The sequence below is a fragment of the Neorhizobium descurainiae genome (genome assembly GCF_051400715.1).
Lineage (GTDB): Bacteria > Pseudomonadota > Alphaproteobacteria > Rhizobiales > Rhizobiaceae > Neorhizobium.
On sequence record NZ_JBLFFK010000001.1, the window covers coordinates 729,095 to 775,260 of the forward strand.

Here is a 46,166-nt window from a genome sequence, read left to right on the forward strand (position 1 = left end):
TGATCATCATCGCCGTCTTGAATCTCGTCGGATTCGCTTGATTCCATTAGAGAATTTCCCGACAGTTAAACTTCAGCAAGAGAATCAGGGCGCCGTTCCGCCGGGAGCGGCGCCTTTTTCTTCGCGAAGGTGGAAGACCTATTCCGCCAGGAGCAGCGCGAAAGGATGCCCGCCGAAAACGAGGGCTGCCGCGATCCGCTCCTGCGGGTCGATGGTTCTGCCGGCGCAGACGTCGCGATAGCGGCGGTTGGCGAGTTTTTGCGGCAGGGCGATCCCGGTTTCTTCCCACCATTCGGAACCGGCCGGGACAAGGCCGGCATGGAGCGCGTCGAAGACGAGACGCGGGGCGATCACGATCAGCGCATCGTCGGCCTCGGCGCGGGCGAAGGCGACGATGTTGTCCTTGCGCTTGCCGATGGCTTCAAGCGGCAGGTACTCGCCCTTGCGGAACAGCGTCGGCGCTTCCTGGCGAAGGTGGAGGAGGGCGGCGATCACATGCTGCTTCAGCCTTCCGCTCCGCCATTCCTCCTCCTCTCCCGAGGCCGGCTTTTCCTCCTTCGTCAGACACTTCTGCAGCGTCCCGAAGTCCGGTTCCCGGCGATTGTCCGGATCGACGAGGCTGAGATCCATGCCCTCGGCGCCTTGATAGATGTCGGGCACGCCGGGAGCGGCGAGCTTGATGATCGTCTGGGTGAGGCTGTTGACCAGGCCGGCGCGGATGAAAGGCCGGATAGTTTCAGTGAAATCCGCCAGGAAGGCCAAGTTGCCGGGCGAGAGAAGGTTTCGGGCATAGCCGATGACGGCTTCTTCATAGGCTTCGTTCGCATCGCCCCAGTTGGTGCGGAGCTTCGCCTCGCGCAGCGCCTTTTCCGTATAGGCGGCAAACCGCTCTTCCAGGGATTTGAGGCCGGCTGTGTCCTCCAGGTGCAAATCGGCCGGCCAGGCGCCCGCAAGTGCCTGGTAGAGCATCCATTCGACCTCCGGTTCGGGCGCCGGGCCGTCGTCGAGCATCCGCACGGCCGTGCGGTTCGTCTCCCGCCAGCGGGCGACGGCTTCCGCCCAGAGTTCCGGCGCCTCGCTCAAGGCGTAAAGCCGGGCGCGGGCATCTTCGCCGCGCTTGGTGTCGTGCGTGGAGGTCCCCGAAAGCGCATCCGGCTGGCTCTCCAACCGCGTCTGCATTTCCGCGTGGAAACGGTCGAGCGAGAAAGGGTGCGGCAGCGGCTCGGCGCCGACCTCGTTCAGCGCCAGCAGCATATGGTGGCGGAAGAAGAGCGTGTCCTCCACCGACTTCGCCATCAGCGGACCGGTCAATTGCTGGAAGCGGGTGCGGAAGACGGAGGCCTGGCCGGCCGCGGCCTGTTCGACATCGCCGATCAGGATGCGTTCGAGGAAGGCGAGAGCATGCGCGTCCGGCGCATCCGGGCCGCTCCTGACCCTGGCCAGAACCGTGTCCAGCATAGCGCGGCCTTCCGGCGGCAGGCCCTCGCGAGTGCCGTAGGTGCGGTAGACCGGGAAGGCGGTGAGCAGCTCGCGCAGGGCGGATTTCATCGCGGATTCCGAAAGCGTGGACTCGCGATCCTCCGCCTGGCTGATCTCGATGGCGAGCTTCAGAAGTGATTCAACCTCGCCGGCGAAGTTGTTGTCGGCCATCAGCAATTTCGCTGCACGGAGTTCCGCTTCCATGTCGGCCGGCCGGCCGGCGACCCGGTGATAGGCGTCGCGCAGCGCATCGAGCTTGCCGCCATCCACCAGCACGTTGCCGAGCGCCGCAATGAACTCGTAGCCGGTCGTGCCGGAGACCGGCCAGTCGCGGGGGATGTGCTCGCCTTCGCCGAGGATTTTCTCGACGACGATGTAACAGTCCGGCCCCGTTTCGTGGCGAAGGCGTTCGAGATAGGCTTTCGGGTCCGCAAGCCCGTCGATGTGGTCTATGCGCAGCCCGTCCACCTTGCCGCTGTGGACAAGTTCGAGGATGAGGCGGTGGGTATCGTCGAAGACGGTGCCGTCCTCGACCCGCATGCCGACGAGCCCGGCGACCTCGAAAAAGCGCCGATAGCCAAGTTCGCGCGGCACATCCCGCCAGGACATCAGGCGATAGGGCTGCTGGTCGTGCAGGCGAGCGATCGCAGCCCCGTCGGTGATCTTCAGCACCTCCGCTTCGCGGCCGGCATAGCTTGGCGGCATCAGGGGATAGAACGTGTCGTAATAGGCGAGCGACGGCTTGCCCGTCTTCGGATCGGGTCTTATCGCTATCTCACCGGCCTGCAGCACCTGTTCGAACGTATCGCCCAGGAAGGGGAGCGTCAGGCGTCGGGTCCAGTCGATGTCGAAATGGCGGGCGTAGCGGCTCTTTCCGCCGTTCTCGACCACGTCGCGCCACCAGGGATTTTCAAGCGAGGCGGCCATATGGTTCGGCACGATGTCGAGGATGAGGCCGAGGCCCTCCATCTTCAGCGCCTTCACCATCCGCTCGAAACCGTCACGGCCGCCGATCGCGGGATCGATCTCGTTGGCGTCGGTGACGTCATAGCCATGAGTTGAGCCCGCCGCGGCGGTGAAGATCGGCGAGGCGTAGAGATGGCTGATGCCGAGCCGTTTCAAATACGGCACGAGCGCCGCTGCCCGGTCGAAGGTCATGCCGTTGCGGAACTGGATGCGGTAGGTGGCGGTCGGTACCTTCATGGGATGGCCCCCGCGGCTTCGAAACAAACCAGGGCGGAATTGGGCGGCAGCTCCTCGACGTTCTCCGGATGATCCTTACCGGGATAGGCGAAGACGCCTTTACCCGGCATGTCCGGACGGGCTTGCGTCCTGTCGCCGACGTTGATCGCCATGGAAAGCTTTCCCTTCGGGAAGCTCCAGGAGACGGCAACGAAACCCTTGTCCGTCTTCACCACCCTGCCGGAACGGCCGGGCGCCGAGACGAGCAGGGGCACGACGATCTCCCGCCGCAGCTTCAGGAGCGTCCTCGTGAAGTCCAGCCAATCCCAGCCCTCCGTGGATGCCGGCTTTGCCCAGTCGAGCCTGGAGGCGTCGAAAGTCTTTTTCGCGTTGGGGTCTGGCACGGTGTCGGCCTCGTGGCCGGCGTGGCCCTCGAATTCCTTGCGGCGGCCGTCGCGCACCGCTTTCGCAAGATCGCCGTGGAAATCCGCGAAGAAGAGGAAGGGGTTGGTCTCGCCGTATTCCTCGCCCATGAAGAGAAGCGGAATGTGCGGCGAGAGCAGAAGGGCGGTGAGCAGCGTCTTCACCTTATGCGGTCCGGAAAGCGAGACCAGCCGCTCGCCCTGGGCGCGATTGCCGACCTGGTCATGGTTCTGGATGAAATCGACGAAGGCGACCGGCGGCTGGTCGAGGCTCGAAACGCCTCGCGGCTTGCCTTTCTGCGGCGAGACCTCACCCTGATAGGCGAAGCCTTCCGCCAGCACGCGCGCCACCAGCTTTTCCGGGTCCTTCGCGAAATCCCCGTAATAGGCATGGGTCTCGCCGGTGGCGAGGACGTGGACCGCGTTATGGAAATCATCGTTCCATTCGCCGGTGAAGAGCGGCGCATTGCCGTTCTCGTCGCGGGGATGCAGGAAGGTGACGTTGCGGCTGTCCTCGGTCGTCAGATGGATCGGCCGGTCGGTGATCTCGGCGCGGATGCGTTCGGCGATCTCGATCAGAACGTGCTTTTCGGATTTGTCCTCGATCACGTCGATCGCATCGAAGCGCAACCCGTCGAGATGGAACTCCTCCAGCCAGTAGAGCGGGTTCTCGACGATGTAGCGCCGCACGGCATCCGTTTCGTAGGCGATCGCCGTACCCCAGGGCGTCGTCTTTTCCGGATGGAAGAAGGCCGGCGCGAGAAGAGGCAGATAATTTCCCTCCGGGCCGAAATGGTTGAGCACGATGTCGAGGACGACCATCAGCCCGCGGCCATGCGCGGCATCGATAAAGGCCTTGAAATCCTCAGGCGGGCCATAGGCGGCATGCGGCGCATAGAGCAGCACGCCGTCGTAACCCCAGCCGCGCTTGCCGCCGAAATGGGCGACCGGCATGACCTCGATCATGGTGATGCCGAGTTCGGCGAGATAGGGAAGTTTTTCGATCGCGGCGCGGAACGTCCCTTCCTTCGTGAAGGTGCCGATATGGAGTTCGTAGACGACCGTTTCCTCCCAGGGCCGGCCTTTCCATTCCGGATGCTGCCAGGCGTAGTTCGTGGGGTCGATGACGAGCGAGGGGCCGTTGACGTCGTCCCTCTGGCCACGCGAGGCGGGGTCCGGCACGACCATGCCATCGGAAAGGACATAATTGTATTCCGCGCCGGGGGAGATGCCCGTGGCCAGCAACTCAAACCAGCCGTCGTCTGTACGGGTCATCTCGGTGTCTTCGCCGTTCAGGCGCAGCATCACCGTTTTCTGGCCCGGCGCCCAAAGCCGGAAGCGCACTTCGCCGGCCGCGACATATTCGGCACCCCATGTCTTTGGAAATGTGCGGAATTCAGTGATGGTATCCAGTTCCGACATATCGACCAGCCCCTGGTTGGAGAGAACCGGCAAACGGCCGGAGAGGCTCTCGGTTCCATCATCGGGCGGCTGCGCAATAAAATTGCTGAAACGCGTAACAAATAGCAAGTTCGCAGGAGTGGCACGCCGCAGTTTCCGGCCCTAGATTAGATCTCATGCAGACGGTTTCGAGGAGGAGATCCGTGCATGCTGACCGATGAGGAGGAGCTCATCTGTTCGACGGCCGCGGCGATCCAAACGCTCGGCGGTTACGGCTACATTTCCGATTTCCCCCTTGAGCGCATCCATCGGGACGTCCGCGTCTGCCGGATCGACGAGGGGATGTCGGACATCCGGAAGATCATCACTGCCAGAGGCTTTGCCTGATGAGGTGAAGTGCTGCGTGAACTGCCGGTTCTTTGGGAGGAGAAGCGAATGATGCATGACATGAAGCCGAACCCGCCCGGCAGGTTGAGCCTGCATGTGCCGGAACCGGAGGTGAGGCCGGGCGGCAAGCCGGATTTTTCCAATGTGACGATCCCCAAGGCGGGCTCCGTGCGCCGGCCGGAGGTGGATGCGGACCCCGAGACGATCCGCGATCTCGCCTTCTCGATCATCCGTGTGCTCAACCGGGAAGGCGAGGCCGTCGGCCCCTGGGCCGGGTCGCTCAGCAACGAGGAACTGATGGAGGGCCTGCGGCACATGATGCTGCTGCGCACCTTCGACCAGCGCATGCTGATGGCGCAGCGGCAGGGCAAGACCTCCTTCTACATGCAGCATCTCGGCGAGGAGGCGGTCTCCTGCGCCTTCCGCAAGGCGCTGCAACCGGGCGACATGAACTTTCCGACCTATCGCCAGGCGGGCCTCCTGATCGCGGGCGGCTATCCGATGGTCGACATGATGAACGAGATCTATTCCAACGATGCCGATCCGTTGAAGGGCCGGCAGTTGCCGGTTCTCTACTCCTCCAAGGAATTCGGCTTCTTCACGATCTCCGGCAATCTTGCCACGCAGTATATCCAGGCGGTCGGCTGGGCGATGGCGTCCGCCATCAGACAAGACACCAAGATCGCCGCCGGCTGGATCGGCGACGGGGCGACGGCGGAATCGGATTTCCATGCAGCCCTCGTCTTCGCCTCCACCTACCGGGCGCCCGTCATCCTCAACGTCGTCAACAACCAGTGGGCCATTTCCACCTTCCAGGGGATTGCGCGCGGCGGTTCCGGCACGTTCGCGGCGCGCGGGCTCGGGTTCGGGCTGCCGTCGCTGCGCGTCGACGGCAACGATTATCTCGCCGTCCATGCGGTCGCCAAATGGGCGGCGGAGCGGGCGCGGCGGAACATCGGTCCGACGCTGGTCGAATACGTCACCTATCGCGTCGGGGCGCACTCCACCTCCGACGATCCCTCCGCCTACCGGCCGAAGGAGGAGTCGGAGGCCTGGCCGCTCGGCGATCCGGTCATCCGGCTGAAGAACCACCTGATCCGGGTCGGCGCCTGGAGCGAGGAGCGGCACACGCAGATGGAGGCGGAAATCCGCGATACGGTGGTCGCGGCCCAGAAGGAGGCGGAGCGTCACGGCACGCTCCATTCCGGCGGCCGGCCTTCGATGCGCGACATGTTCGAGGGCGTCTATGCGGAAATGCCGCCGCATCTGAAACGGCAACGGCAGCAGGCGGGGGTGTAATCATGAGTGTTTTCGCCCTCCGAAGACCCCTCCCCAACCCCTCCCCACAAGGGGGAGGGGTTAACCCAGCCGCACCGACCGGTGATTGGCAGCAAGGCGGTGCCGCGAATCTTCTCCCCCCTTGTGGGGGAGATGGCCGGCAGGCCAGAGGGGGTCTTTTTTCCTCTCTTCTCGGCATCGACCTCTCCACGGAGGCCTCGCCATGGCGCGCATGACGATGATCGAGGCGATCCGCAGCGCGATGGACGTTTCCATGGAGCGCGACGGCGATGTGGTCGTGTTCGGCGAGGACGTCGGCTATTTCGGCGGCGTCTTCCGCTGCACGCAGGGGCTCCAGCAGAAATACGGCAAGACGCGCTGCTTCGACGTGCCGATCAACGAATCCGGCATCGTCGGTGCCGCGATCGGCATGGCGGCCTATGGTCTGAAACCCTGCGTCGAGATCCAGTTCGCGGATTACATGTATCCGGCCTATGACCAGCTTACCCAGGAGGCTGCGCGGCTGCGCTATCGCTCGAACGGGGATTTCACCTGCCCGGTGACGATCCGCATGCCGACCGGCGGCGGCATTTTCGGCGGCCAGACGCACAGCCAGAGCCCGGAGGCGCTGTTCACCCATGTCTGCGGGCTGCAGGTCGTGGTGCCGTCCAACCCCTACGACGCCAAGGGCCTGCTGATCTCCTCGATCGAAAACCCGGACCCGGTGATCTTCCTCGAACCAAAGCGGCTCTACAACGGACCGTTCGACGGCCATCACGACCGGCCGGTGACCTCCTGGGCGGCGCATCCGCTCGGCGAAGTGCCCACGGAACATTACACGGTGCCGCTCGGCAAGGCGGTGGTGCGCCGGCCGGGATCGGCGGTGACCGTGCTCGCCTATGGCACGATGGTGCATGTGGCGGAGGCGACGGCGGAGGAGACGGGCATCGATGCCGAGGTGATCGATCTGCGCACTCTGCTGCCGCTCGACCTCGAGACGATCGTCGCTTCGGTGAAGAAGACCGGCCGCTGCATGGTGGTGCACGAGGCGACGCTGACCTCCGGCTTCGGCGCGGAGCTTTCGGCGCTGGTGCAGGAGCACTGCTTCTATCACCTCGAAGCGCCGGTCATCCGCGTCGCCGGCTGGGACACGCCTTATCCGCATGCGCAGGAATGGGATTATTTTCCGGGACCGGCCCGCGTCGGCCGGGCGCTGCGCGACATGATGGAGGCGTGAGATGGGCGAAAAGATCATCAAGCTGCCGGATGTGGGTGAAGGCGTCGCGGAAGCCGAGCTTGTCGAATGGCATGTGAAGGTCGGCGATCTGGTGCGCGAGGACATGGTGCTTGCAGCCGTCATGACCGGCAAGGCGACCGTCGAAATTCCCTCGCCGGTGGAGGGGGAGGTGACCTACCGGCACGGCGAGATCGGCGACGTGATCGCCACCGGCACCGTGATCCTGAAGATCAAGACCGCGGGGGAAGGGGGCGACGGCGAGGTGGAGCCGGAGGTTCATGTTCCGGCACCGCAACCGGAAGCGCTGTCGGTCGAAACCGAGAGGGAGTTCGAACCGGCGGCGGAAAAGCCGGAACCTGTGCCGGAGACCGTTGCCGCGAAACCCGCCGCAGCTCCGATGCCGAAAAGCGCCGGCGCGCCGCGTGCGGAGGGCGAGAAGCCGCTGGCGACACCGGCCGTGCGTTTGCGGGCCAAGGAGGCGGGCGTCGATCTGCGTCAGGTGCCGGGAACCGGCCCGGCCGGCCGCATCACCCACGAAGACCTCGACGCGTTTTTGAGCCGCGAGAGCGGCGGCGCGGTCGCCGCCGGCCTGCAGCCGAACAAAAGCGTTCAGGAGGTGAAGGTCGTCGGGCTTCGCCGCCGGATCGCCGAGAAGATGGCGCTTTCGAAGTCGCGCATTCCCCATATCACCTATGTGGAGGAGGTGGACATGACGGCGCTGGAGGAACTGCGTGCCCGCCTCAACGGCAGCCTGAAAGCGGGCAAGCCAAAACTCACCATCCTGCCCTTCCTGATGCGCGCCATGGTGAAGGCGGTCGCCGAACAGCCGGGCATCAACGCCCATTTCGACGACGAGGCAGGGGTCATCCGCCAATTCGGCGGCGTGCATATCGGCATCGCCGCGCAAACACCGGCGGGTCTCGTCGTGCCGGTCGTCAGGCATGCGGAGGCGCGCGACATCTTCGACTGCGCCCGCGAGATGGCGCGGTTGAGCGAGGCTGCGAAGAACGGCACGGCTTTGCGGGAAGAGCTTTCGGGCTCGACCATCACTATCAGCTCGCTCGGCGCGATGGGCGGTATCGCCTCGACGCCGGTCATCAACCATCCGGAAGTGGCGATCATCGGCGTCAACAAGCTCGCCATCCGGCCGCATTGGGACGGGGCGCAATTCGTGCCGCGCAAGATGATGAACCTGTCCTCCAGCTTCGATCACCGGGTGATCGACGGCTGGGATGCCGCGACCTTCGTGCAGCGCCTGAAGGCGCTTCTGGAGACGCCGGCGCTGATCTTCGTCGAGGAGTGAGGTGGAAGAAGAACGATGAAAGAAATCACCTGCAAGCTTCTCGTCATCGGGGCCGGTCCGGGCGGCTATGTTTGCGCCATCCGGGCCGGCCAGCTCGGGGTCGATACGGTCATCGTCGAGATGGCGAAGCCCGGCGGCACCTGCCTCAATATCGGCTGCATTCCTTCGAAGGCGCTGATCCATGCCGCCGACGATTTCCACAGGACGGTCGCCATGGCCGAGCGCCGCAATGCCATGGGCATCCGGGCGGAGAACCCGGTGATCGATCTTGCCAAGACCATGGCCTGGAAGGACGGCATTACCGGCCGGCTGACCATGGGCGTGTCGGGGCTCTTGAAGAAGGCAGGCGTCAAGATCGTCGTCGGGCGGGCGAAATTCCGCGACGGCAAGACGGTGGCAGTGGAGACGGAGACCGGGGAGCAGGTCATCCGGTCAGAGAATATCGTGATCGCCACCGGCTCGGCGCCGGTGGAACTGCCTATGTTGCCCTTCGGCGGAAAAGTGATCTCGTCGACCGGTGCATTGTCGCTGACCGAAGTGCCGCAAAGGCTGGCGGTGGTGGGGGCCGGCTATATCGGCCTCGAACTCGGCATCGCCTTCGCCAAGCTCGGTTCGAAGGTGATGATCGTCGAGGCGCTCGACCGCATCCTGCCGCTCTATGATACGTCGCTCACGCAGCCGGTCGCGAAACGGCTGTCGGCCCTGGGTGTCGAGGTTCTGCTTGGCACCAAGGTGAAAGGCTTGTCGGCGACCGGAGAGACGCTGCTGGGGGAAACCGCCGATGGCGAGGAGAAGCGGATCGCCGCCGACAAGGTGCTGGTGACCGTCGGCCGCAGACCGGTGACCGAGGGCTGGGGCCGCGAGGAGCTGGAACTCGACATGGACGGCCGGTTCCTGCGTATCGACGAGCAGTGCCGCACCTCGATGCGCGGCATCCATGCGATCGGCGACGTGACCGGCGAGCCCATGCTGGCGCATCGGGCCATGGCGCAGGGCGAGATGGTGGCGGAGATCGTCTCCGGCAAGCGGCGCTCCTGGGACAAGCGCGCCATCCCGGCCGTCTGCTTCACCGATCCGGAGATCGTCTCGGTCGGCTTGTCGCCGGAGGAGGCGAGGGCGGCCGGACGCGAGGTGAAGATCGGCCAGTTTCCGTTCACCGCCAACGGGCGGGCGATGACGCTGTCGTCGGAGGAGGGCTTTGTCCGCGTCGTAGCGCGGGCCGACAACCATCTGGTGCTCGGCATCCAGGCGGTCGGGGCAGGCGTGTCGGAACTGTCGGCGGCCTTTTCGCTGGCAGTCGAGATGGGCGCGCGGCTGGAGGATATCGCCGGCACGATCCATGCGCATCCGACGCAGTCGGAAGGGTTTGCGGAGGCGGCGATGAAGGCGCTGGGGCATGCGTTGCATGTGTGAGGAGGCGTGAGAAGATGGCCCCTCACCCTAACCCTCTCCCCGCTTGCGGGGAGAGGGAACGTGCCTCGCGCACGGTTGAGATAGCCGGGAAGGGTGCGGCAAATATCCTTCTCCCCGTTATAACGGGGAGAAGGTGGCGGCAGCCGGATGAGGGGCAAATCAACCGACCTGGTGGTTTCACAATTCCAACAACGCATAAGGCCTGCCGGTCGGTTTTTCGACATGGGAGGCGACGTTGTAGACCGGGGCGCCGCCCGGCGTCCTGCCCTGATAGGTGCCGCGATGGGCATGCCCGTGCACGACGGCCTTTACCGGAAAGCGGTCGATCGTCTCGGCAAGGCGCGAGGAGCCGAGGAAGGGATAGATTTCCATCGGCTCGCCCTGCACGGTCTCGACGATCGGGGCATAGTGCAGCACGACCATAGCCCGTTCGGAGCGGACCTGCCGGAGCGCGTTTTCGAGCCGCATCGTCTCTTCCACGCTTTCGGCGACCATCGCCTTGATCGCCGGCTCGCCGAAGGAGCCGAGCATATGGCGGCCAAAACCGCCGGCAAAACCCTTGACACCCGCAAACCCGACGCCATCGACCTCCACCGCCTGACCTTCGAGCAGGTGCACGCCGGCATCCTTGAGGATCGACGTCACCTCTTCCACATGGCCGCATTCGTAGTCGTGGTTGCCGAGCACGCCGACCATGGGGATGGAACACGAGCGCAGATCGGCGGCGAGGATTTCCGCCTCCCTGGGCTTGCCCAGATGGGTCAGGTCACCCGTCAGGACAAGGATGTCGGCGACTTGCGATATCTCGCTGAAGAGATCCTTGTAGGTGTCTCCATGCTCCCTCACATGCAGGTCGCCCATGGCGGCGATCCTCAGTTTGCCGTTCGCCTTCTTAGCCTCGGTCTTTCCCGTCTCGCCTTTCGCCTCCGTCGCTTTCGTCACGCCGATGCTCCTTGTAAGTCTTTGGGCAAGTCTTTGGGCAGGTCTTCACGCAGGTCGCCTTCGCCACCCACGTCGGCAAAGCCCCATTCCTTGACGTCGATTTCGAAATCCACCCGGCTGAACATGCGGCCGCGGCAGACCTTCATCTGCGGCAGCGGCAGCTCGCGCTGCGCCTTCAGCCGGTCGAGCAGTTCGTCCAGCAGCCAGTCCGGTACCTTGTCGCGCTCGGTGGGGTAGATCCAGCGGAAGTTCAGAAGGTGGATCAGCAGCACTTCCCAGTGCACTTCCATGTGGTTCAGCAGCCGCTCCCAGTCGATCTGGTCGTGGGCGCGCAGGATCATGTGGACGATATCCCCGCCGTCGTAGCGGTGGCGGAGCTGCACGAAACATTTCGACCAGATGAGCTCGGTCGGCGCGATGATGCGCACCTTGTGGCCGTTCATCTCGATCTGGCGGGCATTCTCGAACCAGGCGTCGCTGATCGGCATCGTGCCGTTCGAGGCGGCGAAGATGACGTCGAAGAAATGCCGGCCTTTCTTCACCTTGCCGAGCCAGCGGTCGTCCTCCACCTCGATCTCGTACCCCTTCTCCTTGAAGTGCGCGAGGATGCGGGCGTAGTCGCCGGCCTTGCAGAAGATGTCGAGGTCCTTCGTCTGGCGGGTGATGCCCGTATAGGCGCTGATCGCGAAGGTGCCGGCAAGAAGAAACGGGATACGGCACTTGACGAGATCTTCCACCGCTTCCGCCACGAAGGCTTCCGCTTCGGAATCCACCAGCGTCGGGGCGGCCTTCACTTCCATGCCGGGCATGGTGTCGACCGGATGGGCAACCCTTTCCCGGGGCAGGTTCGGCGTCTGGGCCAGGTTCTGCGCGGTGTTGACGTCGGCGTTCATCAGGGTTCTCCGAATCGTGGTTCGCGCAGAGGAACACCCGGGAAGGCCCGGAGGTTCCGTTTCAGGCCGTTGGACTTCCGTCAGCGCTCGGGATTGTCCGCATTCGCAAGCGGACCGGGACGGCCGTCCGGCTGATCCTCACCTTCGCGCTGGTCGCGGTCTTCGAGATCGGTTTCGACGAGATAGGTATCGCCGGCGCCGAGCCGCGAGGCCTCCTTGACCGCCTCCTGATCGGTCATGTCCATCTGTGCGTGGAGCGCGTCTTCAACGCGTTCCCGCCCTTCCCGTTCGAAGCGGGCGGATTCGCCGTTCTCGGTCGTCTTGCGTTCGGCGTCCATCATGGTTCCTTTCTGCTTTCTCTCGCCGCCGCAAGATGCGCGGCCGCTCATGCTCAAAACCCCTGGACGGACGACATGTTCCGTTGCCGAAATTGGAACCAAAGCGGCGCAGACCGGTTGGATTTCTGCAAGAAACCGAGGAGGCAGACATGCCAGCGAAATCCAAGTCACAGCAGAAGGCCGCCGGCGCGGCGCTCGCCGCCAAGCGCGGCGAAATCAAGAAGAGCGAGCTCAAGGGCGCTTCAAAGGGCATGGAGAAATCCATGAGCGAGAAGGAGCTGCACGACATGGCCTCGACCAAGCGCAAGGGCAAGCCCGAGCACGCCGCGCGACACTGAAGTCATCGGAACCTTCATGAAAGGGCGAGCGTTACCGGACGCTCGCTTTTTGTTGTCCGGGATAGTCCATGCCGTCGAGTTCAGCAGACACGCCTCAATCCCATGACCTCGAACCCCGCAAGGGCAGCCCCAGTCCGCGCATGGACGAAGCCGAATTCAAGCGACGCTTTCTCAATCAATTCCAGGATCAGGCCTATGCGCCGCTGACCGTCGAACTTCAGCGCGTCGCGGACGCTGCCTGGGACGCTTATTATAACTCCCGCAAAAGCCCGAAGACCCGTAAGGCCGGATCGGAATTTGCCGATCCGAACTACGATCTCGCCATCGACTGGCTGAATGCGCGCGAGGCGATCCAGGCGGCTGAGGCCCGCCACCGGGACCCGTCCGGCCCGCGCCGCTTCCTCCTGATCAGCGGTTCCTCGCGCAGCGAGCATACCTGTCCCGGAGAGATTTCGAAGAGCTATCGTCTGACCAAGATTGCGGAGGACGTGTTGCGACAGGCTTCGGACACCTCGGTAGAGATCCTCGATCTCAGCCGGCTCGCTTCGGAATACGGCCGTCAGATTCATCCCTGCAAAGCCTGTTTCTCCACGTCGGCGGCGCTCTGTCACTGGCCCTGCTCCTGTTATCCCAACTATTCTCTCGGCCAGGTGCACGACTGGATGAACGAGATCTATCCGCTTTGGGTGGAGGCTCACGGCGTCATGATCATCACACCGGTCAACTGGTATCAGGTCTCGTCGCCGGTAAAACTGATGATGGACCGGCTGGTCTGCGCCGATGGCGGCAATCCCGATCCTACCGCCACGCACGGCAAGAATGCCAGGGAGGCGAAGGAGATCGAAATGCTCGGCTGGAACTATCCTCGGCATCTCGAAGGCCGGATTTATTCCGTCGTCAGCCACGGGGACGTCGAGGGCGCCGAGAACGTGCGCCGCAGTCTTTCCGATTGGTTGCGTTTCATGCGTCTCATCCCGGCTGGTCCGTTGGCCGAGCTGGATCGCTACATCGGCTACTGGGAGCCGTATGCGACCAGCCACGAGGCACTCGACCGTGACGAAGCGATCCAGGAAGAGATACGCAACGCAGCCCTCACCCTTTTGGAGGCCGTGCTTGCCAGACAGGCGGGGCATATGATCGGGGCGGGCGCTCGGCTGAAGGAGCCGCGCTCGAAGTAGATGGAGGAGGAAAAGCTATGCCGCCAGAGGAACTCGATGCGACGTTGACAACCCTGCCGCTCAGGATCGGCGTCTATATTCCCGACGATCTCATGGAAGACTGGTTCGCGCCCGGCACGGGCATGAAGCCGGTCAGCGAGGCAGCCCTCAAGGCTGCCGAAGCCTATGGCCGCCGCTTCGAATGCGAGTTCAAGTATTATCCCGAACGGATGGAAGGCGTCTTCTGGAAATGGGTGCCGGCGCTCTGAAGGGCAAGGAATCGACACCCCGGGGAAAACAAGGCTCGCCGCGCCATTTTCAAGTTTCGCTTCCCCCGCACCGCGGGGGCAAACGAAGTGGTCCGCCTCTGGCGCGGCGGCACTTCACGCAACGAAAGGGGACCGGCGAACTGGAAACGCCCTCGTGATAGGCATATGCCGGATTCACACCGTCCCACGACGCCGTAAACGGGAAAGCCGTCGGGTGGTTCCGTAAAAATTGTGAGCCGGGCAAATAATTTTTTCCTCGTCCGGCTCATCCAATTTCGATCGCCAGGCCTACAGGGCGGCGTAGCGGTCGCGCAGCGCTTCGAACTTGACGAGCTGTTCGGCGATCAGTTCGCGGTTTTCGTCGCGGCGGACGAAGACCTTGAACATGGCCGAGCCCTTCTCGTTCATGAACCAGACCGAACAGGAACGACGACCGTGGAAGGCGCGGTCGACGAAGGTCACCGAAGCACAGTTGTCCTTCCTGATGTGACCGCCGATCGGGCTGTCACCGTGGATATTGAACCAGCCATGAGCTTCGGAGCCGCCCGGCAGGCTGCCTTCGGCTTCCAGAACGATATCGTCGGTATGGACGATGAAGAGGACCTCGCCCCAGCCCGTCATCTCGGCCCAGATATCCAGGAAATGCTCCTTGCCGGCGATGACGGCGGCGCCCTTCGGCAGGATTTCGAGGATCTCGGCCGGCGTGACGTCGGCCTTCGCCGCGATCGCCTCGACGACGCCGTCGGGCTTTTCGGCGAGCGCTGCCGATGCCCGTTCGCGGCGGTCCGGCGTGATGTCGGAAACGGCGTTCATCATAAACCTCAGGCGGCGTCGGCGCGCACGCCGTTCTTGTCTTCGTGGATGATCACGTCGAAACCTTCGAAATGCGGACCGGAGAGATATTCGACCTTGCCGCGGTTCTCACCGGCCTTGGCATGGGCGGCGCGGAACTGTTCCGACTTCGTCCAATCCTGAAAATGCTGGAAAGTTTCCCATACGGTGTGGGTTGCGTAGAGGGTGTGATCCTCGGCCTTCGGACCCTTCAGCAGGTGGAACTCGACATAACCGGGCATTTCGGCAAGGCGGCCCTGGCGGCTGCGCCATATTGCCTCGAAAGCCTCTTCATAGCCCGGCACCACCCGGAAACGGTTCATTGCGATATACATGGATCAGTCCCTCACTTAAGTGTCATTTTCGGCTCAAGATATCTGCGGCCGTTCCCCTTGAAAAGCCTAAAAAACTTGCGTAGTCAACTCAAGTTATTGCCGTGCGAGCGGCGAAGCGGGGGCCTGTGCGAGCCTCGGCACAGGCAAGAAAGGGGCAGAGCATGATGGGGTCTTCTTTTAATTTCCGCGGGCTTTTCGCGGCTGTCGCGCTGGCTGCGGGTCTGATGGCGGGCGGCGCGGGAGCGGCCGACAAGGGCAATCCGGAAGCCAAGCGCATCGTCTCGATCGGCGGCACGATCACCGAAATCCTCTATGCGCTCGGCGCCGAAGACCGCATCGTGGCGCGGGACTCCACCAGCTTCTATCCCGATGCGGCCAATTCCAAGCCCGATGTCGGCTATATGCGGCAGCTTTCGGCGGAAGGCATTCTCGGCCAGAAGCCCGACCTGATCCTGATGGAGGAAGGGTCCGGCCCGCCGCCGGTCATCGAAATCCTGAAAGCGAGCGAAGTGCCGATGGTGGTGGTCCCGACACCGCCGAAGGTCGACGCGATCGGCCGGAAGATCCGCGACGTAGGCGCGGCGGTCGGACTTTCCGACAAGGCCGAGGCATTGGCGGCCAAGACCGAGGCGGACCTCAAGAAGCTCCAGGAAGACGTCGCGAAGATTCCCGGGCCGAAAAAGAAGGTTCTCTTCGTCCTGTCGCTGTCGAACAACCGCGTGATGGCCGGCGGCGCCGACACGGAGGCGGGCGCCGTTGTCGAACTGGCTGGCGGCATCAATGCGGCGCCGACGATCAACGGCTACAAGCCGCTCGCCGACGAGGCGGTGATCGCCGCCCAGCCGGACGTGATCCTCTCCATGTCGCGCGGCGACCACGCCATCACGCCGGATCAGGTCTTCGCCATGCCCTCGATGCAGACGACGCCGGCCGCCGCCAACAAGGCGCTCGTCACCATGGACGGCCTGCTGCTGCTCGGCTTCGGCCCGCGCACGCCGGAAGCCGCCCGCAGGCTCGCCGCCGACATCTATCCCGGAGCGATCAACTGATGAAGGCGCTCGCCATGCCCCTTCGCGCCGCGGCCGACGGCGACCGGACGCGTCAGGGCGCAGTGGTGCTCGGGCTGCTCGCCGTGCTGCTCTTCGCCGCCTGCCTCGTCTCGCTCGGGATCGGTCCGACCGGCGTGGGCCTGCGCGATCTCTGGGCTTACGCGACCGGCAACGGCGACAGTCTTTCGACCCAGGAGCGGGTGATCCTCGAAGCGGTGCGCCTGCCGCGCACGGCGCTCGGGCTGTTGGTCGGCGCCGGGCTTGCCGTCTCCGGCACGATGATGCAGGGCCTGTTCCGCAATCCGCTGGCCGATCCCGGCATCGTCGGCGTCACCTCGGGCGCGGGGCTCGCTGCCGTCGCCGCGATCGTGCTCGGCAACGGCGTGCTGGCGCCGGTGGCGATGCTGCTCGGCAACCAGTTCCTGCCGCTGATGGCCTTCTTCGGCGGCCTTTTCAACACCTGGATGCTCTATCTGATCGCCACCCGCGACGGCCGCACTTCGACCACGGCGCTCATCCTTTCGGGGATTGCGATCGGCGCGCTATCGGCGGCACTCATGGGCCTGCTGATCGTGATGGCCGACGACCGGCAGCTTCGCGACATCACCTTCTGGAGCCTCGGCTCGCTCGGCGGCGCCACGTTCGGCCGCGTCTTTTCGATCCTGCCGTTCATAGCGGCCGTGCTCGTCATCATGCCATTCGTGGCGCGCGGGCTCGACGCGCTGATCCTCGGCGATGCGGCCGCCTTCCACATGGGCATTCCGGTGCAGCGGCTGAAGAAGATCGTCATCGTCGCGGTTGCGGCCGCCTGCGGCTCCACCGTCGCCGTCGCCGGTTCGATCGGTTTTGTCGGCATCGTCGTGCCGCATCTGCTTCGCCTCGTCATGGGGCCGTCGCACCGCTTCCTGCTGCCGGGTTCGGCGCTCGGGGGAGGGGCGTTGCTGCTCATCGCCGACAGCGTCGCCCGCACGGTGGCCGCGCCGGCAGAACTGCCCATCGGCGTCGTCACCGCACTGTTCGGCGCGCCGGTCTTCCTCTTCCTGCTCATCGGAAAGAACGGCATCATGCGGGACCTGCCATGACCGGGACCATGATCTCAGCCGAACACATCACCGTCACGCGCTCCGGCCGCAAGCTTCTCGACAATGTCGGCGTCGAGTTGAAGCCCGGCCTGTTCACCGTCGTCATCGGTCCGAACGGCGCCGGCAAATCGACGCTGATGAAGGTGCTTTCCGGCGAGATGAAGCCTGATACGGGCTTCGTCTCCTACTATGGCACGAGCCTCGATCTGTGCCGCCCGGCCGATCTTGCAAAAAGGCGTGCTGTCCTGCCGCAGGCGACACAGCTTGCGTTTCCCTTCACGGCGCTCGAAATCGCCCGCATGGGCGCGGTGGCGCAAGGGGCGCTGAACCCGACGGAACAGGCGCGCCAGGCATTGTCCCGCGTCGGTTTGCGCGGCTTCGAAAGCCGGCCCTATCCGTCGCTATCGGGCGGCGAGCAGCAGCGGGTGCAGTTCGCCCGGGCGCTCGCCCAGGTGCCGCAGCCGGTCGTGGACAGCGTGCCGCGGGCGCTGTTCCTCGACGAGCCGACGGCAAGCCTCGATCTCGGTCATCAGATATCCGTGCTGGAAATCGCCCGCGATTTTGCCGACGCCGGCGGGATCGTGCTCGCCATCCTGCACGACCTCAACCTCGCTTCGGAATTCGCCGACCATCTCCTGGTGCTGAACCATGGCAGGGTGGTCGCCGAAGGCGCCTGCGCGGAAACGGTGAGCGACGAGATCATCGCGAGCGTCTACGGGATCGCGGGCGCCGTCGGGCGGCTGCCGGCGGAAGATATTCCTTACGTCCTGCCGCAATCGCGGCATCGCTAGGCATGGTCAGGCTCCCGGTTCCGGCCGGGTGACGACGAAGACCGCCGGACCGATCATCAGGACCGCGACCAGCACCGCCCGCCAGAAGGGCGGCGAGGTGCCGAACCAGAAGATCGCATAGCTTGCCGCCATCATCGCGACGGCGGCGATCTTGGCCCTGCGGGGGATGGCGCCCTTTTCCCGCCAGTTCCTGAGCGGCTCCCCGAATCTCGGATGGTTCATCAGCCAGGCCTCCAGCCGCGGCGAAGAGCGCGCGAAACAGGCCACCGCCAGCAGCAAAAACGGCGTGGTTGGCAGGACCGGCAGGAAGGCGCCCGCGACGCCGAGCGCGACGAACAGCCAGCCGAGGGCAAGAAACAGGAGACGCATGAAAGCTCTTTGATGAAATGATTCAGGAGAGCACTTGAAGTCCATGTTTACGCACGATGTCCAGCAATTTCAGGGCCGGTCCGCTTGGGCGTTTCGCGCCTGTTTCCCATTTCTGGACCGTCGATTCGCTCGTGTTGAGGTAGCGGGCGAAGACCGGCTGGCTGACATGATTTCCCTCACGTAAGGCTTTAATATCGCTTGGAGAAAGATCTGCAGGCATTGAAAGACAAGCCTCATCGAAGGTCCGCATCGTTTCCTTGCCTATGGTCCCGGCTTCATACATGCCCTCCACGGCGCTATGGATCGCCTCGAAGGCGTCGCTTTTGAATTTCCGTCTAGTTGTCATTGCAAATCTCCATCAGTGCGCCGCTTTTCAATTCGGCAGCCAAGGCATCGGCCGTCTTTTTGCGGTAGAGTTCCGCGAGTTTCCGAAAGGCTGCCAATTCGTCGTCGTCGATATTGGCCCGGTTCTGCTTGGCGAAGAGATAGGTATAGATCCAGAATTCTCCGGCCTTCGCCAGAATGATCGACCGGTGCCGGTTGTCGTTCAGGCGTTTCTTGAAAACGCCACCTCCAAGGTCGTCGGGGCCTGACCCAGGGCGACCTGGGCGATTGCCTTGCAGAGCTCATGGTCTGAGATCCGGGCTTTCCGCGCCGCTCGGGTAAACCACGCTGTCTTGAATACCCGATGGGCCATGTTTCTTATATAGCACCAGGTGCTATGCTTATCAAGCGTATCGTCGTGCTAAGTATCTGCCCTTCCCATTTCACCGATGCCCGTTATAGTGCCGGCGACTTCAACAGCCTTCAGGAGACATGATGTCGAAGAAGAAAGTGCTTGTCGTGGGCGGTGCCGGCTATATCGGCTCCCATACCTCTCTGGTACTGGCGGAACGGGGCTACGAACCGATCGTTTTCGACAATCTTTCGAATGGTCACGCGGAGTTCGTCCGGTGGGGGCCGCTGGAACAGGGCGACATCCGCGACCGCGCCCGGCTCGACGAAGTGTTCGCGACCCACAAGCCGGATGCGGTTCTGCATTTCGCGGCGCTGATCGAGGTGGGGGAATCGGTGAAGAACCCCGTCGCCTTCTACGACAACAACGTCATCGGCGCGCTGACGCTGCTCTCCGCCGCACTCGATGCCGGCGTGAAGGCTTTCGTCTTCTCCTCGACCTGCGCGACCTACGGCCTGCCGGAGCGAGTGCCGATGGACGAGACGCACGGTCAGGCGCCGATCAATCCTTACGGCCGCACCAAGTTCATCATCGAGCAGGCGCTCAAGGACTACGGCACCTATAAGGACCTGAAATCGGTGATGCTGCGCTATTTCAACGCGGCCGGCGCGGATTTCGAAGGCCGGATCGGCGAATGGCATACGCCCGAGACGCATGCGATCCCGCTGGCGATCGAGGCCGCGCTCGGCCGCCGCCAGGGCTTCAAAGTGTTCGGCGACGATTACGACACCCGCGACGGCACCTGCGTGCGCGACTATATCCACGTTCTCGACCTTGCGGACGCGCATGTGCGCGCCGTCGATTACCTGCTTGCGGGCGGCGAGACGGTGGAGCTCAACCTCGGCACGGGAACCGGCACGACGGTGAAGGAATTGCTGGCGACGATTTCGGAGGTTTCCGGAAAGCCCTTTCCGGTGGAATATGTCGGCCGGCGCGAGGGTGATTCCACCTCGCTGGTCGCCAACAACGACAAGGCGCGGGCGGTGCTCGGCTGGGAGCCGAAATATACCCTCACCGACATCATTCGTTCCGCGTGGGACTGGCACTCGCGCTCGAACCACCACGTCGTTTGAGGAAAAGCCATGGCGGAAGGCGAGGTCAGGCTCGAGGAAAGCTGGAAACGGGTGCTCGGACCGGAATTCGAGAACCCTTACATGAGCGAACTCAGGCGCTTCCTCGTCGCCGAAAAACAGGCGGGCAAGCGCATCTTTCCGAAGGGCGGCGAATATTTCCGCGCTCTCGATCTGACGCCGCTCGAACAGGTGAAGGTCGTCATCCTCGGCCAGGACCCGTATCACGGATTTGGCCAGGCGCACGGGCTTTGCTTCAGCGTCCGGCCGGGCGTGCGCATCCCGCCGTCGCTCGTCAACATCTACCAGGAGCTCCAGAGCGATCTCGGCATTTCGCCCGCCAAGCACGGCTTCCTCGAACATTGGGCAAGCCAGGGCGTGCTGCTTCTGAACAGCGTGCTGACCGTGGAGGAGGCGAGGGCGGCCTCGCATCAGGGGCGCGGATGGGAACGTTTCACCGATGCCGTCATCCGCGCCGTCAACGAGGAAGGCGACGGGGTCGTCTTCATGCTCTGGGGTTCCTATGCCCAGAAGAAGGCCGCCTTCGTGGATACGAAAAAGCATCTCGTGCTCAAGGCGCCGCATCCGTCGCCGCTCTCCGCCCATAACGGTTTCTTCGGTTGCCGGCATTTCTCCAAAGCCAATGACTTCCTTGTTTCGCGCGGCCGCGAGCCGATCGACTGGCAATTGCCGGAACGGCCTGTTCTGTGAACGATTAACTATTCTCCGTCTACGGTAAGTGAACGATGCGTTCGGACCCGGCCGTCTATCCAAGCAGGACCCGGTGAACCAAATATCGCCCCAGAACAACGGCTCGCTGAGCCAGAAAAGGGGTTTACAATGCTCGACCAGATCAAGGGCCTCCACCACGTCACGTCCATGGCTGCGAGTGCCGGCATCAACAACAGGTTCTTCACCGACACGCTCGGCCTGCGCCGGGTGAAGAAGACCGTCAATTTCGACGCTCCGGATGTCTACCATCTCTATTACGGCGACGAAGTCGGCACGCCCGGCTCGGTGATGACCTACTTCCCGTTCCCGCATATCGCCCGCGGCCGTCCCGGCACCGGCGAAGTCGGCACGACGCTTTTCTCCGTTCCGGAAGGCTCCTTCGGCTTTTGGACCGACCGGCTGACCAAGGCCGGCGTCGAAGGTTTGAAGACGGATAGCGCTTTCGGTGAAAACCGCCTGCACTTCGCGGGTCCGGACGGAGACGGTTTCGCGCTCGTCGAAGTCAAGGACGATCCACGCGCACCCTGGACCGGCAACGGTGTCGGCGAGGCGGAAGCGATCCGCGGTTTCCATTCCGCTTCGCTTCGTCTGCGCGATGAGGGTGCCACCGCCGAGCTCCTGAAATACATGGGCTACAGCCAGATCGATGCCAAGGACGGCGTGACCCGCTTCGGCGTGCCCGGCGGCAACGGCGCCGATGTCATCGATATCGAGACCATGCCGAATATCAGCGGCGCGCGGCTTGGCGCCGGCTCGGTCCACCACATCGCCTTTGCGGTCGAGAACCGCGAGAAGCAGCTCGAAGTCCGCAAGGCGTTGATGGATACCGGCTATCAGGTCACCCCTGTCATCGACCGCGACTACTTCTGGGCGATCTACTTCCGCACCCCCGGCGGCGTGCTCTTCGAAGTCGCCACCAACGAGCCGGGCTTCAACCGCGACGAGGATACCGCCCATCTCGGCGAAGCGCTGAAGCTGCCGAAGCAGCATGCGCACTTGAGAGAAGCCCTCGAACAGCATCTCGAACCCATCGAGTAACGGTTCGAGCACCAGGAGAATCAGATGAGTTACGACAGCTATGTGCACCGGGCGAGACCCGGTGCGCCTGGGGCGCCGATCCTGTTCGTCTTTCACGGCACCGGCGGCGACGAGAACCAGTTCTTCGATTTCGGCGGCAGGCTCATTCCAACCGCCACGGTGATCTCGCCGCGCGGCGACGTGTCCGAACATGGCGCGGCGCGCTTCTTCCGGCGCAAGGCGGAGGGCGTCTACGATTGCGACGATCTGGCCCGGGCGACCGAGCGGATGAGCGAATTCGTGGCCGCCAACCGCGACCGCTACGAGTCCTCGACAGTGCTTGGTCTCGGCTTCTCGAACGGCGCGAACATCCTCGCCAACATCATGATCGAGAAACCCGGCCTCTTCGATGCGGGCGTACTGATGCATCCGCTGATCCCGTTTCAGCCGGAGGATCGCAAGGCCGGTGAGCAGGCGCATGTACTGATCACCGCCGGCCAGCACGATCCGATCTGCCCCGTGCCGCAGACCGCCGCGCTTGCCGACTATTTCAGGCGGCAGGGCGACAACGTGGCGCTCGAATGGCATGCGGGCGGCCACGAGATACGGCCGAACGAGATCGAGGCGGCCAAGAAATTCTTTGCGCCTTACGGGGCTTGATGCCTGCCCCTAACCCTAACCCTCTCGCCGCAGAAACGGGGAGAGGGAACGTGCCAAACGCAATATTCGAAAGTGGAAGAGGCGGCGCAGCATATCCCTTCTCCCGCGAGCCGGGGAAGGTGGCGGCAGCCGGATGAGGGTCAAGTCCAATGACTTCCGCACTTGCGGCGGAAACGGCCATGTCCGATAGTGACTTGCCGTTTTTCCGGCAGTCCGGGAGGTTTCCATGAGCAACCATCTGAAATTCTTCATCGACGGCGCCTGGGTGACGCCCGCAATCCCCGTCGCGCTTGACGTGATCGATCCCTCGACGGAAGAGGCCTTTACGCAGATCGCGCTCGGTTCCAAGGCGGATGTGGACAAGGCGGTCGCCGCCGCCAAGGCTGCGTTTCCGGTCTTCTCCCAATGGCCGAAGGCGGAGCGGCTTACGCTGCTCAAGCGCATCCTTGCCGAATACGAAAAGCGTTACGAGGATATCGCCGAGGCCGTCTCCAGAGAAATGGGCGCTCCGCTTTCCTTCGCCCGGGATGCGCAGGCCGCAGCCGGTCAGGGCCATCTCAAGGCGACGATCGAGGCGCTGGAGAAATACGAATTCACCGAGCCACGCGGATCGACGATGATCGTCAGGGAGCCGATCGGCGTCTGCGCTCTCATCACGCCGTGGAACTGGCCGCTCAACCAGATTACCTGCAAGGTGGGACCGGCCATCGCCGCCGGCTGCACAATGGTGTTGAAACCCTCCGAAATCGCGCCGATTTCCGGCATCATCTTCGCGGAGGTGATGGAGGCCGCCGGCACGCCGAAGGGCGTCTTCAACCTCGTCAACGGCACCGGGCCGGATGTGGGGCAGGTGATGGCCGGCCATCCGGACGTCGACATGGTCTCCTTCACGGGTTCCACCCGCGCCGGCGTGATCGTGGCGAAGACGGCCGCCGATACGGTCAAGCGCGTGGCCCAGGAGCTCGGCGGCAAGTCGCCCAACATCATCCTGCCGGATGCGGAATTCGAAAAGGCGGTGGCGGACGGCGTCACGGCCTGTTTCGGCAATTCCGGCCAGTCTTGCGATGCGCCGACCCGCATGCTGGTGCCCGCCGGGCGTCATGACGAGGCGCTGGAGATCGCCAGGGCGGCTGCGGAAAAGCTCAAGACCGGCGATCCGCGTGCGGAAAACACCGATCTCGGCCCGGTCGTCAGCAAGACGCAGTTCGACAAGATCCAGCGGCTGATCGAAGCCGGCATTTCGGAAGGGGCGACGCTCGTCACCGGAGGGTCGGGCCGTCCGGAAAACCTCAACCGCGGCTATTACGTGCGCCCGACCGTGTTCGGCCACGTCACCAACGACATGACGATCGCGCGGGAGGAAATCTTTGGGCCTGTTCTGTCGGTCCTTTCCTATGACAGCGAAGAACAGGCGATCGAGATCGCCAACGACACGCCCTATGGACTGGCCGCCTATGTGCAGTCCGGTGATATCGGTCACGCCCGCAAGGTGGCGTCGCGCCTGCGCGCCGGCTCGGTGTTCGTCAACTATCCCGAATGGGATCTCTTCGCGCCCTTCGGCGGCTACAAGCAGTCCGGCAACGGCCGCGAATATGCCGACTGGGGCATTCACGATTTCCTCGAGATCAAGGGCATCGTCGGTTACGGCGCCTGACCGTCAGATATGCGGCTCGGAAAAGGCGGTGCAGGCGCCCACATCCTTCCAGACAGGCTGCCTGCCGGCGCGTTTTGCCTTCCTGTCGGCAAAGGCGAGATAGAGATCGAGGCGGCGGTCGCGAATGCCCGGGACGAGGCCGGTGAGCGAGAAGGGCAGCGGCGTGAAGGGATTGGCGCGATGATAGGCGTGCAGCTCCACCCGAACCGTATGCCGGTCGCTGACGGCGCGTGAATGGAAGGCGTAGGTATCGGCCACCACGAGCGTATTGGCGCGCACCACCACCTTTTGCGGGACGAAATCGCCAAGTTCCAGCAGTTCGGCGGGCGTGATGCGGAACGATCCGTCCGCATGGTGGGTACGTTTGTCGACATTGGCCAGCAGGCTCTGCCGGTATTCCCAGTCCAGCCTCTTTTCGGTGAGCTTGTGGCTGCCGGGCACGAAGACGAAAGGACCGTCGTCCGGGCCGACATCCTGAAGAAACAGCCAGGCCTTGGATGTCGAGTGGAATGTATCCGCGTGCAGGGCCGTCTGCGGATCGGCCTGCTTGATCGCCGGTTCCGCGATGACGGTCTGGATGAAATGGATGGGGTCGCCGCCGACGCCGCCCACATAGCGGATCAGGCCGGTGATCGACGGGTCCCGGCTGAAGCGCGCCAGATCCGGCAGTTTCTCCAGGGCATTCGGATTGATGGGCGTCATGCGCGTCACGGTCTGTCCCTGACGCATCTCGCGCGCCGGCAACGGCTCGTTCTCAAGATAGTCGCGGATGCGCTGGAATACGTCCGGGGGGAGGGCGTTCTCGCGGATGACGAAGCCATCCCGATCGAAGGCTGCCCGCTCTTCCGCGCTCACCGAAGCGCCGAGAAGGCTGCGACGGTAATCAGCCATGCGGGCGGCGAGCCGCACGCGCTCGCGATGCAGGCCGAGTTCGTTGAGACGGGGATGGCCGAGCAGCGGATTCTTGCGGAAGGATTTTTCGCTTCCGAGAATGCCGAGAGCGAAAGCCGGATAACGCCACCACTGAGCAACAGCACGCGACATCAAGACCCCTCGTTTGTTCCTCATTTCTTTCCCGGACAGAATAGTCGGAAACAGGGACGAGGCAAGGGCTTGGACATGTGGCATTCGTCCTCCACGCCTTGAACCCGACGGTGAAAGCCGGTTTATTGGTTTGCCATCTGGTGAGTCCCACGCGAAACGAAGAGCTTGCCGCCATGAAGCGTGTTTTCAATCCGCCCTCCGTCCGCAAGCCGTTCGGACAGTACAATCACGGCCTTCTGGTGCCGCCGGGCGCGAACCTGCTCGTCACCTCCGGCCAGCTCGGCATTTCGCCGGAGGAGAAGATCCCGCCGGATGTGGCAAGCCAGGCGGAGATCTGCTTCAAGGCGATCGGTGCGATCCTGGAAGAGGCGGGCATGACCTATGCGGATGTCATCCGGATCGCCGGCTTCGTGACGAGCCGCGAGGATTTCCCCGCCTATATGGCGGTACGCGACCGCTACACCATGGAGCCGAAGCCCGCCTCGACGCTGATCGTCGTCGGCGGTTTCACCCGCGCCGAATTCCTGGTCGAAGTGGAGGTGACGGCGGCCAAGGTGTTTTGATGAGGCCCTTGGACGCCGTTAGTATCCGCAGCTTCTGAGCTGGGCCTCGTATCTCGCCGCCATGGCGGCGGATTTTTGCGCCGTCTGCCTGACGCCGCTGCCGAACTGACCGCGCGAATAGCCCGCATGGCCGGAATAATAGGCGAGGTAGAGATTGTAGCCGTCGTTGAGCGGAATGCCGTTTTTCTCGTGGCTGCGGCGGTGATACCAGCCGACGAAATGGACCGCGTCGCCGAAATCGCTGCGGCTTGCGCTCCAGCGGCCGGTATCCTTCTTGTAGGTGAGCCACGTGCCGTCGAGCGCCTGGGCATAACCGTAGGCGGAGGAAACGCGTCCCCAGGGGATGAAGCCGAGGACATATTTGCGCGGCGGCTTTGCATAGGGCTGGAAACCGGATTCCACATAGATCGTCGCCATCAGGATCGGCACCGGCACGCCGAACTCCCGCTCGGCGGCTCTCGCCTGGCGCGCCCAGTTGTTGAAAAGCCCGTCCCGCTGCTCGAAGATCGCGCAGGCATTGGTGACCCGGCTCGGCGCGGAGGCGCAAGCGGTCAGCGAAAGGGCCATGAGGGCGATGAAAAACGCAATACGCATCGCTCGAACTCTCGGTTTCGAGAGATTAATAACCGGTAAAATTTAAGGAAAAGTTTAGTGGTCAGTATCAAGTTCGGCATCGGGATCGATATCAAGGACAGGGGCTGATGAGAGAGGTTTTGGCAACGGACCGATTGGCCTTGCGGGAGCTCACGCGAAACGATGTGCCTGTCCTCCACCGCATCTTCGGCGATCCCGGCAGCATGCGCTATTATCCCCGTGCCAAGACCCTGGAAGAGACATTCGACTGGTTCGAAAAGCTTGCCTTTCAAAGCTACGCTGAGAATGGCTTCGGGCTCTGGGGAATGGTCGAGAAAGCGAGTGGCGAACTGATCGGCGACTGCGGGATTACACTTCAGCAGACGCCATCAGGGATGGAGCCGGAGATCGGCTATCATCTGAGGAGCGAATGGCTGGGGCGCGGTTATGCCTTTGAAGCGGCTGCCGGCTGCCGAGATTTTGGCCTGAACGTTCTCGGGCTTCCCCGAATTGTCTCGATCGTCAGTCCGGACAATATTCCTTCCTTGCGTGTCGCCGCGCGGGTTCATCAGCGATGGGAAACCTATCGAACGGTGACGTCGGCCGGGGTAGAGGCGGATCGGTTCCTGTTCATTTCGGAAAAAGGATCGACGGAGATCTCAGATGCCCCGGGCCGGATAGCGGCGGTCGAAGAGCTGGTAAGACGGTTGAGAGGCGAGACGTTACCGTGAATGCGACCGGTTTGAGCTAGGCAAGGTCATCGAGATCCACCTCAAGCGTCTCCGCGATTCTCTTCATTGCAGAAAGGCTGCCTTCCTTCTTGCCGCTCTCGATTTCGGAAAGATAGGACGCGCTGATGCCAGCCTTGGCCGCAAGATCGCGGGCAGTCATTTTGCGGTATGTACGCCAGATTTTGACAGGATTCTCACCGGCAATCAGCCGGTTGACGATTTCCGCAGGCACAAGCTCATCGCGGCCGGCTGCAATGTCCGCCTTTATCCTGTCGGCGGACGCGATGTCGGCTTTGTCGACAAGATTTTCGTATTCGGCCAAGGGGAGTACGACGAGCGTTTCTCCGTTAGGTGTGGTGATCGTCTGCATGTTCGTTCCTATTCGTAGATGCTGCTACGGGGGCCGATCTTAATCACCTCGATGACATTTCCTTGGTCATCCATGATGACGCGCCAATCACCCACTCGCAGGCGAATGTAGGGCGATCCGACCAGCGCCTTGATGTTGTTGGCAAGCGATTTTGAATCACTGGCATATTGCTCTATCTTTGAAGTGATCCGTTTTGCTTCGGGTGCCGGAAGCTTACGCAAAACTTTCAGGGAGGATTTGCTGTAAGCGATCTTCTTCATGGACTACGGATAGCAAATAGCGAATTTCCTGTCAAGATTGGTTCGCTATTGGCGAATTCTTTATCTTTTGGGCGAAGCCTTCAAAAAGCGAACTAGAGGCCAGTTTAGCCTTCCTTCAAAACCGCTCCATCTCGCGCTTCACCTTAGCCAGGAAGGCCGCCCGGGTCTGCGGGGTGCAGTTGTTCATGTCGTAATGGGCGAGGAATTTGACCGCGCGGACCGGATTGGTCTGCACCCTGAGCACGCGCTTGGCGAGCTTGCGGGGCGGATCGCCGGCGAGAAACGCCCGCCAGCGGGTGGCGCCGTAGGTGAGCACCACGGCGACCTTCTCGATATGCAGTTTGCGGGTCAGAATGCCGTCCTTCAGCTCGAAGGTGACGCCCGGCAGCCAGACGCGATCGAAATAACCCTTCAGCATCGCCGGCCAGCCGAAATTCCAGACCGGGGTGACGATCACCAGGCCTTCCGCCTCCCGCAACCGGTCGACATAGGGCCTGACCAGTTCCAGATTGTCGGGATAGGTGTGATAGATCATCCGGTCATGGCGGGACATGACCGGATCGAAATTTTCCGCATAGAGATTGCAGTCGTCCACGTCATGCCCGGCCTTCCTCAGGCTCTCACGCGCCTGCGCATGCAGGGCCGCGCCGTAGCTCGATTCGACCGGATGCGAGTGTAGAAGCAGGACCCGCATCAACCCTCCGCGACGGCCAATCCGGGGAAGAGGTAGTTCCTGCCGGCGGAGAAATCGAAATCCGGATTTTCCCAGGCGATCATCTTGCCGGGGTTCAGGAGGCCCTTGGGGTCGGTCTCCTTCTTGAACGCGAGCTGCACCACGTCGGTCTGCTTCATGCCGCCTTCCTCCAGCGTGTAGCGGTGCGGGTTGAAGATCGGGCAGCCGTTGTCCTGATGGATCCTGATGATCTCCTCCAGCCGCTCGCGGGTCGTGTAGCGCACCAGCGGCAGGCCGGAGCACTGCATGCGGCCGTCGAACCTGATGAATTCCAGATGGCCCGGCACTTCGTCGCCGAAGAGTTTTACCATCTTCTCGACCTTGGCGACATGGTCCGGTCCCGGATACTGGACCTGCAGATAGGTGAAGTTCGGATCGACCTTGAGCGCCCTGAGCGTCGTGTGGTTCCAGGCGAGCTCATAGGCGTGCGGGATGCCCTTCATGCTCTCCACCTTGTCGGAGCGGAAGAGGATCTCGCCCTTCTGGCGTTCGGCGAAGGCCGTGAAGGCATCGATCGAATGCGGCGCCACCATCAGCACGCAGATCGACTGGCCGCGATGGCGGATGAACTGTTTGTGGCGCGGGAAATAATCGTAGGGGATGGGTGCGGCGATCGGAGCGATCTCCTTCACCAGGATGCCGTTCTTGTGGGCGATCGCGTCGCCGAAGCGCACCGCATCCATGAAGTCGTCGTAGCCGACCAGCACGTCCACCCAGTCATAGGCCGGCGCAAGCGGCATTTCGACCTCGACGATGATGCCGTTGGTGCCGTAGGCATGGGTGACCTTCTGCAGGTCCCAGGCGGTCAAATCGAGGACGCGCGGCTCTGCCTCCATGGTGACGACGCGGAGCCTGAGGATGTTGCCGAGGTCGCGCAGGCCTCCCCAGTGGATCGAGCCGACGCCGCCGGAGCCGCCGGCGATGAAGCCGCCGATCGTCGCCGTCTGGGCGGTCGAGGGGTGGAAACGCAGCTCCTGGCCGGAATGGGCCCTGGTCTGGCGGTCGAGCTCGGCGATCACGATGCCGGGCTCGGCGACGACGCGACCCGGATGGATTTCCCTGACCTTGTTCATGTTGATGAGGTTCAGCACGATGCCGCCGGAAAGCGGCATGGCCTGACCGTAATTGCCGGTGCCGGCGCCGCGCGGGGTGACCGGCACGCCGTGCGCGAAGGCGACTTTCAGCGTGCGGATGACCTCTTCCTCTGTCTTCGGGGAGACGACGAGATCGGCGGTGACGTTTTCGAGCTCCTCCTTGAGGATCGGCGAATACCAGTAGAAATCGCGGCTCTTCTGGCGCACCAGCGCCGGATTGTCCTCCACCGCGATGCCTTCGAGTTTCTGTTTGATCTTGGCGTAATCCGGCATTTTACTTTTCCAACAACGGGTCCAGGTCACGATAATCCGGCAGGCGACGGTCGATGCCCATGCCATTCCGCATCACGATGCGGTCGGCCTGCGGACGGGAAAGGAATTCGCTCCAGCGCCTTGCGCTGAAGAGGACGAGATCGGCGGGCGCGCCTTCGGCGATGACGCCGATCTCCGGATGCCCGAGGATTTCGGCGGGCGTCGAGGTCACGACGCGCGCCGAGGTGTCGAGCGGGTGGTCGAGATGCAGGATGCGCACCGCCTCGCGGAAGACCTCGACCGGGTCCATGTCGCCATAGGCGTAGAACGGATCGCGGGTGTTGTCGGAAGAGACGGCGGTCTTGACGCCGGCGGCGGTCAACTCATGGAACAGAGTGACGCCGCGCCAGCGGGGCGTTCGGTTCGCGTGGCGATCCTGCAGATACATGTTGCACATGGGCAGAGACACGACCGAGATGCCGGCTTCGGCGACCTTGTCGATGACGCGCTTTGCCGTCTCCTCGTCCTGCCTTGCGAGCGAGCAGCAATGGCCGACGGTTACGGAGCCCTCAAAGCGGGTCCGGAGTTTTGTTTCGGCAATGGCTTCCAGCGTCAGGACCTGCCGGTCTTCTGTTTCATCGACGTGCAGATCGATATCGAGACCGTTGTCCGCGGCGGCGCGGAACAGCGTATCGAGAATGCGTTCGAAATCGGGAAGGATGCGCGTGGCGCCGCCGAGCAAGCCTCCGTAACGTTTCGTCGTCGCGACGATGCCGTCGAAAATCTCCGGCTCAAGAACGCATTCGAGCGGCAGGAGCGCGACTGCCTGAAGCGCGATCCTGTCCTTCCACTCCTCACGCAGTTCCGCAAACAGCGGGAAGGAAATGTCCGGTTGCGGGGGGATGGAGTCCAGGTGCGTGCGGATCAGCTTGGTGCCGTGCGCATAGGCGCTTTTCAGCGAGAATTCGAAGCGGGCGCGGACGTCCTCGGCCGACCAATTGGCGATACGGTCGGCCCGGACATTTTCCAGCGCGCCCATGAAGCTGCCATCGGGGTTCGGGCGGCGATCCCATAAATGTCCCTTGTCGAGATGCGTGTGCATGTCGGCGAAACAGGGCCACACCATGCCGCCGCGCATATCAGCCCTGACGAGATCGGCGGGTGCTGCACCGGCCGGCAGGATGCTTTCGATCTTGCCGTCGGCGATGACGATATCGACATGTATCAGGCCTTCGCGGGCAGGCGCGGAAAAGCCTTTCACGAGGACGGCAGGCAGCGTCGCACCGGTCAGCGCGAAACGGCGGGCGTCGGGAAGCGTCATGAATTCGCCGGCCATCAGTTTTCCCTCTTAAGACTGCTTTCATGCCAGCGATGCAGCGATACCCAAGCGATGAACGAGGTGATCATGAAGATCACCACGCCGAGCAGGGAGAGCAGGATCAGCGCCGCGAAGAGCCGCGGGATATTGAGGCGGTACTGGGATTCCAGCAGCCGGAAGGCGAGGCCGGAGCCCGCGCCCGCCGAGCCTGCCGCAAATTCCGCCACCACCGCGGCGATCAGGGCAAGCCCGCCGCCGATCCTGAGACCCGTCATGAAATAGGGAAGCGAGGACGGGAGCTTGAGATATAGCAGCGTCTGCCAGCGCGAGGCGCCGTAGAGGTCGAAGAGGTTCAGGAGATTGTGGTCGACGCTCTTCAGGCCCTGCACCATGTTCGACAGGATCGGGAAAAAGGCGACGAGGAAGGCGCAGATGAGCAGTGCCACCTGCGTCGTCGGTGCGTAGATGAGGATGAGCGGCGCGATCGCCACGATCGGCGTCACCTGCAATATGACGGTGATCGGGTAGAAGGCGGTCTCGATCCATTTCGACTGAACGAGGAAGATGGCGATGCCGACGCCGCCGATCAGGGCGAGCGCCAGCGCCTGCATGGTGATCTGCGTCGTGACCCAGAGCGCCGGCCAGAGCGTGCCCCAGTCGTTGTACAGCGAATTGGCGACCGCCAGCGGTCCGGGCAGGATATATTGCGGAATGCTGTTGACGGTGATGATGGCCTGCCAGAGCAGGATCAGCGTGATCACCACACCGATCGGGATCAAGGTGCGCAAGAGCGTATCGCGATTGCGGCCGAAGAAACCGGGTTTCGGGGACGCAAGGGGCGGATTGCCTTCAAGACTGGCCGGCGCCATCAGTGTTCCTCCCCGCCGATCGCTTCGAGCAGCATGTTGGAGACCTTCTCGCAGGCCTGGCGGTATTCCTCCGAGGTGCGGTAATGGGCGTCGCGGCTCATGCTCGTCACCAGCGGGAAATCCGCGTGCACCCGGCCTGGCCGCGCCTTCATCACCACGATGCGGTTGGAAAGATAGGCCGATTCGAAGACGGAATGGGTGACGAAGATCACCGTGATGCCCGTCTCGCGCCAGAGCCGCAGCACGTCGTCGTTGAGCTTCTGGCGGGTGATCTCGTCGAGCGCGGCGAAGGGCTCGTCCATCAAGAGCAGCTTCGGCTTGGTCACCAGCGCGCGGGCGATCGAGACGCGCATCTTCATGCCGCCGGAAAGCTCGCGCGGATAGGCGCCGGCGAAATCCTTGAGGCCGACGGTATCGAGCGTCTTCATGATCTCATCGCGGGCGGCGGATTTCGAAACGCCGCGCAGCTTCAGCGGCAGGTAGGCATTGCCGAACACCGTCTGCCAGGGCATCAGCGTCGGCTCCTGGAAGACGAAGGAAATGTCGCCTTCCGGCAGGCCCTTGGAATTGATGCGGGAGCTCGGCCAGTCGATGGTGCCGGTCGAGACGTCGCCCAATCCGGCGATGATCCTGAGCGCGGTCGACTTGCCGCAGCCGGAGGGGCCGAGCAGGCTCACGAATTCGCCGGGCTCGACCGTGAGCGACATGTCGGAGAGGGCGAGCGTCCCGCTCGAGAACATTTTCGAGACGTTGCGCATGACGACCCGCGGCCGCCTGCGGCTGTCTCCTGGGGCTGGGATCAACGGGGCTTGGGACGTTGTCATGCTTCACTCGATCAGGGGAGCGCTTCACCTCTCGTGTTAGGGAAGGTTGGCGCCGCGTGGAGCCCCTCCCCCTTGTGGGGAGGGGTTGGGGAGGGGATATTCCTTACAAGAAAAGACCCCTCCCGCCTACCGGCCACCCTCCCCACAAGGGGGAGGGTTAAGGATGCCGCACCGGCCCTTCGCTTTGGCTCAAGACAGTTCGGAGCGGCAATCGATTCACCGGATCGATTGCTCGGGTTTTGCCCGACCGCTCCTCATTTCTTCAACGCCATGCCGACGCCCTTGCAGACGAACTTGGTCGAATAGGCCTTCTTGTAATCGAGATCGGCCGGCTCGACGCCGATCGCCACCATGCTGTCGAAGAACTTCTTATAGCGCTCGTCGGTGATGCAGCCGATGCCCTTGGCGAGCGCGTCGCCGGATTCGACGATGCCGTATTCCTTCATCTTGGCGATGGAATAGGCGATCTGGCCATCCGTCATCTCCGGATTGTCCTTCTTGATCAGGTCGTTGGCCCCCTTGTTGTCGCCGTAGAGATAGTTGTACCAGCCCTCGATCGAGGCATCGACGAAACGCTGCACGACATCCGGCTTCGCGTCGATCGTCTGCTGGGTCGTGGTGATCATCGTCGAATAGGAGCCGTAGCCGGCATCCGCGATGAGGAAGACCTTCGGCATCCAGCCGGCCTGCTTCTCGATCTCATAGGGTTCGGAGGTCAGATAGCCCTGCTGCGCGGATTTCTTGTCGGCGATGAAGGGTGCCGGATTGAAGGTATAGGGCTTGTACTGGTCGTCGCGAAAACCCTGGAAATTCTTCTTCATCCATTCGAAATAGGTGACGTAACCTTCCTTGCCCATGAAGATCGTGTCCAGCTTGGCAAGGTCGGCGAATGTCTCGACGCCGGCATCCGGATGGGCGAGCAGGACCTGCGGGTCCTTCTGGAAGATCGAGGCGACGCTGATCAGCGGAATGCCCTGCTTGACAGCGTCCATGTCGCCCAACGGGCCGCCCATGTAGAAATCCACCTTGCCGGCGATCAGAAGCGCGCGGTTGGCGGCGTTCGGGCCGCCCTGCACGATGGTGACCTTCAGACCATGCTTCTCGTAGGTGCCGTCGGCGACGGCCTGGTAGAAGCCGCCGTGCTCTGCCTGGGCGAGCCAGTTGGTGCCGTAGGAGACTTCGTCAAGCGCTGAGGCCGGCTGTGCGGCGAGAGCTGCCGCGGAAAGGCCGAACGCGGCCAGAAAGCTCTTCATCGTCAATGTGTTGGACATGTTGTTTTGTTCCCCTGTTAAACCTTGCGGCATCGTGAGAGCATTTTCTTCACAGCATTTGAACGGTTGCCTTGCTATTTGAAAAGCATCAAAATTCGTCCGCATTGATGCCTTTGAGGCAGCGGTCGAAATTTGACATGCCAAATTGTGCGGCATGATCAAAAAATATGCAATGAGGGTTGGGGTAAAATGCTGCATTCGCGTAAACTGCTTTATATCGACGAGATCGCCCGCTGCGGATCGATCCGCAAGGCGGCGGCCCGGCTGAACGTCGCGTCCTCGGCCGTCAACCGGCAGATCCTGGCTCTGGAGGATGAACTGGGCGCGCCGATCTTCGAGCGCATGCCGCGCGGATTGAAGCTCACCGCGGCCGGCGAGCTCTGCATCGAGCATATACGCGAGGTGCTGAAGACCTATGAGCGGATGGAAGCGCGCATCCGCGGTCTCAAGATGCCGCAGGCCGGCAAGGTATCGATCGTCTCGACCGTCGGGCTTGCCGCCGGCCCGCTGCCGGACATCATCGCGCGGTTCGTCGCGCAGCATCCGCGCGTGCGCATTCACCTTCGCAACGACGGACCTTCGAACACCATCCAGCCGGTCATTTCCGGCGAGGTGGATATCGGCCTCGGCTTCAACATCCCTGCGACACCCGGCATCCGGACGCTCGCCAATTTCGACATTCCGATCGGGGCGGTGATGCCTCCGGGACATCGGCTGGCGGGCGAGGGCGCGGTCGATCTTGCGGACGTGGTGCAGGAGCCGCTGGTGCTCGCCCAGCCGGGCACGAGCCTCAGGAACATCATCAACCTGGCGCTATCGCCGCTCTCCGTCCCGGTCGAACCGGTGGTCGAAACCAATGCGTCCGAAATGCTGAAGAAGCTCGTCAAGGCAGGCACCGGGCTGACGCTGCTCAACCCGCTCGACGTGCTGCCGGAATGCCGCCGCGGCGAGCTCGTCTTCCGGCCGCTCGCCAATCAGCATGCGCGGCACCAGCCGATGAGGCTTTTCGCCCGCTCGCGCGCGACGCTGGATACGGCGACCAGTCTTTTCGTGGAATTCCTGCTGGCGGAACTGGCGGCGATCGTCGCCGACCTGCAGGCCAAGGGGCATGTGCCGGCACAATCCCAGGCGAGGGACGCTCAGCGCGAATAGAGGTTGTCGAGCGAATAGGCTTCGAAATCGCGCAGCATCCCGATGAAGCCCGCCACCTGGTGACGGCAGATGAGCGCGCCTTTTTCCGCCGTGCCGGCGGCCGCGTTGCCCACGACGCCGTTCGGGTTCAGGTCATGCGCCAGCCAGGCCAGCGCATGCGGCGGGGTGGGCTGGATGTATTTCGACTGCGACTTCATCCATTCCGCCCTGGAGACGAAGTTTTCCGCCTTCTCCATCCGGACGAGGTCGGGGCGGAAGTGCAGCATCAGCGAGGTCTCCACCTCGCCGCCATGGATGCCGTATTTCTGCTCGTGCTCGGAAATCATACCCTCCGGGTGGCCGAAGCGGCCCCACTGCGTGCCGATCACCGCCATCTTGTGGCGGACGCGCAGCTCGCGGCCGACGATGCTCATGATATCGACATTGCCGCCGTGCGAATTGACGATGACGAGCTTCCGGACGCCGGCTTCCGCCACCTTGGCGCCGATCGCCGTCCAGGCGGGGATCAGGATTTCCGGGCCGAAGGAGAGCGAGCCCGGACCGTAGACATGCTCGTTCGCCTTGCCGATCTCCTGGGTCGGGAGCACGAGGATATCCAGGTCTTCCGGCCGCTGGGCCTTGAGCTCCGCCAGCATGCCGTTGGCGATCGCCACGTCCGTCGCGATCGGCAGGTGCGGCCCGTGCTGCTCCGTCGAGGCGATCGGCAGGATGGCGATGGTCTTTTCAGGCGAGAGACGAGCGAAATCGAGTGTGTTGAGTTCGTTCCAGTAAAACGGCTTGCCCATGCTGCCCTGCCTTTCCTTCCATGCTCCCCACAGGGTTAGGAGATAGGGCACGTCTCGAAAAGCATCAATTTCCGCCCGGCATGGTGCTTTTTTGCGCGCGGTCGGCCTTCTGCATTGTGCCAGGACGGGAAAAAAGCCGATTTCAATAAAATTGCATCGATCCGTTTAAGCGCCCGGAAAACCATCCCCGCGTATGGTTGTGCCATCAAGAGACGAGACGGCAGTGAAGTCGTCCGGTGAAACAGGGTGCAGCGTCATGATCAAGAAACTCATTATTTCCGCGGTCGTCTTGACGGCCCTCATTGTCGGCAAGGAAGCGAAGGCCGCCGGCGTCGGCGGTTTCGCCCGGGCGCTTTCGTCCGTGTCGGCCGCTCAGATCCACACGTCGGAGGTCCCGGCGTTCGAGCGCCATGACGGCGCAGAAGACGGGGTGCTGACGCTGACTTTCGCAAAACGGCGCGAATTGCTGCGGATCAATTCCGCGGTCAACGGCACGATTGCCGACATCGACGGCTATCTCGACGAGATCGCCGGCGATTTCCCGCTCGATCTGGGTGCCGGCGGCTGCTTCGATTGCGCCGATCTGAAGCGCGATCACCTGCTTTCCCGCGGCTGGCCGGCAAGGTCCATGCGGATCGCCTATGCGATCGACGGCACGGGCCGCGTCGAGCGGGTGCTGGTGATCGCAACGGACCGCGGCGACGTGATCCTCGGCAATGACAGCCCGATGATCGACATGTCGGGCAAGCAGGCGCAGGGCCTTGTTCCCGGGCGTGCGCCGGCCGTGATGCCGGCCTGGTACGATATCTGATCTTGTGATCTTCTGGCCGTCTCGCTCGTTCTCAGGCCCGCCTTCTCAAACGGAGGCGGGTTTTCCCCATTCGGCGATGGCGATGCCGCCGAGGGCGAGGACCAGCGCGACGATATGGAAGGATTGCAGGTCCTCGCCGATCAGGGCGACGGAGAGCAGCGTGCCGAAGACGGGTATGAGATTGATGAAGAGACCCGCCCGATTGGGGCCGATCTTCTCGACGCCGACGATATAAAGGACCTGCGCGATCAGCGACGCGAAAACGGCGGTGTAGAGCACGATCACCCATCCGGTCGTGTCCGGCCAGATCAACCGGTCGGCCGAATATTCCCAGAAGACCAGCGGCGCGCTGAAGATCAGCGCGACGAGGGCGGGCACCGCCATCAGCGTCCGCCAGTTGATCTGCGGCCGCCATCTGAGCGCCACCGTATAGATCGCGTAACCGGCGATCGCGATCATCATGATCGCATCGCCGATATTGACCGTCAGCGTCATGAGCGTGTTGAAATCGCCGTGGACGGCGGTGATCAGGCCGCCGACGAAGGTGAGCGTGAAGCCGAGGATCTGCGCCCAGGAAACCTTCATCCGGAACAGTGCGAAGTTCATCACGAAGATCAGCATCGGGATGAGCACCTGCTCGACGGTCACGTTGATCGCCGTCGTGTAGTTGACGGCCGTATAGAGCGCGGCGTTGAAGACGACATAGCCCATGACGCCCAGGAAGGCGAGAATCGGCAGGTTCTTCCTGACGACCGGCCAGTCCTTCCTGATCTGCGGCATCGAGATCGCGAAGATGATGACCGCTGCGACGAGCCAGCGCAAGAAGGTCAGCGTCATCGGGCTCACATGGCCGACGGCAAGCTTGCCGGCCACCGCGTTGCCGCCCCAGGCCAAGGTCGCGATGACGAGGGAAAGATAGGCCGTTCTGTGCAAGATTGCGTCTCCGGCGCCGGCCGGATGGCGGCGATTTGAAAGGTTGGGGCGGGAAATAGCGTGTGGCCTGCGCTTTTGTCACGTAAAAACCACGGCGGAGTCACAAACAGGTCGCTTTCCTCCGGCCAAGGCATTATAGATGCGGCCGTTTGCAGTGCCTTGGGCGGTTTTCGCCGCCCGCGGCAATGCGGGAAATCGGAGATCGCGCATCGACCGTAGTCAATCGATAATTGACCTATGGACGGTGCGCGTATGGTCGCGTGGGGCTTTTTGCCCGCAGCACAGGAAGCAGAGATGACGAACGTAGTCGTGGTTGGTTCGCAATGGGGTGACGAAGGCAAGGGCAAGATTGTCGACTGGCTTTCCGAACGCGCCGATGTCGTGGTGCGTTTCCAGGGCGGTCACAATGCCGGCCACACGCTCGTCATCGACGGCGTCAGCTATAAGCTTTCGCTGCTGCCGTCGGGCATCGTGCGCCCGGGCAAGATCTCGGTGATCGGCAACGGCGTCGTCGTCGATCCGCATGCGCTGGTCGCCGAAATCGACAAGCTCGCAGGGCAGGGCGTGAAGGTCACGCCCGAGAACCTGCGCATCGCCGACAATGCGACGCTGATTCTCTCGCTGCACCGCGAGCTCGACGGCCTGCGCGAGGACGCCGCCTCCAACAGCGGTACGAAGATCGGCACAACCCGCCGCGGCATCGGCCCGGCCTATGAGGACAAGGTCGGACGCCGCGCGATTCGCGTGATGGACCTCGCCGACATGGAGACGCTGCCGGGCAAGGTCGACCGCATCCTCACCCATCACAACGCGCTGCGCCGCGGTCTCGGGGAAAAGGAAGTCTCCCACGAGGCGATCATGCAGGAGCTGACCTCGGTCGCCGAACGCGTGCTGCCGTTCCGCGAGACCGTCTGGGAGCTGCTCGACAAGGAACGCCGCAAGGGCTCGCGCATCCTCTTCGAAGGGGCGCAGGGCTCGCTTCTCGACATCGACCACGGCACCTATCCCTTCGTCACCTCGTCCAATACGGTCGCTGGCCAGGCGGCCGCCGGTTCCGGCATGGGGCCGGGCGCGCTCGGCTATATCCTCGGCATCACCAAGGCCTATACGACGCGCGTCGGCGAAGGCCCGTTCCCGACTGAGCTCAAGGACGAGATCGGCCAGTTCCTCGGCGAAAAGGGGCATGAATTCGGCACCGTGACGGGCCGCAAGCGCCGCTGCGGCTGGTTCGACGCGGCGCTCGTGCGCCAGTCGGTCGCCACCAATGGAATCACCGGCATCGCGCTTACCAAGCTCGACGTGCTCGACGGCCTCGACGAGCTGAAGATCTGCGTCGGATACAAGCTCGACGGTGAGGAGATCGATCATCTTCCGGCGAGCCAGGGCGCGCAGGCGCGCGTCGAACCGATCTACGTCACCCTCGAAGGCTGGAAGGAATCCACCGTCGGCGCCCGCAAATGGGCCGATCTGCCGGCCCAGGCGATCAAATATGTCCGACAGGTGGAGGAACTGATCGGCGCGCCGGTGGCGCTGCTGTCCACCAGCCCGGAGCGGGACGACACCATACTTGTGACCGATCCGTTTGAAGACTAAAGTCAAGAATTGGTTACCATTCGGCCGGCCTTCGGGCCGGCGATCATGAGAAAGTGCTGATGGCTGATTTTGTTGCGGTGATCCGCCGCGCCGTTGACGGACTGGCGAACAATACGCCGGAGATGCGCGCGAAGGTGTATGACAAGGCTCGTGGCGCCGTGCAGCGGCAGCTCGAGAACATGAAGCCGCGCCCGCCGGAAGACATGCTGCGCCGGCAGATGGAGAAGCTCGAAGCCGCGATCATGGAGGTGGAGAGCGAGCACGCCGAAGCGCTGGAGCCGCTTGCCGAGGAGGCTGCCGCCATCCCGCAGCCGGTGGAGGCGGCGCCTGGCGAGCACTATGCGGACGAGCCGGCTGCCGGGCACGCCGCAGAGGAGCCGGTATCCGAAGAGCATCCGGAACAGGCGGCAGCCGAGCCTCATGTGGAAGAGCCGGCGGCGGAAGCCTACGAGCCGGAGCCGGTCGAGGCCGAGGCCGCGCGTGACGAGCGTCATGAAGAGCCGGCGCCGGCCGACATCCATGCCGAGGCGGTGGAAGCGGAGCCGTCCGTCTTTCACGAGGAGGAGGTCGCAGCCGCTCCCGCCCCCGAAGAGCCGGCGCCGCCGAAATATGGCGACTGGCGCGACGACCTGCCGCCGGAAGAGGCCGAGCCCGCACCGACGGCTTATGACCGGCAGGAGCCCGTTCAATCCTTCGACGAGGGTGCCGAGCAGACCGTGCCGGCGTCCGCTTCCGAGCCGGTCACGCCCGAACCCGTTGCGGCCGAATGGAGCGCTCCCGAACCGCAGCCTGCCGAAGCGCCGGGTCGTATAGAGAACTGGGGCTGGGAAAAGCCTGCATCCGCATCCGGTCACGAGGCGAATGTTGCGGCAGCGGTCTGGAACGATGTGCCCGAGCTCACTCCGGCCGGACCCGTCGTGCCGATCGATCGCGGCGCGAAAGCCGAAGCGGCCGATGCGCATTTCGACGCTGAAACCCATGCTGCGGCCGATGCGGTGCGGATGCCTTCGGTCTCGGATCTTCCCGATCTTCCGCCGTCGCCGGCAAAGGCCGCAACGGCCAATGCCGATCCTTTCGCCGATTATGCCGAGCCGCAGCCGAAGGCCAACGGCAAACCGGCCGAGAGCGATCCCTGGGGCGATCTCGAGGAGCTGATCGGTTTCAACAAGGATGCCAGCCAGGGCGATTCGTCGCGCGGCGCTATGCACACGGATGCCGACGCGGACGATCTGATGCCCGCGCCGGCCCGGCCCTACAGGGTCACGCCGGTCCGCAAGCGCAATTATGCCGGAATCGTGCTCGCCATCATCGGCCTCGCCCTGGTCGGCGCCGGCGGTTATGCGATCTGGCTCAACCGCGATTCGCTGAACGACATGGTCGACGGCCTGATCCAATCGAGCCTGCCGGACAGCCAGACGACCGAGCAGGCGGGCAATCAGGCGACGGCTCCGCCGCCCGCCACGCCGCAGCCCGGCGAGACGCCCTCGACGCCCGCCCCGGCGCCGCAGAACAATGCGGCAAACCCGGCGGCTCCCGCCGCACCCGGCTCGGCGGACGGCTCCACCGCGGGTACCAAGTTCACCCAGCGGCTGATGCCGGACGGCAGCGAAACGGACGAGGGGCCGGGCGGCGCCGGCGACCTGGCGCAGAATGCGGAAGGCCAGTCGGTCGCCCAGCTCAACGCGCCGCCTGCCGCGCCGCCGGCGCAACAGCCGCCTGCCGCAAGCACACCGGCTGCCAATACACCGGCCCCCGGCGCACCGGCCGTGGGCGCCGATGCCGCCGCCGGGCCGAATGCAGCGCCGCCGCCCGCCAATGCTCCGTCGGCAACGCCGGCGGATGCGCCGGCGCTCGCGGGCGAGAAGATGTTCCTCTACGAGGAGCGGATCGGCCAGACGGCGCCGACGGCGATCGAGGGCGCGGTTTCCTGGTCGCTCCAGCGGGAAGCCGGCCCGAACGGCCAGCAGGAGCCGGTGATCCAGGGGCGCATCAACGTGCCGGGCAGAGGGCTGACCGCGCTCGTCACCCTCAAGCGCAATGCGGACCCCTCCTTGCCGGCAAGCCACCTGATCGAGATCGTCTTCGCCGTTCCACCGGATTTCGAAGGCGGCGCGATCGACAGCGTGCAGCGCATCGCCATGAAGCAGACGGAACAGGATCGCGGCAACGCGCTGATCGCGGTGCCCGCCAAGATCACCGACGATTTCCACATGATCGCGCTCAACGACTTCCCGGATGCGCGCACCACCAATCTGGAGCTCCTGCGCAGCCGCAACTGGATGGACATCCCGGTCGCCTATCGCAACGGCCGCCGGGCTCTGCTGACCCTCCAGAAGGGGCCGGAAGGCGAGCGCGTCTTCAACGAGGCGATCCGCGAATGGGGGACGCTCGGCCCGACCGCCAGCGGGCAATAATCACCTTCCGGGTCTGATTTTGCGACAACAATCCGCCTGAGCGATCCTCAGGCGGATTTTTCTTTATTTGGGGTGCCGGTGCCCGCAAAGAGCGGATGTCCAGAGACGGACGGCGGGTTCCGACAAAATGACGCGTTGACACTTGCCGCGCGTATCGCGATGACCGGACATGCGCTTCATCCGGCAGATCATCGGCGATTCCACGAGCGGCGGGGTCCTCTCCGCCCTGATCGCCGTGATGCTGCTGCTGCAAGGCATGATCGGCGGCTATGCACAAGCCGGGATGGTGTCGTTGCATGCCGATGCCGGCGTCATCTGCACCGAGCACGGCGCCGATGCCTCAACGCCCCAGACGCCCCCCGGCAAGTCCTGGCCGGCCTGTTGCGGCATAGGATGCCAGGCGCTTTCTTCGCTTGCGTCGCTGTTGCCTGTCAAAGGGCCTGCGCTCGCGGCGCCGCTGCTCGCCGGGATCGCAACGGCAAGCGTCCCGGTCGAGGCCGGTCCGACGCCGCATGCGCTCGGCCTCGCACAGGAAGCGCGCGCGCCTCCGACACCCTCCATCTGATCCTGACGCCCTCTGTTTACCGGCCAGCCTCCGGCTGGTCCCACCGTCATCGATGGAGATATTTCCATGCTTTCTTTCCGATCCGCCGCGGCGGTCTGCACCCGCACGCCGAGATGCGCCACGAGCCGCGCCACATGCCGATACCTGCCCGAGGGAGGCACGCCATGACCGACCGTTCCTCAACCGCCGCGCCGTCATCGGCTCTCAAGCTTTTCGTGACGCGCCTGCATTTCTACGTCGGGCTGTTCGTCGGCCCGTTCATCTTCGTCGCCGCGCTCACCGGCACGCTCTACGTCCTGACGCCGCAGATCGAGGACGTAGTCTATCGCGACCAGTTGCGAGCGGCCTCGACCGGAACGCCCCAGTCCCTGGCGGCACAGATCGGTGCGGCGCGCGCCGCTATCGGCGAGGGGCCCAAGCTCTTCGCGGTTCGTCCGGCGACTGCGGACGGATACACGACCCGGATGATGTTCACGGCACCGGGTCTCGGAGATTCGGAAAACCGCGCCATCTTCATCGATCCGGTTTCGCTGGCCGTTCAAGGCGATCTGACCGTCTACGGCACGAGCGGCATCCTGCCATTCCGCACGACGCTCGACTACCTGCACCGCAACCTGCTGCTCGGCGATTTCGGGCGTCACTACAGCGAGCTTGCCGCTTCGTGGCTGTGGGTATCCGTCTTCGGCGGCGTGCTCCTGTGGTTCTGGCGGCGCGGCGTTCCAAAGTCTTCCGCCGCGAAAGGCGCATCCGCCCGCAGGCTGCACGGCCGGATCGGCGTGATCATCGCCGCCGGGCTGCTGTTCCTCTCGGCGACGGGTCTTACCTGGTCGCGCTGGGCCGGCGACCATATCGACCGGTTCCGCTCGGAGGTTGGTTGGATCACGCCGTCAGTATCCCTTGATCTCGGTGCAGGAGCGGTTGCAGTTGGTGGAGAACTTGCAGAACACCAGGGGCATGGCGCGATGGCGGCACCTTCGTCGCCTCCGGCGATCCCGGAAGCGGACGTGATCGGCCGGATGGATCAGGTTCTCGCCGTTGCCCGTGCCGGTGGCATCGATTCCCCCATGGTCGAAATCCGCCCGCCGCGCTCCGCGGGCAAGGCTTGGATGGTGCGCGAATATGATCGCGGATGGCCGACCCAGGTCGATACGATCGCCATCGATCCCGGCACCATGGCGATCACCAGCCGGGCGGATTTCAAGACCTTTCCCATCGTCGCGAAGCTGATCCGGTGGGGGATCGATGCGCATATGGGCATCCTGTTCGGGGTGGCGAACCAGATCGTCATGGCGGCGCTCGGCGTCGCCTTGATGGCAATGATCGTCTATGGCTATGCCATCTGGTGGTCACGCAGGCCGGCGCCCGGCGGCTCGCCGAAGACGTTGATCCGCGCCTTCTCCTATCTGACCCTGCGAAGCAAGCTCATCATCATCGTGCTGGCGGCCGGGTTCGGGGTCGTCCTGCCGCTGATGGGTGCGAGCCTGATCGTTTTCGTGCTGATCGATCTCGTGCGCTGGGGGCTGACAGGTCTTGTGGACGGTTCTGGCACGCAAGAGGCCGGCCGGGCGGGGTAGAGGCCCCATATCCGCGAAGCGCCGCCGCCAGCAAGATCGCCGCCAAAGAAAAAGGGGCCGCCGAGGCAGCCCCTTTTTATAGTTCGGTTTCGCGAAGTTTCAGGCGTCGACCACGCGGAGGGCGTTTGCCTGGGCAAGCGCCTCCTTCTGCACGGCTTCCTGCACCTTCTCGAAGGCGCGGACCTCGATCTGACGCACGCGCTCGCGGCTGATGTCGAATTCGGCGGAGAGTTCCTCTAGCGTCACCGGCTCGTCGGACAGACGGCGGGCTTCGAAGATGCGGCGCTCGCGATCGTTCAGCACGCCCATGGCCTTGGCCAGCATGCGGCGGCGCGTGTCGAGCTCGTCCTGCTCGATCAGCACTTCCTCCTGGCTGTCATGCTCGTCCACGAGCCAATCCTGCCACTGGCCGGCTTCGCCTTCGGTGGCGCGGATCGGCGCGTTCAGCGAAGCGTCGCCCGAGAGGCGGCGGTTCATGGAGACCACTTCCTCTTCGGAGACGTTTAGCTTGGTGGCGATCTCGGCAACCTGTTCGGGCTTCAGATCGCCCTCGTCGATCGCCTGGATCCGCCCCTTCAGGCGGCGCAGGTTGAAGAAGAGACGCTTCTGATTGGCGGTCGTTCCCATCTTCACGAGCGACCAGGACCGCAGGATATATTCCTGGATCGAGGCCTTGATCCACCACATGGCGTAGGTCGCCAGGCGGAAGCCGCGTTCCGGATCGAACTTCTTGACGGCCTGCATGAGGCCGACATTGCCCTCGGACACGACCTCGCCGATCGGCAGGCCATAGCCGCGATAGCCCATGGCGATCTTCGCCACGAGCCGCAGATGGCTCGTCACCAGCTTGTGGGCCGCATCGCGATCCCCATGTTCGGCATAGCGCTTCGCAAGCATATATTCCTGCTGCGGTTCCAGCATGGGGAACTTGCGGATTTCGTCGAGATAACGGTTGAGGCCGGCTTCGCCGGCAGTAATGGATGGCAGAGTATTGCGGGCCATAAAGCACCCCTTTCCGATCGTTGTCGGTTCCCTTTTGGCCTAGCAATGCATTGATGAAGGCGAACCGAATGGCGCGGGTCATTTCCGACCCCGCACCGACCCATGTAAAAGATAAGTGCGGCAGAACCGTGATTCAAGTGATCACGGATGCGTTATATCATTACAGTATCGTAATGTTATCCGCTCCTGAACCTCACCGATAGGCGCGCTCCGAGAGAGCGGCCATGCCGGACCGGATCATCAACTCATACAGGATCCGGCGGTGCATCGGATTGTGCAGCCTTGCTACTTTCGAACCCAGGAACTGCGTTTCCAGGTGTTCGAAGGCACGCAGGTTCGGAGCTTCGCTGATCACCTTGCAATAGAATTCATAAAACTGACTGCGGCAGACATAGGTCTTGTACTTCGTCATGCAGAATGTCGAAAACATGCCTCTCTGCTCCCGCAGGAAATCGGCCATCCCGACCGTCACCTCCGGCCAGGCCGGATTGAACGTATCGTCGAAGGCGATGATCCCGTGGTCGGCGAGGCTGTCTGCCGCAAGCCTGCTGTCGGCGGCGACATGATGGAGCATATGGCCGCCATCGATGCTGAAGAAACGAACGCGTCCGATCTTCCCGACGATCTCTTCCGCCTGCACCTGCATGCTGTCTCTCCTGATCATCAGGCCTTCATCGACAGGAAGGCCGAGGCGCCGGCCATTCTCGATAAAGCGATCGTATTGCGTCGCTGCTCCGCCCGCCTCCTGCTCGATATCGAAGAGGTCGATCGCCAGTATCCTGTCTCTGTCCCCGCTTATCTTCCTGAAGAGAAAATAAGTGCGACCGTAGAAAACGCCGATTTCCGCAATGCCTCCATCCAATCCTTGCTCCGTCTGCGCCTTGAGAAGGGACAGGAAAACCAGCGCATCGGGAGGGTCGATATATCCCTCGACCGTCTGCAGATCGTGAAAGATGAACTTTCGGAGGCCCGAATTCATACCTTTGGCGTCTTAGAGCCCGTCCGAGAATAGGGTTGAGTGATCGGGCTGATGATGATTCCAAGAAGGTGTCTGAAGCCTGAATGGAAGC

The 46,166-nt window shown here is 63.4% G+C and carries 46 protein-coding genes and 2 pseudogenes; 24 read left to right on the plus strand and 24 right to left on the minus strand.

The window, feature by feature from the left end:
- Positions 1–138 precede the first annotated feature (138 nt).
- Together treY and treZ are read right to left on the minus strand one after the other, a co-directional pair.
- Positions 139–2,682 (minus strand): malto-oligosyltrehalose synthase, encoded by a 2,544-nt coding sequence (gene treY, locus ACMGE0_RS03450; RefSeq protein WP_436814446.1) that lies wholly within the window; start codon positions 2,680–2,682, stop codon positions 139–141.
- Positions 2,679–4,505 (minus strand): malto-oligosyltrehalose trehalohydrolase, encoded by a 1,827-nt coding sequence (gene treZ, locus ACMGE0_RS03455; RefSeq protein ID WP_436814447.1) that lies wholly within the window; start codon positions 4,503–4,505, stop codon positions 2,679–2,681. Before treZ ends, treY begins: the two co-directional genes overlap by 4 nt.
- Positions 4,506–4,709: 204 nt before the next feature.
- On the opposite strand from treZ, the pseudogene ACMGE0_RS03460 reads away from it, so the two are divergent.
- From ACMGE0_RS03460 to lpdA, 5 genes and pseudogenes are all read left to right on the plus strand, one after another.
- Positions 4,710–4,871, plus strand: a pseudogene (locus ACMGE0_RS03460) (acyl-CoA dehydrogenase family protein); the annotation flags it as partial.
- Between the two features lie 51 nt (positions 4,872–4,922).
- Entirely contained in the window at positions 4,923–6,170 is a 1,248-nt protein-coding gene (locus ACMGE0_RS03465) for a 3-methyl-2-oxobutanoate dehydrogenase (2-methylpropanoyl-transferring) subunit alpha (protein ID WP_436814511.1), read from the plus strand.
- A gap of 202 nt (positions 6,171–6,372) precedes the next feature.
- On the plus strand, positions 6,373–7,386 hold the full coding sequence (locus tag ACMGE0_RS03470; RefSeq protein WP_436814448.1) for an alpha-ketoacid dehydrogenase subunit beta: 1,014 nt from the start codon (positions 6,373–6,375) through the stop codon (positions 7,384–7,386).
- Between the two features lies 1 nt (position 7,387).
- Positions 7,388–8,689, plus strand: coding sequence for a dihydrolipoamide acetyltransferase family protein (locus ACMGE0_RS03475; protein ID WP_436814449.1), 1,302 nt, complete (start codon positions 7,388–7,390; stop codon positions 8,687–8,689).
- 15 nt (positions 8,690–8,704) lie between these two features.
- Positions 8,705–10,102, plus strand: coding sequence for a dihydrolipoyl dehydrogenase (lpdA, locus tag ACMGE0_RS03480; RefSeq protein ID WP_436814450.1), 1,398 nt, complete (start codon positions 8,705–8,707; stop codon positions 10,100–10,102).
- A 177-nt stretch (positions 10,103–10,279) separates the two neighbouring features.
- On the opposite strand, the gene ACMGE0_RS03485 is transcribed toward lpdA, so the two are convergent.
- The 3 genes from ACMGE0_RS03485 to ACMGE0_RS03495 all read right to left on the minus strand — a co-directional run bounded on the left by ACMGE0_RS03485 (position 10,280) and on the right by ACMGE0_RS03495 (position 12,278).
- The gene (locus tag ACMGE0_RS03485) at positions 10,280–10,978 is read right to left on the minus strand and encodes a metallophosphoesterase family protein (RefSeq protein ID WP_436814512.1); all 699 of its coding nucleotides are present in this window, start codon (positions 10,976–10,978) and stop codon (positions 10,280–10,282) included.
- 62 nt (positions 10,979–11,040) lie between these two features.
- Positions 11,041–11,844: a nucleotidyltransferase family protein gene (locus ACMGE0_RS03490; RefSeq protein ID WP_436814513.1), complete on the minus strand. Its 804-nt coding sequence runs from the start codon at positions 11,842–11,844 to the stop codon at positions 11,041–11,043.
- Positions 11,845–12,017: 173 nt separating this feature from the next.
- On the minus strand, positions 12,018–12,278 hold the full coding sequence (locus ACMGE0_RS03495; RefSeq protein WP_436814451.1) for a hypothetical protein: 261 nt from the start codon (positions 12,276–12,278) through the stop codon (positions 12,018–12,020).
- Between the two features lie 146 nt (positions 12,279–12,424).
- Between ACMGE0_RS03495 and ACMGE0_RS03500 the strand changes: the two genes are divergently transcribed.
- From ACMGE0_RS03500 to ACMGE0_RS03510, 3 genes are all read left to right on the plus strand, one after another.
- Positions 12,425–12,613, plus strand: a complete 189-nt coding sequence (locus ACMGE0_RS03500; protein ID WP_436814452.1) for a DUF3008 family protein — start codon at positions 12,425–12,427, stop codon at positions 12,611–12,613.
- Positions 12,614–12,681: 68 nt separating this feature from the next.
- On the plus strand, positions 12,682–13,791 hold the full coding sequence (locus ACMGE0_RS03505; protein WP_436814453.1) for a flavodoxin family protein: 1,110 nt from the start codon (positions 12,682–12,684) through the stop codon (positions 13,789–13,791).
- 17 nt (positions 13,792–13,808) lie between these two features.
- Positions 13,809–14,039 (plus strand): hypothetical protein, encoded by a 231-nt coding sequence (locus ACMGE0_RS03510; protein WP_436814454.1) that lies wholly within the window; start codon positions 13,809–13,811, stop codon positions 14,037–14,039.
- Between the two features lie 288 nt (positions 14,040–14,327).
- On the opposite strand, the gene hutX is transcribed toward ACMGE0_RS03510, so the two are convergent.
- Both hutX and hmuQ read right to left on the minus strand, forming a co-directional pair.
- Positions 14,328–14,855 carry a heme utilization cystosolic carrier protein HutX gene (gene hutX / locus ACMGE0_RS03515; protein WP_436814455.1) on the minus strand — a complete coding sequence of 176 codons (528 nt, stop codon included), beginning with the start codon at positions 14,853–14,855 and terminating at the stop codon, positions 14,328–14,330.
- Positions 14,856–14,860: 5 nt separating this feature from the next.
- Positions 14,861–15,205, minus strand: coding sequence for a heme-degrading protein HmuQ (hmuQ, locus tag ACMGE0_RS03520; RefSeq protein WP_436814456.1), 345 nt, complete (start codon positions 15,203–15,205; stop codon positions 14,861–14,863).
- Positions 15,206–15,369: 164 nt separating this feature from the next.
- Here hmuQ and ACMGE0_RS03525 point away from each other — a divergent pair, with 164 nt between their 5' ends.
- From ACMGE0_RS03525 to ACMGE0_RS03535, 3 genes are read left to right on the plus strand one after another with little or no spacing between them, the layout of a single operon-like run.
- Entirely contained in the window at positions 15,370–16,254 is an 885-nt protein-coding gene (locus ACMGE0_RS03525; protein WP_436814514.1) for a heme/hemin ABC transporter substrate-binding protein, read from the plus strand.
- On the plus strand, positions 16,254–17,336 hold the full coding sequence (locus tag ACMGE0_RS03530; protein WP_436814457.1) for a FecCD family ABC transporter permease: 1,083 nt from the start codon (positions 16,254–16,256) through the stop codon (positions 17,334–17,336). The genes ACMGE0_RS03525 and ACMGE0_RS03530 overlap by 1 nt, the downstream gene beginning before the upstream one ends.
- Before the next feature lie 8 nt (positions 17,337–17,344).
- Positions 17,345–18,127: a heme ABC transporter ATP-binding protein gene (locus ACMGE0_RS03535; protein WP_436814515.1), complete on the plus strand. Its 783-nt coding sequence runs from the start codon at positions 17,345–17,347 to the stop codon at positions 18,125–18,127.
- A 6-nt stretch (positions 18,128–18,133) separates the two neighbouring features.
- Here the strand turns inward: ACMGE0_RS03535 and ACMGE0_RS03540 are convergent, their stop codons facing one another.
- The 3 genes and pseudogenes from ACMGE0_RS03540 to ACMGE0_RS03550 all read right to left on the minus strand — a co-directional run bounded on the left by ACMGE0_RS03540 (position 18,134) and on the right by ACMGE0_RS03550 (position 19,193).
- Positions 18,134–18,496 carry a YbaN family protein gene (locus ACMGE0_RS03540; RefSeq protein ID WP_436814458.1) on the minus strand — a complete coding sequence of 121 codons (363 nt, stop codon included), beginning with the start codon at positions 18,494–18,496 and terminating at the stop codon, positions 18,134–18,136.
- Between the two features lie 22 nt (positions 18,497–18,518).
- The gene (locus ACMGE0_RS03545; RefSeq protein ID WP_436814459.1) at positions 18,519–18,842 is read right to left on the minus strand and encodes a helix-turn-helix domain-containing protein; all 324 of its coding nucleotides are present in this window, start codon (positions 18,840–18,842) and stop codon (positions 18,519–18,521) included.
- Positions 18,832–19,193 (minus strand): annotated as a pseudogene (locus tag ACMGE0_RS03550) (type II toxin-antitoxin system RelE/ParE family toxin). The gene ACMGE0_RS03545 and the pseudogene ACMGE0_RS03550 overlap by 11 nt, the downstream one beginning before the upstream one ends.
- Before the next feature lie 122 nt (positions 19,194–19,315).
- On the opposite strand from ACMGE0_RS03550, the gene galE reads away from it, so the two are divergent.
- The 5 genes from galE (at position 19,316) to ACMGE0_RS03575 (ending at position 24,365) form a co-directional block, all read left to right on the plus strand.
- Entirely contained in the window at positions 19,316–20,305 is a 990-nt protein-coding gene (galE, locus tag ACMGE0_RS03555) for a UDP-glucose 4-epimerase GalE (protein WP_436814460.1), read from the plus strand.
- Positions 20,306–20,314: 9 nt separating this feature from the next.
- Positions 20,315–21,013 (plus strand): uracil-DNA glycosylase, encoded by a 699-nt coding sequence (gene ung, locus ACMGE0_RS03560; protein ID WP_436814461.1) that lies wholly within the window; start codon positions 20,315–20,317, stop codon positions 21,011–21,013.
- A 129-nt stretch (positions 21,014–21,142) separates the two neighbouring features.
- Positions 21,143–22,072: a VOC family protein gene (locus ACMGE0_RS03565; protein WP_436814462.1), complete on the plus strand. Its 930-nt coding sequence runs from the start codon at positions 21,143–21,145 to the stop codon at positions 22,070–22,072.
- 24 nt (positions 22,073–22,096) lie between these two features.
- Complete coding sequence (locus ACMGE0_RS03570; RefSeq protein ID WP_436814463.1) at positions 22,097–22,711, plus strand: alpha/beta hydrolase; 615 nt, start codon at positions 22,097–22,099, stop codon at positions 22,709–22,711.
- A gap of 226 nt (positions 22,712–22,937) precedes the next feature.
- The gene (locus tag ACMGE0_RS03575; RefSeq protein ID WP_436814464.1) at positions 22,938–24,365 is read left to right on the plus strand and encodes an aldehyde dehydrogenase family protein; all 1,428 of its coding nucleotides are present in this window, start codon (positions 22,938–22,940) and stop codon (positions 24,363–24,365) included.
- Positions 24,366–24,368: 3 nt separating this feature from the next.
- Here ACMGE0_RS03575 and ACMGE0_RS03580 read toward each other — a convergent pair whose 3' ends face one another.
- Positions 24,369–25,409 (minus strand): phytanoyl-CoA dioxygenase family protein, encoded by a 1,041-nt coding sequence (locus ACMGE0_RS03580; RefSeq protein ID WP_436814465.1) that lies wholly within the window; start codon positions 25,407–25,409, stop codon positions 24,369–24,371.
- 173 nt (positions 25,410–25,582) lie between these two features.
- On the opposite strand from ACMGE0_RS03580, the gene ACMGE0_RS03585 reads away from it, so the two are divergent.
- On the plus strand, positions 25,583–25,972 hold the full coding sequence (locus ACMGE0_RS03585; RefSeq protein WP_436814466.1) for a RidA family protein: 390 nt from the start codon (positions 25,583–25,585) through the stop codon (positions 25,970–25,972).
- Positions 25,973–25,990: 18 nt separating this feature from the next.
- Here the strand turns inward: ACMGE0_RS03585 and ACMGE0_RS03590 are convergent, their stop codons facing one another.
- Positions 25,991–26,566 carry a transglycosylase SLT domain-containing protein gene (locus ACMGE0_RS03590; protein WP_436814467.1) on the minus strand — a complete coding sequence of 192 codons (576 nt, stop codon included), beginning with the start codon at positions 26,564–26,566 and terminating at the stop codon, positions 25,991–25,993.
- A 107-nt stretch (positions 26,567–26,673) separates the two neighbouring features.
- Between ACMGE0_RS03590 and ACMGE0_RS03595 the strand changes: the two genes are divergently transcribed.
- Positions 26,674–27,276 carry a GNAT family N-acetyltransferase gene (locus ACMGE0_RS03595; protein WP_436814468.1) on the plus strand — a complete coding sequence of 201 codons (603 nt, stop codon included), beginning with the start codon at positions 26,674–26,676 and terminating at the stop codon, positions 27,274–27,276.
- Between the two features lie 16 nt (positions 27,277–27,292).
- Here ACMGE0_RS03595 and ACMGE0_RS03600 read toward each other — a convergent pair whose 3' ends face one another.
- The 8 genes from ACMGE0_RS03600 to ACMGE0_RS03635 all read right to left on the minus strand — a co-directional run bounded on the left by ACMGE0_RS03600 (position 27,293) and on the right by ACMGE0_RS03635 (position 34,267).
- Entirely contained in the window at positions 27,293–27,646 is a 354-nt protein-coding gene (locus tag ACMGE0_RS03600) for a helix-turn-helix domain-containing protein (protein ID WP_436814469.1), read from the minus strand.
- 8 nt (positions 27,647–27,654) lie between these two features.
- Entirely contained in the window at positions 27,655–27,906 is a 252-nt protein-coding gene (locus ACMGE0_RS03605; protein ID WP_436814470.1) for a type II toxin-antitoxin system RelE family toxin, read from the minus strand.
- A 115-nt stretch (positions 27,907–28,021) separates the two neighbouring features.
- The gene (locus ACMGE0_RS03610; RefSeq protein WP_436814471.1) at positions 28,022–28,600 is read right to left on the minus strand and encodes an NAD(P)H-dependent oxidoreductase; all 579 of its coding nucleotides are present in this window, start codon (positions 28,598–28,600) and stop codon (positions 28,022–28,024) included.
- Entirely contained in the window at positions 28,600–30,006 is a 1,407-nt protein-coding gene (locus ACMGE0_RS03615) for an FAD-binding oxidoreductase (protein WP_436814472.1), read from the minus strand. The genes ACMGE0_RS03610 and ACMGE0_RS03615 overlap by 1 nt, the downstream gene beginning before the upstream one ends.
- Before the next feature lies 1 nt (position 30,007).
- Positions 30,008–31,321: a cytosine deaminase gene (locus tag ACMGE0_RS03620; protein ID WP_436814473.1), complete on the minus strand. Its 1,314-nt coding sequence runs from the start codon at positions 31,319–31,321 to the stop codon at positions 30,008–30,010.
- On the minus strand, positions 31,321–32,172 hold the full coding sequence (locus ACMGE0_RS03625) for an ABC transporter permease (protein ID WP_436814474.1): 852 nt from the start codon (positions 32,170–32,172) through the stop codon (positions 31,321–31,323). Before ACMGE0_RS03625 ends, ACMGE0_RS03620 begins: the two co-directional genes overlap by 1 nt.
- Entirely contained in the window at positions 32,172–32,996 is an 825-nt protein-coding gene (locus ACMGE0_RS03630) for an ABC transporter ATP-binding protein (protein ID WP_436814475.1), read from the minus strand. Before ACMGE0_RS03630 ends, ACMGE0_RS03625 begins: the two co-directional genes overlap by 1 nt.
- Before the next feature lie 254 nt (positions 32,997–33,250).
- On the minus strand, positions 33,251–34,267 hold the full coding sequence (locus ACMGE0_RS03635) for an ABC transporter substrate-binding protein (RefSeq protein ID WP_436814476.1): 1,017 nt from the start codon (positions 34,265–34,267) through the stop codon (positions 33,251–33,253).
- Positions 34,268–34,456: 189 nt separating this feature from the next.
- Here ACMGE0_RS03635 and ACMGE0_RS03640 point away from each other — a divergent pair, with 189 nt between their 5' ends.
- A complete protein-coding gene (locus ACMGE0_RS03640; protein WP_436814477.1) occupies positions 34,457–35,419 on the plus strand; it encodes a LysR family transcriptional regulator in 963 nt (320 codons plus the stop codon).
- Here ACMGE0_RS03640 and ACMGE0_RS03645 read toward each other — a convergent pair.
- Entirely contained in the window at positions 35,407–36,204 is a 798-nt protein-coding gene (locus tag ACMGE0_RS03645) for a creatininase family protein (RefSeq protein ID WP_436814478.1), read from the minus strand. The genes ACMGE0_RS03640 and ACMGE0_RS03645 overlap by 13 nt on opposite strands.
- Before the next feature lie 256 nt (positions 36,205–36,460).
- On the opposite strand from ACMGE0_RS03645, the gene ACMGE0_RS03650 reads away from it, so the two are divergent.
- On the plus strand, positions 36,461–37,015 hold the full coding sequence (locus ACMGE0_RS03650; protein WP_436814479.1) for a transglutaminase-like cysteine peptidase: 555 nt from the start codon (positions 36,461–36,463) through the stop codon (positions 37,013–37,015).
- Positions 37,016–37,060: 45 nt separating this feature from the next.
- Here ACMGE0_RS03650 and ACMGE0_RS03655 read toward each other — a convergent pair whose 3' ends face one another.
- Positions 37,061–37,948: a DMT family transporter gene (locus ACMGE0_RS03655; protein ID WP_436814480.1), complete on the minus strand. Its 888-nt coding sequence runs from the start codon at positions 37,946–37,948 to the stop codon at positions 37,061–37,063.
- 294 nt (positions 37,949–38,242) lie between these two features.
- Here ACMGE0_RS03655 and ACMGE0_RS03660 point away from each other — a divergent pair, with 294 nt between their 5' ends.
- The 4 genes from ACMGE0_RS03660 to ACMGE0_RS03675 all read left to right on the plus strand — a co-directional run bounded on the left by ACMGE0_RS03660 (position 38,243) and on the right by ACMGE0_RS03675 (position 44,094).
- Positions 38,243–39,541 carry an adenylosuccinate synthase gene (locus tag ACMGE0_RS03660; protein WP_436814481.1) on the plus strand — a complete coding sequence of 433 codons (1,299 nt, stop codon included), beginning with the start codon at positions 38,243–38,245 and terminating at the stop codon, positions 39,539–39,541.
- A gap of 59 nt (positions 39,542–39,600) precedes the next feature.
- A complete protein-coding gene (locus ACMGE0_RS03665; RefSeq protein WP_436814482.1) occupies positions 39,601–41,955 on the plus strand; it encodes a hypothetical protein in 2,355 nt (784 codons plus the stop codon).
- 169 nt (positions 41,956–42,124) lie between these two features.
- Complete coding sequence (locus ACMGE0_RS03670; RefSeq protein WP_436814483.1) at positions 42,125–42,520, plus strand: DUF2946 family protein; 396 nt, start codon at positions 42,125–42,127, stop codon at positions 42,518–42,520.
- A gap of 164 nt (positions 42,521–42,684) precedes the next feature.
- Positions 42,685–44,094 (plus strand): PepSY-associated TM helix domain-containing protein, encoded by a 1,410-nt coding sequence (locus ACMGE0_RS03675; RefSeq protein ID WP_436814484.1) that lies wholly within the window; start codon positions 42,685–42,687, stop codon positions 44,092–44,094.
- A 99-nt stretch (positions 44,095–44,193) separates the two neighbouring features.
- On the opposite strand, the gene rpoH is transcribed toward ACMGE0_RS03675, so the two are convergent.
- Both rpoH and ACMGE0_RS03685 read right to left on the minus strand, forming a co-directional pair.
- Positions 44,194–45,096: an RNA polymerase sigma factor RpoH gene (gene rpoH / locus ACMGE0_RS03680; protein WP_436814485.1), complete on the minus strand. Its 903-nt coding sequence runs from the start codon at positions 45,094–45,096 to the stop codon at positions 44,194–44,196.
- Between the two features lie 193 nt (positions 45,097–45,289).
- Positions 45,290–46,075, minus strand: a complete 786-nt coding sequence (locus ACMGE0_RS03685; protein ID WP_436814486.1) for a class I SAM-dependent methyltransferase — start codon at positions 46,073–46,075, stop codon at positions 45,290–45,292.
- Positions 46,076–46,166: the final 91 nt, after the last annotated feature.

What these genes read in the sequence shown, in the direction of transcription:
- treY (WP_436814446.1), bottom strand. Translation starts at nt 2,682, where the DNA reads ATGAAGGTACCGACCGCCACCTACCGCATCCAGTTCCGCAACGGCATG.
- treZ (WP_436814447.1), bottom strand. Translation starts at nt 4,505, where the DNA reads ATGTCGGAACTGGATACCATCACTGAATTCCGCACATTTCCAAAGACA.
- ACMGE0_RS03465 (WP_436814511.1), top strand. Translation starts at nt 4,923, where the DNA reads ATGCATGACATGAAGCCGAACCCGCCCGGCAGGTTGAGCCTGCATGTG.
- ACMGE0_RS03470 (WP_436814448.1), top strand. Translation starts at nt 6,373, where the DNA reads ATGGCGCGCATGACGATGATCGAGGCGATCCGCAGCGCGATGGACGTT.
- ACMGE0_RS03475 (WP_436814449.1), top strand. Translation starts at nt 7,388, where the DNA reads ATGGGCGAAAAGATCATCAAGCTGCCGGATGTGGGTGAAGGCGTCGCG.
- lpdA (WP_436814450.1), top strand. Translation starts at nt 8,705, where the DNA reads ATGAAAGAAATCACCTGCAAGCTTCTCGTCATCGGGGCCGGTCCGGGC.
- ACMGE0_RS03490 (WP_436814513.1), bottom strand. Translation starts at nt 11,844, where the DNA reads ATGGAAGTGAAGGCCGCCCCGACGCTGGTGGATTCCGAAGCGGAAGCC.
- ACMGE0_RS03495 (WP_436814451.1), bottom strand. Translation starts at nt 12,278, where the DNA reads ATGATGGACGCCGAACGCAAGACGACCGAGAACGGCGAATCCGCCCGC.
- ACMGE0_RS03500 (WP_436814452.1), top strand. Translation starts at nt 12,425, where the DNA reads ATGCCAGCGAAATCCAAGTCACAGCAGAAGGCCGCCGGCGCGGCGCTC.
- ACMGE0_RS03505 (WP_436814453.1), top strand. Translation starts at nt 12,682, where the DNA reads ATGCCGTCGAGTTCAGCAGACACGCCTCAATCCCATGACCTCGAACCC.
- ACMGE0_RS03510 (WP_436814454.1), top strand. Translation starts at nt 13,809, where the DNA reads ATGCCGCCAGAGGAACTCGATGCGACGTTGACAACCCTGCCGCTCAGG.
- hutX (WP_436814455.1), bottom strand. Translation starts at nt 14,855, where the DNA reads ATGATGAACGCCGTTTCCGACATCACGCCGGACCGCCGCGAACGGGCA.
- hmuQ (WP_436814456.1), bottom strand. Translation starts at nt 15,205, where the DNA reads ATGTATATCGCAATGAACCGTTTCCGGGTGGTGCCGGGCTATGAAGAG.
- ACMGE0_RS03525 (WP_436814514.1), top strand. Translation starts at nt 15,370, where the DNA reads ATGGGGTCTTCTTTTAATTTCCGCGGGCTTTTCGCGGCTGTCGCGCTG.
- ACMGE0_RS03530 (WP_436814457.1), top strand. Translation starts at nt 16,254, where the DNA reads ATGAAGGCGCTCGCCATGCCCCTTCGCGCCGCGGCCGACGGCGACCGG.
- ACMGE0_RS03535 (WP_436814515.1), top strand. Translation starts at nt 17,345, where the DNA reads ATGATCTCAGCCGAACACATCACCGTCACGCGCTCCGGCCGCAAGCTT.
- ACMGE0_RS03540 (WP_436814458.1), bottom strand. Translation starts at nt 18,496, where the DNA reads ATGCGTCTCCTGTTTCTTGCCCTCGGCTGGCTGTTCGTCGCGCTCGGC.
- ACMGE0_RS03545 (WP_436814459.1), bottom strand. Translation starts at nt 18,842, where the DNA reads ATGACAACTAGACGGAAATTCAAAAGCGACGCCTTCGAGGCGATCCAT.
- galE (WP_436814460.1), top strand. Translation starts at nt 19,316, where the DNA reads ATGTCGAAGAAGAAAGTGCTTGTCGTGGGCGGTGCCGGCTATATCGGC.
- ung (WP_436814461.1), top strand. Translation starts at nt 20,315, where the DNA reads ATGGCGGAAGGCGAGGTCAGGCTCGAGGAAAGCTGGAAACGGGTGCTC.
- ACMGE0_RS03565 (WP_436814462.1), top strand. Translation starts at nt 21,143, where the DNA reads ATGCTCGACCAGATCAAGGGCCTCCACCACGTCACGTCCATGGCTGCG.
- ACMGE0_RS03570 (WP_436814463.1), top strand. Translation starts at nt 22,097, where the DNA reads ATGAGTTACGACAGCTATGTGCACCGGGCGAGACCCGGTGCGCCTGGG.
- ACMGE0_RS03575 (WP_436814464.1), top strand. Translation starts at nt 22,938, where the DNA reads ATGAGCAACCATCTGAAATTCTTCATCGACGGCGCCTGGGTGACGCCC.
- ACMGE0_RS03580 (WP_436814465.1), bottom strand. Translation starts at nt 25,409, where the DNA reads ATGTCGCGTGCTGTTGCTCAGTGGTGGCGTTATCCGGCTTTCGCTCTC.
- ACMGE0_RS03585 (WP_436814466.1), top strand. Translation starts at nt 25,583, where the DNA reads ATGAAGCGTGTTTTCAATCCGCCCTCCGTCCGCAAGCCGTTCGGACAG.
- ACMGE0_RS03590 (WP_436814467.1), bottom strand. Translation starts at nt 26,566, where the DNA reads ATGCGTATTGCGTTTTTCATCGCCCTCATGGCCCTTTCGCTGACCGCT.
- ACMGE0_RS03595 (WP_436814468.1), top strand. Translation starts at nt 26,674, where the DNA reads ATGAGAGAGGTTTTGGCAACGGACCGATTGGCCTTGCGGGAGCTCACG.
- ACMGE0_RS03600 (WP_436814469.1), bottom strand. Translation starts at nt 27,646, where the DNA reads ATGCAGACGATCACCACACCTAACGGAGAAACGCTCGTCGTACTCCCC.
- ACMGE0_RS03605 (WP_436814470.1), bottom strand. Translation starts at nt 27,906, where the DNA reads ATGAAGAAGATCGCTTACAGCAAATCCTCCCTGAAAGTTTTGCGTAAG.
- ACMGE0_RS03610 (WP_436814471.1), bottom strand. Translation starts at nt 28,600, where the DNA reads ATGCGGGTCCTGCTTCTACACTCGCATCCGGTCGAATCGAGCTACGGC.
- ACMGE0_RS03615 (WP_436814472.1), bottom strand. Translation starts at nt 30,006, where the DNA reads ATGCCGGATTACGCCAAGATCAAACAGAAACTCGAAGGCATCGCGGTG.
- ACMGE0_RS03620 (WP_436814473.1), bottom strand. Translation starts at nt 31,321, where the DNA reads ATGGCCGGCGAATTCATGACGCTTCCCGACGCCCGCCGTTTCGCGCTG.
- ACMGE0_RS03625 (WP_436814474.1), bottom strand. Translation starts at nt 32,172, where the DNA reads ATGGCGCCGGCCAGTCTTGAAGGCAATCCGCCCCTTGCGTCCCCGAAA.
- ACMGE0_RS03630 (WP_436814475.1), bottom strand. Translation starts at nt 32,996, where the DNA reads ATGACAACGTCCCAAGCCCCGTTGATCCCAGCCCCAGGAGACAGCCGC.
- ACMGE0_RS03635 (WP_436814476.1), bottom strand. Translation starts at nt 34,267, where the DNA reads ATGTCCAACACATTGACGATGAAGAGCTTTCTGGCCGCGTTCGGCCTT.
- ACMGE0_RS03640 (WP_436814477.1), top strand. Translation starts at nt 34,457, where the DNA reads ATGCTGCATTCGCGTAAACTGCTTTATATCGACGAGATCGCCCGCTGC.
- ACMGE0_RS03645 (WP_436814478.1), bottom strand. Translation starts at nt 36,204, where the DNA reads ATGGGCAAGCCGTTTTACTGGAACGAACTCAACACACTCGATTTCGCT.
- ACMGE0_RS03650 (WP_436814479.1), top strand. Translation starts at nt 36,461, where the DNA reads ATGATCAAGAAACTCATTATTTCCGCGGTCGTCTTGACGGCCCTCATT.
- ACMGE0_RS03660 (WP_436814481.1), top strand. Translation starts at nt 38,243, where the DNA reads ATGACGAACGTAGTCGTGGTTGGTTCGCAATGGGGTGACGAAGGCAAG.
- ACMGE0_RS03665 (WP_436814482.1), top strand. Translation starts at nt 39,601, where the DNA reads ATGGCTGATTTTGTTGCGGTGATCCGCCGCGCCGTTGACGGACTGGCG.
- ACMGE0_RS03670 (WP_436814483.1), top strand. Translation starts at nt 42,125, where the DNA reads ATGCGCTTCATCCGGCAGATCATCGGCGATTCCACGAGCGGCGGGGTC.
- ACMGE0_RS03675 (WP_436814484.1), top strand. Translation starts at nt 42,685, where the DNA reads ATGACCGACCGTTCCTCAACCGCCGCGCCGTCATCGGCTCTCAAGCTT.
- rpoH (WP_436814485.1), bottom strand. Translation starts at nt 45,096, where the DNA reads ATGGCCCGCAATACTCTGCCATCCATTACTGCCGGCGAAGCCGGCCTC.
- ACMGE0_RS03685 (WP_436814486.1), bottom strand. Translation starts at nt 46,075, where the DNA reads ATGAATTCGGGCCTCCGAAAGTTCATCTTTCACGATCTGCAGACGGTC.